The sequence below is a fragment of the Parafrankia discariae genome (assembly GCF_000373365.1).
GTDB classification, from domain to species: domain Bacteria; phylum Actinomycetota; class Actinomycetes; order Frankiales; family Frankiaceae; genus Parafrankia; species Parafrankia discariae.
The window spans coordinates 1-57,671 of record NZ_KB891241.1 but is presented as its reverse complement, the minus strand read 5'-3'; the positions used below and the strand labels follow the sequence as shown (position 1 = coordinate 57,671).

Genomic DNA, 57,671 nt, shown 5'->3' with positions numbered 1-57,671 from the left:
GGCGGCCCGCGCGGGCCGCCACCAGACGGTCGGCCACCATTCCGGCGACGACCACCGCGGCCAGCCCGACCTCCACGCCGTCGAGGTGGTGGCCGCCGGCGAGGCCGGCCAGCACCGTGGCCGTCGCGCAGCCGGCCACCAGCGTGGGCACCACGAGGAAGCCCCAACGCTCGGACCCGTCGCCGGCCTCACCGGCCTCGCCGACGTCGGCCCCGGCGGCCCCGGCGACCCCACGACCGCCGTCGGTCCCGGTCCCGGCACGTGTCAACACGGCATGCCCGAAACCGACGGCGTGGCCGAGGCCCGCGGCATGGCCGAGGCGCGCGGCAGGCGTGGGCCCCGCGAGATACGCGACCCCCGGGCGCCCGAAGCCCGCCGTCCCGATCCGGACGCCGCCGGCCGCGCGCAGCACGGCGAGCAGGACGAACCCGCAACCGGCGATCGGTACGACCCCGACCACCGCCGGGAAGGCCGCGGCGTCGGTCGGCCCGCGCAGCCACGAGGTCGAGGCGACGATCAGGAACAGGCCCACCGCGGCCGCGAGAACCCGGACCCGGTCCGGCGGCCGCCGGACCGCCGTGGCGTGCAGCGCGGCGACGACGAGCAGCACCGCCCCGGCGGGATAGACGACCGCCACGGCACGGCTCCACCCGTCCGGGCCGGCGGCGGCGAGCGCGGGGCGCACCCCGAGACCCCAGCCCACGAGAATCACCGAGCAGGCGAGCAGCAGCCGGTCCACCAGGCCCGCGACACCGTCACCGGTACGCTTCGCCCGCGACCGGCGGGCCCGGCCGAACCCGCCGAAGCCACCCGAAGCACCGAACCCGCCGGAACCACCGGAACCACCGGAACCACCGGAGCCGCCCGGGTCTCTTGGACCGCCCGCGATCGGTGTGCCCGCCGGCAGGGGCGGCAGATCCGGCTGGCTCACCGGCCGGCGCGCCCGCGCGGTCGGGGTCGCGGCGAGCGCCGCGAGCGCCAGGACGGGCATCGCCAGGTAGCCGACATCCGCCGGGGACGGCCGGCGGGGCCGCTGACCCTCACGCCCGTCGACGACCCACGCCGACTGGCTGGCCGTCCACGCCACCAGCGCCGCGGCGACCCAGATCAGCCATCTGCCGTGCGCCCTCCCGAGCCGGCGGCCCGTCCACACGCAGCCGGCGGCCGCGGCGAGACCCGCCGCGATCCCGACGCCGTCGAGCAGTAGAGGCACGCCCACCCTCCTCCCCAGTGGTCCGGTGGTCCGCCGCACCGGCACGTGGGCCGGTTCTCTGCGCACCGACGTCCGTGAGGTCAGCCGGTGGCGACCGAGGGTGATGACGGCATTCGCGGATGACGGTGCATCGCGGACGACGGTGCGTCGTGGGTGACCAGGGCCCCTGGGGCCCGGCCACTCGCGAGGGGTCACTGACCGCGGCGCAGGCCGCGGCACGCTCGTCGGGAACTCCCGCGAACCAGGACGACTCGTGCGTGGTCGATCAATCGACGCCGAGAGACCAGCTCGTCGGAGAGCCCCTCGGGTCACCGTATCTTGTGATCAGGCAAACACAAAGAGTGTCCACCTGTGGTGCGCGCGGCGCGTCGGGCACCCTACGGCGTCAGCCCGAGGCGTCCCGGCCGGCCAAACCGGACGAGCGACCACGCTCCGGCGCCGCGGCGCGCCGCGGAACACCGAGATCGCCCCTCGCCCATCGCCCCTCGCGCACCGCGCACCGCGCACCGGGCACCGGGCACCGGGCACCGGCGCTAGACGACGTCGACCCGGGCGGTGGCGACGAGGACGCCGCGGCCCGCGCCGACATAACGGCCCGAGGTCGGGGCGACGTCCTGGTAGTCGCGGCCGACCGCCACCGTGACGTACCTCAGGTCGGCGAGCCGGTTGTGGCAGGGGTCGAAGGCGACCGCGGCCGCGCCGACACCGCCGGGGGTGAACGCCTCGGCCAGCGCCGGATCGACCGCCTCCGCGAGCGTGTCCGCCCCCGCGGGCGCGTCCACGACGGCGACCGGCGGGGCGAGGGCCGCGGGCACCAGCACCTCGACCCAGGCGTGCGACGCGCCCTCACCCAGCATGTGCCCCTGCGCGTACCGCGCGGGGATGCCGGCCGCCCGGCACATCGCGATCATCACGTGGGCCTGGTCCTGGCAGACGCCGCGCCCACCGGCGAGCGCCTGCGCGGCGGTCGTCGCGACGTCGGTGCTGCCCGAGACGTAGGCGATGCGCTCGTGGACCCAGCCGCACACCCGGCGGGCCGTGGCGACCGGGTCGGGTCCGGCCAGCGAGCGCGCCGCGTCGACCATCTCCGGGGTGGGGGCGGTGAGGGCGGTGGCGGTGAGCAGGCGGCGGCTGCTCAGCGCGGACGCCGGCAGCGCCGGCCACCCGGCCCGGGCGATCCGCTCGACCACGACGGTGACGTCGAAGTCCAGCGTCGGCGGCACGACGTCGATCCGGATGTTGGCGACCTGGAGGCCGTCCGGCCCGCGCTGCCAGGTCGTGCGCGCCCCCGGGGCGGAGACCCGCAGGTCGACGGAACGGCGGAACTGGCCGCCGTGCCGCGGCGGGGGTACCGCGACGAGCCGGTGGTCGAGGTTCGTCGCCCGGCCGTCGTAGGTGTACCGGAAGCGCTGGCTCACCCGGTAGGTGACCCGCCGCGCGCCCGCGACGTCGGGCGCGGCGTCGGACACGGCGAACGGCACGGCGAACGGCACGGCGAACGCGTCCGCGGCGGGCCCCGGCCCGGCGCCGGGTGCCCCAGGAGTCTCCACCACGCCACCGATCGTCACTCTGCTCTGTTTCTCATCCGTTAACAGAAGCCGCACCGCGGCACGACTGTCACCGAACGGCACCAGCACAGGACATCTCAGCAGCCCGGACGACACAACCAATCCTCATGATTACCTCACATCGTCGTACTTCGCGGCTGCCGCGTTCACCGAGTCCTGGCAGCATGGACAAGCATGAGCGAGCTGGTGGCGACCCGTCCGGATCAGCCGCAGCGGAAGGCCCGGAGCGCGCTGCTGGAGCCCCTCGAGGCGCCCCGCACGCCAGCCCCTTCGGACCTCCCGCCGGACCGTTACATCAACCGCGAGAAGTCCTGGCTCGATTTCAACTCCCGTGTCCTCGCGCTCGCCGAGGACGTCTCGACCCCATTGCTGGAACGGGCGAAGTTCCTGGCCATCTTCGCGAGCAATCTCGACGAGTTCTACATGGTGCGGGTGGCGGGCCTGATGCGCCGGCACGCCACCAGGCTGGCCGTCCGTTCGGCCGACGGGCTGACCGCCCGCGAGCAGCTCGACCTGATCAGCCGCACCACCGCCGAGCTCACCGCCCGCCACTCGCGCTGCTTCACCGACGAGGTCGCGCCCTCGCTCGCGCACGCCGGCATCACGATCCAGCTGTGGCACCAGCTCGACGAGCCGCAGCGGGAGCGGCTGCGGGACTACTTCCACGAGCAGATCTTCCCGGTCCTCACCCCGCTCGCCGTCGACCCGGCGCACCCGTTCCCCTACATCAGCGGCCTGTCGCTGAACCTGGCCGTGGCGGTGCGCGAGCCCGGGGGCGACACGCAGCGCTTCGCCCGGGTCAAGGTGCCGCAGAACGTCCCGCGGCTGATCCGGGTGGACATCGACGAGCCGGCCGGCGACCGGCCCGGCGCGGAGTCCGCGCCCCGGCCCATCCCGGACGACACCACCGCCTGCTTCGTCCCGCTCGAGGAGGTCATCGCCGCTCATCTCGGACAGCTCTTCCCCGGGATGGAGGTCGTCGACTCGCACCTGTTCCGGGTCACCCGCAACGCCGACCTGGAGGTCGAGGAGGACGAGGCGGAGGACCTGCTGCAGGCGCTGGAGCGCGAGCTGGCCCGGCGCCGGTTCGGCCCGGCGGTCCGCCTCGAGGTCGACGACGACATCGACGACGACCTGCTCAGCCTGCTGATGCGCGAGTTGGAGATCAGCGACCGTGAGGTCCACCGGGTCCACGGGCCGCTCGACATGTCGGTGCTCTGGGCCCTCTACGACCTCGACCGGCCGGAACTGAAGGACCCGCCGCGGGTGCCGATCACCCATCCGCGGCTGCTCACCGACGAGGGCGAGCCGCCGGACTTCTTCGGCGTGCTGCGCGAGGTGGACGTCCTCGTCCACCACCCGTACGACTCGTTCACGACCTCGGTGCAGCGGTTCATCGAGCAGGCCGCGGCCGACCCGAACGTCCTGGCGATCAAGCAGACGCTCTACCGGACCTCCGGCGACTCACCGATCGTCGACGCGCTCGTCGCCGCGGCCGAGGCCGGCAAGCAGGTCGTCGTCCTGGTGGAGATCAAGGCCCGGTTCGACGAGAGCGCGAACATCCGCTGGGCGCGCGAGCTGGAGCGCGCGGGCTGCCATGTCGTCTACGGGCTGATCGGGCTCAAGACCCACTGCAAGATCTGCCTCGTCGTCCGGCAGGAACGGGGTGGGCTGCGCCGCTACTGCCATGTCGGCACCGGCAACTACAACCCCAAGACCGCGCGGCTCTACGAGGACCTGGGCCTGCTCACCGCCGACCCGGACGTCGGCGCCGACCTGACCGACCTGTTCAACGTGCTGACCGGCTACAGCCGGCAGACCGAGTACCGCTCGCTGCTGGTCGCCCCGCAGCACATGCGGGACGGCATCATCCAGCGGATCGAGGCCGAGGCCGCGGCCGCCCGGGAGGGCCGCGAGTGCGGCATCCGGATCAAGGTCAACAGCCTGGTGGACGAGAAGATCATCGACGCGCTCTACCGGGCGTCCATCGACGGGGTGCCGGTGCACTGCCTGGTACGCGGCATCTGCGCGCTGCGGCCGGGGGTGCCGGGGCTGTCCGAGACGGTGCACGTCCGGTCGATCCTCGGGCGGTTCCTGGAGCACAGCCGGGTCCTGGAGTTCGCCTCGGTCGGCGAGTTCTGGATCGGCAGCGCCGACATGATGCACCGCAACCTGGACCGTCGGATCGAGGCACTGGTGCGGGTCCCGCACACCGAGCGGCAGGCCACGGTGCGAGGCATGCTCGACCACGCGTTCTCCGACCAGGTGGAGGCCTGGACCCTGGCCGCCGACGGCCGCTGGGAGCGGCGGACGACCTCGGCGGACGACGAGCGGCTCTCGGACTACCAGGCGGACCTGATGGCCCAGGCGTACGAGCGCGGCCGTCGCTAGCGCCACCGCGTCCGCCGCGGCCACGCCCCGGAGCGTCGTGGGTGTCCACGCTCGCTCCGGAGCGCGGCCGCGCGAGGGCACGGCCGTCAGCCGCTCAGTCGCTGCTGGCCGAGACGCTGGCCTTGAACTCCGAGCCGGGCCGGAACTTCGGCACCACGGACGCGGCGACGTGCACGGGCTCGCCGGTCGCGGGGTTGCGGCCGGTGCGCGCGGCGCGCTCCACCCGCTCGAACACACCGAACCCGGTGATCGTGACCTTCTCGCCGCCGGCCACGGCCTCCTGGATCGCGTCGAACACCGCGTCGACCGCCTTGGTGGCGTTCGCCCGCCCACCCTCGATCTGCTGGGCGATGCGGTCAACCAACTGGGACTTGTTCACAACAACCTCCGGACGCCCCCGCACGGTGCGGGGTGGGGAGCAGATCGGGCATCACACTGCGCTGCACCGTAGGCATCTCCACTGTCGAGGGCAATTCCCATGAGCGTGTCGCGTCACACAAACCCGCACGTCAGCGGGTTCGCGCCGGGTGGCTACAGGTTGCGCACTGTCCTCCGAGCCCGCCACATCCTGCAGCTTGCTCACCTTAAGTAACTTTTTGCGGGGGCGAATTCAAGCCGAAAGTCACGAATTGGTAGCCGGCAGACGCCGACCCGAGAAGGCCCTCACAGCAACACACCACGGAACTACCCCGTGCGGATGTGAGATCACCCTCAGCGTTGCGACGGACACCGGGCGGCGGACCGGTCGGGGGTGCGCGGACCACCCACCACCTGGGGCGCCGCAAGGGGTCGGAACGTGATCAACGCAACATCCGCGAGGGCGGCCCCGGAGCCCGTCGGTGGGCTGGAAATCCCGGGCCGAGCGGGGACGTCCCAGCTCGGCCCGGGGAGAATCCTCAGGTGACGCGGCCCGCCGGGCTCAGGCCGTGGTCGGCAGCCAGCCGGGCCGGCTGGTCTCGAACACGGTGATGTCCTGCTCGTGGCGCAGCGTCAGGCCGACGTCGTCCAGGCCCTCCATCAGCCGCCAGCGGGTGAAGTCGTCGAGCTCGAAGCCCGCGACCCGACCGGCGCCGCGGACCTCCCGGGCCACCAGGTCGACGGTGATCTCCGTGGTCGGGTCGGCCTCCACCGCCGCGGTCAGCGCCTCGACCGTGTCGGCCGGCAGCACCACCGGGAGCAGGCCGTTGCCCAGCGCGTTGCCGCGGAAGATGTCGGCGAAGCGGGGCGAGAGCACCGCGCGGAAGCCGTAGTCCTGCAACGCCCAGACCGCGTGCTCCCGGGACGAGCCGGTGCCGAAGTCCGGGCCGGCGAGCAGGATCGACGCACCGGCGTGGGCCGGGTCGTTCAGCACGAACGACGGGTCCGTCCGCCATTCGGAGAACAGCCCGGCGCCGAAGCCCGTCCGCTCGATGCGCTTGAGCCATTCGCTCGGGATGATCTGGTCGGTGTCGACGTCGCTGCGCCGCAGCGGCACCGCCCGACCGGTGTGGATGGTGAACGCCTCCATGACGGCACGTTCCCTTCGAGTCCGGTGGAGAGAGGGTTTCAGGGGCTGCGGAGCCAGAGGCTGCGGAGCCGGGGGCTACAGGGGCGGGAGCTACAGGTCGGCGGGCGCCGTGAGGCGGCCGGTCACCGCGGTGGCGGCGGCGACCGCCGGTGAGACGAGGTGGGTCCGCCCGCCGGGCCCCTGCCGGCCCTCGAAGTTGCGGTTGGACGTCGACGCGCTGCGCTCCCCCGGCCGCAGGGTGTCCGGGTTCATGCCCAGGCACATCGAGCAGCCGGCGCTGCGCCAGTCGGCGCCCGCGGCGCGGAACACCTCGTCGAGGCCCTCCGCCTCCGCCTCCGCCTTGACCGCCATCGAGCCGGGGACGATCAGGACCCGCAGGCCGTCCGCCACCTGGCGCCCGCGCAGCACGTCGGCGGCGGCACGCAGGTCGGAGATCCGGCCGTTGGTGCAGGAGCCGATGAAGACGGTGTCCACCGTGACGTCGGTCAGCGGGGTGCCCGGCACGAGGTCCATGTAGGCCAGGGCGCGCTCCACCGAGCCGCGCGCGGCCGGGTCGGCGTAGGCGGCCGGGTCCGGCACGGGCGAGCTCAGCGGTGCCGCCTGGCCCGGGTTGGTCCCCCAGGTGACGTACGGGCTCAGGCTGGGCGCGTCGATGACGACCTCGTGGTCGAACGTGGCGTCGGGATCGGTGGCCAGGGTCCGCCAGTACTCGACCGCGGCATCCCAGTCGGCCCCGGTCGGGGCGTTGGGACGTCCCTTCAGGTACTCGAACGTGGTCTCGTCCGGGGCGATCATCCCGGCGCGCGCACCCGCCTCGATCGACATGTTGCAGACCGTCATCCGGCCTTCCATGGACAGCCCACGGACGGCGTCGCCGCGGTACTCGATGACGTAGCCGGCGCCGCCGCCCGTGCCGATCCTGGCGATCACGGCGAGGATCAGGTCCTTCGCGGTGACCCCGGCGGGCAGCTCGCCCTGGACGGTGACCGCCATCGTCTTCGGGCGGCGCTGCGGCAGTGTCTGGGTGGCCAGCACGTGCTCGACCTGGCTGGTGCCGATGCCGAAGGCGAGCGCGCCGAAGGCGCCGTGCGTCGAGGTGTGGCTGTCGCCGCAGACGATCGTCATGCCCGGCTCGGACAGGCCGAGCTGCGGGCCGACCACGTGGACGATGCCCTGCCCCGGGTCGTTCATCGGGAACAGGCGGACCCCGAAGTCGGCGCAGTTCTTGCGCAGCGCCTCGACCTGCGCCCGCGAGACCGGGTCGGCGATCGGCACCAGCGTGTCGCTCGTCGGGACGTTGTGGTCCTCGGTCGCCAACGTCAGGTCGGGACGACGGACCGGGCGCCCGGCGAGCCGCAGCGCCTCGAACGCCTGCGGCGAGGTGACCTCGTGGACGAGGTGCAGATCGATGTAGAGCAGGTCGGGCTCTCCGTCCGCACGGCGGACGACGTGCGCGTCCCAGACCTTCTCCGCGAGTGTGCGCCCCATTGGCCCCACTCCCTCTCTCGCGTGGGCGGGGCCCACGCTGCTCGGGCTTCGTGGCTCGGATTTCGTGCGTGCATCCCATAAGTTGAGATGGCAGTATCAAACTATGGAACATAGTAGCGGCGTCGGGGTGCTGGACAAGGCCGCCCTGGTGCTGAGCGCCGTCGAGCACGGGCCGGCCGGGCTCGCCGACCTGGTCGCCCGCACCGGCCTGACCAGAGCGACGGCCCATCGGCTCGCGCTGGCCCTGGAGACCCACCGCCTGCTCGCCCGCGACGGCGACGGCCGGTTCGTGCCCGGCCCACGGCTGGCCGCCGCCGGCCCGGCGACCCTGCCGTGGGAGATGCTCGACGCGGCCGGCCGGGTACTCACCGCCCTGCGCGACGCCACCGGCGAGAGCACCCAGCTCTACGTCCGACGCGGGCCGGTCCGGGTCTGCGTCGCCGCCTCCGAGCGGTCCACCGGGCTGCGCGACACCGTGCCCGTCGGCGCGGCCCTGCCGATGACCGCGGGCTCCGGCGCGCAGGTCCTGCTCGCCTTCGGCGACGCAGCCGAGCCCGAGCTGCTGGCACGCGCGGCGTTCGCGGCGGACATCCTGACGAAGGTGCGCCGGCGTGGCTGGGCGGAGAGTCTCGGCGAGCGCGAGCCGGGCCTGGCCTCGGTGTCGGCCCCGGTGTACGACGCGGCCGGCGTGGTCGCCGCGGTGTCGCTGTCCGGCCCGGTCGAACGGCTGACCCGGTCACCGGGCCGGCGGCACGGTACCGCGGTGGTCGCCGCGGCCCGGGAGCTGTCCGGCCCGCGGGCCCCGGCGGGCGCGGACCGAATCCCCACCCCTGAATCGGGAATCGTGTCCCAGGTCACGACGAATGCGGCGAGAACCCCACCGGGCGCGACGAAAACCACCGCCGCTCCACCGTGAACGCCTATATCCGATGTCCGGAAACACAATGCTCCCGCACCAACCCGCCCCGCCGGCACCCCGACGCATCCAGGGAGAGCCCGGCATCGTAGCCTCTGGTGTTGTCAACAGAGCAGGATCGACGTACTGAGCAGCTTCTGCGCACAAGCGGCGCGGTTTCTGCGCACATGCAGTGATGACGCAGTCCGGTCAGCCCGCCAGCCCGTGGGACGCCGACCGGACAGGGGGGCGTCGGTCGCTGTGCGTCGATCCGGTGGCCCGGGCGGACTTTACGTCAACGGGCTCTCGCCACTGGTGGGCGAGAGGGTTCACCGGAGTCCTCAGGCTTCCGCAGCCCCCGCCGCGGCAGCGTCACAGGCTCGCGTCGTCCGCTCCCGGACGGCACACAAAGGGGGAAAGGCGCAGTGCGCAAACTGGGTGCACGGTACGTCCTGCACGAATTGCTCGGGCAGGGAACGGCCGGCCAGGTCTGGCGCGGGGCCCACGTCCCCGACGGAGAGCCCGTCGCCATCAAGGTACTTCGGCCGGAGCTCGCTCACGACCCCGAGATCGTCGACCGGTTCCTGCGTGAGTGGGACCTGCTCGTCGAACTCGACAGCCCTGACCTGGTGCGGGTTCGTGACCTGATCAGAGAGCCCGACACGCCCCTGGCGATCGTGATGGACCTCGTCGAGGGCATCGATCTCCGGGCCCACCTCGACCAGAGCGGGCCGCGGCCGGTGACCGAGGCGGTCAACCTCGTCGTCGGGCTCCTCTGGGCGCTGGACAGCGTGCACGCGGCCGGGATCATCCACCGTGACGTCAAGCCCGAGAACGTCCTCATCGACACCTCGGACCCCCGTCGCCCCTACGTACGGCTGACCGACTTCGGCGTGGCGCGGATGGTGCACACCCCCACCCGGGCCTCGCTGACCGGGCCGATCGGCACCCCGCTCTACATGGCGCCGGAGCTGACGACCGACGCCCCGCCGACGCCGTCCGTCGACATCTACGCCGCCGGGGTCGTCCTCTACGAGCTCATCGCCGGCAGTCCGCCGTTCGACGAGGCGCACCCGGCCGACATGGTGCGGGCGCACCGCGAGGACCAGCCGCTGCCCATCCAGGGCGTCCCGCCGGCCCTCTGGGACGTCCTGTCCGCGATGCTCGCGAAGTCGCCGCGCCAGCGGCCCCCCTCCGCCGCGGACGCCGCGGAGGACCTGATCGAGGCGCTCGGGAACGACCGCGACCGCGACGACCCGGACTTCGACTCCGACGACCAGCTGGACCTCGACAACCGCCGACCGGAGGACCGCCGTTCCGACGAGCGGGACCGCGGGTTCGACGACCGGTCGACGGATCAGCGTGGGCGCGAGTCCGGCCGTGGTCGAGGGGACGGCCGCGGCGCCGTCCCCGACCCCCGTCGCGACGCGGCCGGGAACCGGGAAGCCGCCTTCGACGCGGCCCAGACCCGGATCGGCAACGCCGCCGACTGGGCGGACGACGAGCGTGGCCGCCAGCCGGCCACCGCCGGCCGCCGCCTCGCCGGCGCCGGCGCCGCGATCGCGGCGACCAGCGTCGCGGGCGCGGGCGTCGGTGGCCCGGCCGGCGACTGGAACGACGCCGAACACACCCAGATCGCCGGCATGCCGCCCGTCCGTCCGGACTGGAACGACGCCGAACACACCCAGATCGCCGGGATGCCCCCCGTCCGCGCCGACTGGAGCGACGACGACACCGGTGGCCGGCCGGCGGTCCGCGTCCCGGCCCGGTCCACGGGCTCGGCGTCCGACCGCAACACGGTGATCTCCGCGATTCCGGCGAACAAGCAGCCGGCCCCGGGCAGCTCCGGCTCGTCGGGCGGACCGGGTGGGCGCACCGCCGCCGACCGTCGCCGGCGCAGCCGCATAGCGGCCGGAGCCGGCCTGGTGGTCGCGCTGGTCGCCGGCGCGGGTGGCTGGGCCCTGGCCGCCGCCGGCGACAGTGAGGGCACGCTGACGGCGGACAACGGCGCCCAGGTCATCACCGACCCGTCGGTGACCGCCACACTGCCCGGCGGCGCCCCGATGCCCGCGGGGATGGACCCGGCCACGATCCCCACCAGCACCGCCGCGGGCGCGAGCCCCCGCCCGGGCACCACCCCGAGCCCCGGCCAGAGCGTGGCCCCCGGGGCCACCCCCACCCAGCCCGGCCAGACCTCGGCCCCGCCCGCCACCGCCACGGCCACGGCCACCCCCAAGGACGGCACCGTCCCCAACGTGGAGGGCCAGAGCCAGGCGGCGGCGACCAACACCCTGTCGGGCAAGGGCTTCACCAACGTGGCGACCACCGAGGTCTGTCAGAAGGGCAAGAACGGCGGCACCGTGATCGACCAGGCCCCGAACGCGGGCAGCGTCGTCCCGGTCACCACGAAGGTGACCCTCACGGTGCAGGCGACGAACTGTGTCGAGGTCCCCGCCGTGGCCGGCCAGAGCCTCGCCGCCGCCCGCGGCACGCTGACCGGCGTCGGCCTGGGTGTCCTGGACGGCAACGGCGGCTGCCAGTACGGCGCCGGAGCCAACGCCGCGCGCACGACCCCCGCCGCCGGCTCCCTGATGCACAAGGGCGACAGCGTCTGGCTGGAGCCGACCTGCAAGGACGCCCCCGCGCCCCCGCCGGCCAGACCCCCGCCGCCCCACCCCCGACCCGCGCGGCCGCCTAGCGCGGCCCTCACTCCGACCGGGGCACGCGACCCCGGTCCGGTGCCACCGACGGAAGGCCCGAGCGTCACCCACGCTCGGGCCTTCCCCTGTAACCACCCGTCTCCCACCCGCAGCCCCTCCCCCCGCGGCCGGAGGCTGGGAGACGGTGGATGGGCACGGCTTCGTCCGGCCAGGTCACCCGGCGGGACCAGTTCGCAGATCACCCGGCAGGGCCGGTTCGCGGGTCACCCGGCGGGGCCGGGCGACGTCGTTTCGCCCGTCGCGCCTCTGGGTCGTTTCGCGCCTCTGGGTCAGGGCGTCCAGTCCGCGGGCAGGGATGACGACGAGGACCTCGAACCCCAGGTCCGAGCGGACGACGCGGGCCGGGACGCGGCGTGCGGGGGCATCGCCGAGCGCGGTGCCGGGGCGGGGCGGGGGAAGTTGGCCGGCTCGGGGATCGGCGCGGGCGCGACCGCGCTGTGCCCGGGCGCGGCGGGGCCGCCCCGCGGCCCGAGCAGCGCCCCGGAGCCGGCGGGCAGCGCCGGCGGGTCGGGGAGGTCCGACCGGTTGCGCATGCTGCGCGGCAGCGGCATCGGCACCGGCATCGGAGCCGGCTCGGCCGTACCGGCGGCGGTCGCCGTCGGGGAGGCCGCCCACAGATCGACCTCGACGATGATCTCGCCGTTCTCGGAGGACATCCGCAGCCGGCCGCCGTGCACCTCCACCAGCCGCCGCACCACGTAGAGCCCCATGCCGGCGCCGTCGGTCTGCCGGGTCGCCGTTCCGTCCCGCTGGGTGAACGGTTCGAAGAGCTGGCGGATGGTCGCCGGATCGAGGTCCGGCCCCGGGTTGCGGACCCGCAGGACCACCTCGTCGCCGACCCGGCCCGCGATGAGCCGCACCGGCGCGCCCGGCCAGGAGTGCACCAGCGCGTTGTCCACCAGGTTCGCCACGACCTGGTGCAGGGCCTGGCGGGCCATCCGGACCGGGAGCTGGGGCGGCAGGTCGACCGTCACGCTGCTGCCGGCGTAGTTCAGGCTCGCGATCACCTCACGCACGACCTCGGGCAGGTCGGCGGCGGTGGTGTCGTCGGTGCCGGTGGCCGTGGCGGCCGTCAGCATGTTCTCCAGCAGTCTGGACAGGCGATCCGAGTAGGTGACGGCCGAGTCGAGCATGTCGTCGAGCTGGGCGTCGGAGAGGCGGTCCCGACGGCGCCTGATCGTGAGCAGGGTGCCCCGGATGCCCGTCAGCGGCGTCCGGAACTCGTGCGAGACCGTGGCGACGAGGTCGCTGCGGATGCGGTCGGTCTCCTCCAGCCGGGCCATGAGGCTCTGCTCGCCCTCGTAGAGCTGCTGGCGGTAGTTCTCCACCCGCCGCCGGGCCTGCTCGTTGTAGTGCCAGAAGACCATCTGCGCGCCGGCCAGCGCGAAGATGAAGCCCGCGTGGAGCCCCGCCAGCAGCAGGGCGTTGTCCATCCGCGCGGCGGCCTCGTCGGTGATGATGTCGCCGATCGCGAGGCTGGCGAGGAAGACGAAGGCGATGGCCAGCAGGTAGACGGTCCAGTCCTCGTAGAGCGCGATGAGCGCGACCACCACGAAGAAGTGGAAGTACATCGGGGTCAGGCCGTCGGAGAGGTGCACGAGGACGACCGAGCAGCACAGCAGGCCGAGGCTCGCGGCCAGCGCGCGCACCCGCCGCATGCCGGGGGCCAGCGCGGCCGCGAACAGCAGCGCCGACGGGCTCGCCGCCAGCACCCCGTGCGGGAGGCTGTGGTCGCGCCACAGCGCGTACCCGACGATGGCCGGCAGGTGCAGGGCCAGAACCCAGCACATCAGCGCGTGGCGGGCGGCCCAGTCCTCGGTCGGCAGGCCGCGACCGCGGGGGAACCACGCGACGGGACCGCGCAGCGCGGCGTCGGCGGTCACCGCGGACAGGCCGGCATCCGCCGCGGGTGACCGGGACGGCCGAGACTTCTCGAGCCGCCGGGCGGCGCGCCCGACGTGAGCGCTGCCGTGACGGCGGCGCGCCCGCTCGGGCATGGAGGGGCTGGCGGAGGACATCCGAGCAAGTTTCTCCCGTTCCGGCCCTGGAGCACCATGGCTGTCAAGGGTGGTGTCGTATGACGACTATGCCCAGCTTTGACTAGGCCATCTGTACCACCTGGTAACGGGCTCAAAGAAGCATGGCGCGGATACCGCGATTCCCGACAGGCTGTGGTCCGCGAGGTGGCCCCAGGACGGCCACCCGCGGAGGAGGACTCGTGCCCCCAGTGGCCCTGACTACCGCGACCGCCCCCGTCCGCATTACCCAGGCGGTGCCACAGCCTGCGGAGACCTTCGCTGACGGCTGTGCCCCGGCCTCGCGCGCCACCCGTCCCGTGCTGCGTCTGGTCGGTCTGGAGCCGGTCGGCGCGGCCGAGGTCCCCGAGGAGGTCGTCCACGGCTGGGGCGGCCCGAGCACGTGCAGCTGCCGCCCCTGCGCCATGGCCCGCCACCCCGCGGCCATGCCCCGCCTGCGCGTCGTTGACTAGTCCTTCGCCCGCCACCGACCCCACCCGCTGACGCCGGCCCGACGAGCCGAGGTCCACCGGCACGCCCGCCAGCACCGGCCCGCCACCGACACCGCTGGCACGCCGACACCGCTGGCGCCCCGGCACCACCGGCACGCCCCGCATGCTCCCGCCCGCGCTCCGCTCCGCCCCAGCGCTCGTCCCCGCCTCATCCCGCGCAGCACGCCACCCGCGCCCCGGCTCACCCGGATGGCCACGCCATCCGGCTCAGGCCGCGTGGACCGTGGCTGGGCAGTCATCGATGAGGTGCGACCAGCCGGTGGAGTCGTCACACCGACGTGACAGGGCGGAGGGCACCGTGCTCCCCCGGCTACGGGGCTCCCCCGACTTCGAAAGCGCACGCCCGTCAACGCTCACCCGCCGGACCCGACCCAGGCCGGAGCAGGAGGCGAGTTGGACGGGCTGAATCAATGAAAACGCAAAAGCGCCAACCCAGGAGGATTGGCGCTGCGATTATTCGTAACGTAGCCCCGACCGGATTCGAACCGGCGCTACCGCCTTGAGAGGGCGGCGTCCTGGGCCGCTAGACGACGGGGCCAAGACTGTCTGTGTTTGTGACTCTTGCAATATACAGCATCGCGGTGCATCTGGTGCAGCTGGGGTACCAGGACTCGAACCTAGACTAACAGAGCCAGAATCTGTTGGGCTGCCAATTACCCCATACCCCATGGGGCCCTTGCGGGCGATGCCTACTGTACCCCATCGGCGGCCCCGGTCCACACGGGGGTGCGCGCAGGGCGAGTCGCCCCGTCCGCCCCGATCGCCCCCCACTCCCAAACCCCACAACCCCCTCCCCCTCGCCTCGACCCGGCCGACAGCCGGAGCTGTGGGCCGGGCCGCCGCGGGCTGGCGGGGGTTGTGGGGTTGTGGGCTGGTGTCAGCGGGTGGTCACCGGGTTTGTCAGGGTTCCGATGCCGTCCACCGTGACGGCCACGGTCTGGCCGGCGCGCATCGGGCCGACTCCGGCCGGGGTGCCGGTGAGCAGGACGTCTCCCGGGAGCAGCGTCATCGCCCGGGACATGAACGCCACCAGCGCCGGAACGTCGTGCAGAAGCAGTTTGGTCCGCGAGTCCTGGCGGACCTCGCCGTCCAGCGTCGTCCGGATGACCCGGTCGGACGGGTCGAGGTCCGTCTCGATCCAGGGGCCGATCGGGCAGAACGTGTCGTGGCCCTTGGCGCGGGTCCACTGGCCGTCCGTCGTCTGCTGGTCGCGCGCGGTCACGTCGTTCGCGCAGGTGTAGCCGAGAACGACGGACAACGCCCGTTCGACCGGCACGTCACGGCAGAGCCGGCCGATGACGACGGCCAGTTCGCCCTCGTAGTCGACCCGCTCGCTGTCCGGCGGCAGCACGATCGGGTCCCCGGGGCCGGCCACACTCGTCGACGGCTTCAGGAACAGCACGGGGCTGGCCGGGGCCTCGCCGCCCATCTCCCGGGCGTGGTCGGCGTAGTTCTTCCCGATACAGAGAATCTTGCTGGGCAGGACGGGAGCCAGCAGGCGTACCTCCGCCAGCGGTTGCCGCGCCCCGGTGAAGGTGAAGGGCGCGAACGGATGCGGTGTGATCCCGGCAACAATGGCGGTTCCGTCCGCCACGGAGCCTTCCACCACTCCGAATGCCGGCTCGGACCCGTCGGTGTACCTCGCTATGCGCACTCCGCGACCGTACCGACCGAACGCGGCGATCGGTGCGTCCGGATCCGGGCCGGGTCCCGGCACACGGCGGCGTCCGGCCGCACTGTGGTCCGAACCGCCCGGCCGTTCGGCCGCCCGGCCGCCGGATCCGGTTCACCGGGACGACGAAGAGAAGCCGAGAATCAGGCAGGATTGCCGGAAACGGGTCGACGCCCCGGTCGGGACACGGCGTGACCCAGCACGACCCGCCAGCGACCTGGAAGGAGAACGGTGACCGAGATCGACTCGACCCCCGTCTACGACGTCGGCGCACCCGAGCCCAAGCCGATCGACGAGGAGCTCAGCGTCAAGCTGGGCCACCTCGCGGAGGACGCCATCCTCCGCGGTAAGCCGAACGGCGATGAGCGCTGCGACAACTGCCTGTACTACCTGGACACCGACAAGGACATCACCTACTGCTGGCACCCGAAGCTGCGGATCCTCGTCGGCGGCGACTGGTGGTGCCAGTGGTGGGAGGAGATCCCGGAGGAGGACTGAGACGCGGGGAGCGTCCCCGTCCGGTGAACTGATGTCGTGCCGGCGGCCCCGAGTGCCGCTGGCGCGGCCCTTTCCCGCCCGCCCCGGTCCGGGGTGGGCGCGACGCCGTCCCGTCCGCCCTGGGGCGGATCGGCGCACGGCGCGGGCAGGTGCGGCCACGGCGAGCGCAGGACGTCGGTGCCGGACACCGTGACCAGCGCACGCGCCTCGTCGAGGAGCTCGGCCACCTCCGGATCCGGATCACCGCGATCGGCGGCGTGGGTCAGCTCCTCGGACTCGTGGTAGGCGACCTCGACCAGCGCCCCGCCCGCGGTGGCCGCCGACAGCAGGCCCAGCAGGTCGGGGCGGCCGTCGGGCAGCCGGTCGGCGAGGCGGCGCCGCAGCGCCCACAGCGCGCTCCGGTCGACGGTCCGCCCCCAGGTGACGCGGACGTAGCGCGCCGCGTTCAACGCCTGCCCGGGGTGGCGTCCCGCCTCCGTGGCCCCGGGCTCCGGGGCCACCTCCCCGACGGCCATCTCCCCGACGACCTGGACGCACGGGTGGTCGACGACCACGGCGGGGCACAGCCATCGCCCCAGCCGCCGCCACCGCGTGCCGTGCGGGGTGCCGTGCGGGACTGCTCGCGCGGTGTCGCCGGGCAGGAGTAACAGGCCGACGAACAGGCCGTCCCCGGCCATTCCAGCGGTCACGCCGAACCGGTCGGCGCGGCTCCCGCCACCAGGCCCGAGACCCTCGGCACCCCCGACAACACCGGCGGCCTCGGCGGCCTCGGCGGCCCATCCACGCAGCTCGGCGCGCAGCGCGCGCTCGTCCACGACACGGCCTCGGATCGTCCGCAGAAGCATCGTCGCCCTCCCCCATGCCGGACGACGTTACGGGGGCACGCGCGCCCCGACCACCGCACCGGTCACTCCAAGCGACCAGGCGGGGGCGGGGTGGAGGTGCCGGGACGCTGTGGCGGGCTGGCCGCCACAGCGTCCCGGTCAGTCAGGTCCCGGGCGCCAGCGGGACGACGTCGAACGGCAGCGGGACGTCGTCGCCCGTGGCCGGTGCGGGGGTTCCGCCCACGGGCGGGGTGCTCGCCGGCGGGTCCAGCTGGGACTGCAGGGCTTCGGCGACGTCACCGAGACCCGTGGCCGCGTCGGCGGCGATCTCCCCGATCCGGATGGCCGCGGCGAGGCGGTCGAGGAACCGGACGAGCTCCACGGAGGCCTGCAGGCCGCCGTCGCCGCCCGGCAGGCTGACGAGCAGATCCGCCGCGGCCGTCTGGGTGATCCGTCCGGTGTCCCGGTAGGTCTCCAGCCGCCGGCGGAGGCTGGCCAGCGTGGACGGCGCGCCGGCGAAGTCCACCGGATCGACGTTGCCGACCTGTGCGGTGGCCTGCGCCGGCTGGCAGTCCTGGCCGGACGGCTGGATCCGGACCCGCACGTCGAAGGGGCCGCGGCCGGTGGCCCGCCCGATCGCCAGCCCGTCGAGCCGGCCCAGCGGCACGACGCCGTCGCCGCCGGGCAGCGCCCGCGCGCTCACCCCGGTCGCCACCGTCGCGCCGGTCCGGTCCAGCAGGGTGAGCTCGATGGTCACCGTCCGCTCGGCGGTGCCACCCACCCGGGCGCGGACCTCCAGCGACTCGTATTCCGATTCGGTCACGACGTCCCCTCCGACGCCGCCCGCGCCGATCGAGGCCTGGTCGATCACGGGTGCCACGCACGGGCCGTCGGACGAACCCGGCAGCGGGACGAGGGTGGTGACCTGGAAGGGCTGGTCGGTCGCCAGTGCCTCGGTGGCCGGGTCGCCGCCGTCGCCCCCGGTCGCGCCGTCGCCCGCCGCGCCGGTCGGCACGGTGCCCAGACTGCCGACGACGGTCGGTCCGACGGCGTACCAGGCCGCCCAGCCGAGCACGGAGCGGATGTAGGCCTCGGAGGGGTTGTAGGAGCGCACCGCGGCGAGCACGTTCTCGGGTATGCGCAGGTCACCCCCGGCCTGGCAGAGCCGATCGGCCGCGGTCAGGGCGGCGTCGTCGAAGTCGTTGGGGTCCGCGCGGCCGTCGCCGTCGGCGTCGCGCCCGATCCAGCGCCACATGGACGGTGTGAACTGCATGGGACCGACCGCCCGGTCCCAGACGGTGTCACCGTCGAGCCAGCCGTCGTCGGTGTCACGGATGCGGAACATTCCGGGCGAGCCGTCGAGGCGCGGGCCGACGACGGTGGGGGTGACCCGGCCGTCGCCGGCCGTTCGCGCGCCCTGCCCGTGGCCCGACTCGATCGCGCCGATGCCGGCGAGGACCGACCAGTGCAGGTAGCAACCCGGATACTCGGCGACGGCCCGGTCGGCCGCGCCGGTGTACGCGGCCAGGGCCCGGGCCGGGATGGTCGACGCCTCCTCGCTGGAGCCGGGCGGGGTCGCGAGCGGCTCGTTGCGGACGGTGCCGTCGGCAGCGCCGTCACCGCCGGCACCGCTGCCCGACGAACCCACGGACGTGGTGCCGGTCGACGGCGTGGTGGAGGCGGCGGAGGCGTCGGCACCGGATCCGGCCGACCGGCTCGCGACCGGCGCGGCGGCGAGGCCGGCTCGCACCGGCAGGCGGACCTGCCCGGAGGCGCCCACGACACCGGCGAGATCGTCCACGGTCGCGCTCCCGAAGGCGGCGCCACCCTCGGGAAGCAGCTCCGTCTGGTCCACCCGCCCGTTGACAGGGCCGGTGAGTTTCGCGGCGACGGCCTCGGACGACGGCCCGGCCACCGCGGTGACGGCGAGCGTGAGGGCTGTCGCCGCGAGCGCGATCTTCGGCAACGCCCAGGCCCCGTTCGCGGACGCCCTCCGGTCCCGCCCCTGGCTCCGGCTTCCGGTCCGGCTCCGCGTGGTGCGTGACCGGTTTCCACCCGCCGGCCAGGCACCGGGTGCGGGGCGCCGGCCCAGCCGTACCCGACGGCCGGCGGCGGTCCCGCCCCGGCGGGCCGCGGCCCGCTCGGCGGAGGACGGCCGACCGTAGAGAACGTCCTGCTCGGGGTCATCGCCCCCCGGTGCCGGCGTGGCCCCGGGAGAACTGTCGTCCGACGCCTGGTCCTCGCCACGCGCCGGAACCTCGACGGGCGCTGGAACCTGGGCGGGCACCGGAACCTCGACGGGTGCCGGAAGCTGGGCGGGCACCGGAACCTCGACGGGTGCCGGAAGCTGGGCGGGTGCTGGAAGCTCGATGCGCGCGGTGGCCTCTGCGCGCCCCGCGGTGGAACGACGACGGCCGCCCGCGCGGCGACGGCGCCCGGACGGCGGGTCGACCCACACGATGTCCGGTACTCCGGGCGACGAGCGGTGCGAGCCGCCCCGGCGTCCGCCCACACCACCGGTGGAACGGCGGCTCATCGCCGACCTCCCCGAAAGCGGCCACGCCCTGTCGGGCGCTCAACCGCCGGGCACCGCGACACGGCCGTCCCCTCTCCTCGGCCGCAGCAGCCGAGATCGCCCATCACCGTCGCCCCCGGGGAGCCCCCGAACCCGCCCGCCGCCATCTGCGGCGGATGCCCGGGATGCCCGAAAGCGTCGCGGCCAGCGTAACGGGCACCAAAGGATGGCCGGGCGGCGTTGGCGTCAACCGGGAATTCTTTGACAGGACAGGCCCGAAACGCATGGGCCGTGTTGGCCGTGTAGATCGACCGGTGATGAAGAGGCGGCGCCGTGGGCTCGGTCGGGGGCGTCCCCCGACTGGGACCAGTCGGGGGACGCCCCCGACCGGTCCGACCGTCAGACGGCGTCCGGGTCGGGGCGCTCGCCCTGGCGGCGCAGGCCGTAGGTGACGGCGTCCTGCAGCGCCACCCAGGAGGCGGCGATGATGTTCTCGTCGACGCCGATGGTGTCCCAGCGGCCGCGGCCGTCGCTGGTCTCCACCAGGACGCGGGTGACCGCGCCAGTGCCCTGCCGGCCGTCGAGGATGCGGACCTTGTAGTCGACCAGGTCGAGGTCGGCCAGGCCCGGGTAGGCCTTCTCCAGCGCCTTGCGCAGGGCGGTGTCGAGCGCGTTGACGGGCCCGTTGCCCTCCGCCGTCGACACGTGCCGCTCACCGTGGGAGGTGAGCTTCACCGTGGCCTCGCTGACGACCTCGTCACCGGAGCGCTGCTCGACGATGACCCGCCAGGACTCCAGGGTGAAGAACCGCTCCCGGCCCGAGACCTCGTCCAGCAGCATGAGCTCGAAGGATGCCTCGGCGGCCTCGTAGGCGTAGCCCGCGGCCTCCCGGTCCTTGACCATCTCCAGCACCCGGCCGAGCGCCTCGCGCTCCCCGGAGAGGTCCAGGCCGAGCTCGCGGCCCTTGAGCTCGAGGGTCGCGCGGCCGGCCAGCTCGGAGACGAGCATCCGCATGTCGTTGCCGACGGCGGCCGGGTCGATGTGCTGGTACATGTCGGGGTCGATCTTGACGGCGCTGGCGTGCAGGCCCGCCTTGTGCGCGAAGGCGCTGGCGCCGACGTAGGGCCGGTGCGTGCTCGGGGTCGAGTTGGTGACCTCGTCGATGGCGTGCGAGACCCGCACGAGCTCACGCAGCCGCCCGGCCGGCAGCACCTGGCGGCCCAGCTTGGTCTCCAGGCCGGCGACGACGCTGAACAGGTTGGCGTTGCCGCAGCGCTCGCCGTAGCCGTTGGCGGTCCCCTGGACGTGGGTGGCCCCGGCCTCGATCGCCACCAGGCTGTTCGCGACTGCGCAGGCGGCGTCGTCGTGGGTGTGGATACCCAGGCGCGCTCCGGTGCTGGCGAGCGTGGCCGCCACGACGTCACCGATCCGGGTCGGCAGCATGCCGCCGTTGGTGTCACACAGCACGATCACCTCGGCGCCGGCCTCGGCGGCGGTGCGCACCATCTCCAGCGCGTAGGCCTCGTCTGCGCGGTGGCCGTCGAAGAAGTGCTCGGCGTCGACGAAGACCCGCTTGCCCTCGTTCGTCAGGTGCCGGACGGTGTCCCGGATCATCGCGAGGTTCTCGGCGGGGGTGGTCCGCAGCGCGCGCTCGACGTGCCGGCGGTCGGCCTTGGCGACCAGGCAGACCACGGAGGTGCCGGCGTCGCGCAGCGCGGCGACCTGGGAGTCGTCGGCGACGGCCTTGCTGGCCCGCCGGGTGGACCCGAACGCGGTCAGCAGCGCGCCGTTGAGGTCGAGCTCGGTACGGGCCCGCCGGAAGAACTCGGCGTCCTTCGGATTCGAGCCGGGCCAGCCGCCCTCGATGAAGCCGACACCCAGGTCGTCGAGGTGCCGGGCGACCGCCAGCTTGTCGGCGACCGACAGCGACAGGCCTTCCTGCTGGGTGCCGTCGCGCAGCGTGGTGTCGTAGATGTGCAGCGACTCCCGGTCGAACGGGAGCCCTTCGACAGCGCCGAGCGGAGCTGAACCGAGCGGGGCCGAACCGGACGGAGCTGGGGTGTCGTGAACCACGATGGACCTCTCGCTGGAACCGTGTCTGGCCGTCACGCGCCCGGTCTGCCTGGTCAGTGACCGGAGCGCGCGACGGGGACGGGTTCGCCGCCAGCGTCCCACCTTACGATGTAACACACTGGACACGTGGCAAGTGTGGCGAGTGCCATGCGCGCCCGCCGTGAAGTCACCGTGGAGTCAGTCGCCCGCGAACCGGTGGAGGCGGTCGACCTGCATGATCGTGATCGTCTGGCCTTCGGACAGGATCCACGCCCGCCGCTCGAACTCGCGCAGCGCCTGGTTGACCGACTGGCGTGAGCCGCCGAGCAGCGACGCGATCTCGGTCTGGGTCAGGCCCAGCTCGATGACCGGCCGACCGGCCTCACGCATCCGCATCAGCAACAGCTTCGCGACCCGGCGCGGCAGGTCGAGGAAGACCAGGTCCGCGTTCGCCCCGGTGAGGCGGCGCACATGCGCCACCAGCGCGCGGATGAGCTGCTCGGCGACCGCCGGGCGCTCCCGGACGAGCTCCCACACGGCGCTGCGCTCGAGCACCAGGGCGGTGCTCGGCTCCAGCGCCTCGACGCTCGCGGACCTCGTGCCGGCCTCGACGATGTTGAGCTCGCCCAGCGTCTCCCGCGGGCCGGCGATGTTGAGCACGTGGTCGCGCCCGTCGTCGGCCTTGGTGAGGATCTTGAGTCGCCCGGACGCGACGACGAGGAGGGTGTCGGCCGGCTCCCCCTCGGTGAAAACGACCTGGCCCCGGCGGAAGCGCCGGGTCACGGACCGGCTGGCCAGCCGCAGCAGGTCCTCCTCGTCGAGCTCCTTCAGCAGCGTGGTCGCCCGCAGCAGCGTGACCGCCTCAGTGTCGTGCATGCCGTGAACGTAGCGCCGCCCGGCGGTCTCGTGTGCCGCAGATCCCGGAGCCGACACGTTCACCGCAAAACCGTGACCAAATAGTCACGACTGGTCATATCCGCCACTCCCGACACGTCAGGCCGACACCCGCTGCCGACTCCAGCAGCGCACCACGTCACGCATCGAGAGGACACCCTCGACCTCGGCTCCGGTGGTGACCACGAGGTGCCGGAACCCGCCGCGCAACATCACCGCGGCGGCCTCGTCGAGTGACCAGTCGGGAGCGGCGACCACCACGTCCCGGGTGAGATGGTCACCCACCACCTCGACGTCCGGATCCTGGTCGGCCGCGATCGCCCGCAGGACGTCGCGTTCGGTGAGGATCCCGAACCCCTGGCCGTCGCCGTCGAGCACGACGGCGGCGCCCACGTGCCGGGCGGCCATCAGCCGGGCCGCCTGGCGCAGGGTGTGCCCGGGCCCGACGACGAGGACCAGCGCGCTCATGCCCTCCGAGACGCTCAGGCCCACGGCGGCGCCCAGGCCCGCCGGACCACTCATTTCCCCCGAGACCCGCGTGCCCTCCGAAACCCGCATGACGTCCTCCCGAACTCCGACTCCGGACGCTTGTGCACTCGTGAAACGACTACAGGAGACGGTAGGCGTCCAAGGTCGGGTTGGCCAGGGCACACGCGGCGGCGTGGTCACGATGTCGGCCCGCCGCCGGCCGGGAGGTCAGCGGACGAGCTCGTTCCAGTCCTTGTAGCGGTCGACCTCGCCGTGGGTGGCCTGGTGGAAGAGGTCGAGGATCTCCCGGGTGACCGGGCCGGGCCGGCCCGCGCCGATCCGCCGGTCGTCCACCTCGGAGATGGGAACGATCTCGGCGGCGGTGCCGGTGAAGAACGCCTCGTCGGCGAGGTAGAGGTCGGTGCGCACGATGTGCTGCTCGCGCACCTCGTAACCCTGGTCCGCGGCGATCTGCATGACGGAGGCGCGGGTGATGCCGCCGAGCGGGCCGTCGCTGAGCGGCGGGGTGATGACCTGCCGGCCGGAGACGATGAAGACGTTCTCCCCGGAGCCGTCCGCGATGTGGCCGTTCGGGCTGGTCATGATGGCCTCGTCGTAACCGGCCTTGATCGCGGCGACCTTGGCCAGCGAGGAGTTGAGGTACTGGCCGGACGCCTTCGCGGCCGGCGGGATGATGTTCGAGTCGTTGCGGCGCCAGGTCGAGATGGTCGCCCGGGCCCCGTTGCGCTCGGCGTCCTCGCCCAGGTAGGAGCCCCAGGGCCAGACCGCGATCATGACCTCGATCGAGGACGGGAGCGGATTGAGGCCCATCTCGCCGTACCCGAGGTAGATCAGCGGCCGGATGTAGCACTCCTCGACGTCGTTGACCGCGATGGTCTCCTTCGTCGCCTGGACGAGCTCCTCCGGCGTGAAGGTCGGCTCCATCAGGTAGATCTTCGCGCTGCGGTACAGGCGGGCGATGTGGTCGGTCAGCCGGAAGACCGCGCTGCCCTCGGGCGTCGAGTAGGCGCGGATGCCCTCGAACACGCCCCAGCCGTAGTGCAGGGTCGGGTTGAGCACGTGGATGCGGGCGTCGTCCCAGTCGACGAACTCGCCGCTCATCCAGATCTTCGAGGTGGGCGTGATGGCCATGATGACTCCAGGACGGGCTGCGTCAGGGGGACGTGCGGGCTGGCGGGCGCCGCGGTACGCGAACGCTGCTTCGACCGGCGGGCCGGCGTGCCGGCACGATGTCACTGACCGACGCCGTGACGGACGGTCAGAAACGAACGGTCAGAGAGGACGAAACCGCCGATCGTCGCCGTGGTCGGGCCCTGTCGGCTGCCGTCGTACCGGATCTACGGCTTCACCGAAGAATAGCCGCCGGATGACCGGACGGGAAACGGACGACGAATCGGCGGGCCGCACCGCGGCGCCCTCCCCGGCTCGCCGGCCGCGCGGTGATTCCCGCCCGCGCGGCCAACCGGACCGGCGTCCCGGTCGGGCACGCCGGACCGGGACGCCGGAGTGGAGCCGGGCGGCAGTGGGGCCGGGCGGCTCAGCCGGCCGCGCGGGCGGCCAGGTCGTCGCCGATCTCGCGGGTGGAGCGGCGGGCACCGCCGGCGCCGGCCGCGGCGCGGGCGGCCAGCGAGGCGGCCACCGCGCCCTCCACCCGGGCCGCCTCGTCGGCGTGGCCGAGGTGGTCCAGCAGCATCGCGACCGAGGAGACCGTCGCGGTCGGGTCCGCCAGGCCCTGGCCGGCGATGTCGGGGGCGCTGCCGTGGACCGGCTCGAACATGCTCGGGTTCGCGCCCGAGGGGTCGAGGTTCCCACTGGCGGCGAGCCCGATGCCACCGGTGATCGCGGCACCGATGTCGGTCAGGATGTCACCGAACATGTTGTCGGTGACCACGACGTCGAACCGGGCGGGGTCGGTCACGAAGAACATCGAGGCGGCGTCCACGTGCTGGTAGTCGACGCTCACGCCGGGGAACTCGGCGCCGACCTCGGTGAAGGTGCGAACCCACAGGTCACCCGACTTGGTCAGCACGTTGTTCTTGTGCACCAGGGTGAGGTGGGCGCGGGGCCGCCGGCTCGCCCGCGCGAAGGCGTCGCGCACCACCCGCTCGACCCCGAACCGCGTGTTCAGGCTCTCCTCGGTGGCCACCTCCTGCGGCGTCCCGCGCCGCAGGGTGCCGCCGGCGCCGGCGTAGGGGCCCTCCGTCCCCTCCCGCACCACGATCATGTCGATGGCGGGGTCACCGGCGAGCGGTGAGGTCACTCCGGGGTACAGCCGGACCGGCCGCAGGTTGACGTGGTGGTCCAGCTCGAACCGCAGCCGCAGCAGCAGCCCACGCTCCAGGACGCCGCTGGGCACCCCGGGGTCGCCGACGGCGCCCAGCAGGATCGCGTCGTGCCCGCGCAGCTCCGCCAGGACACTGTCGGGCAGGGTCTCGCCGGTCTCGTGCCAGCGCCGCGCGCCCAGGTCGTAGTCGGTGGTCTCCACCTTGGGATGCACGGCACGCAGCACGCGCAGCCCCTCCGCGACCACTTCCGGGCCGATTCCGTCGCCACCAATGACCGCAAGCCTCATGGTGCTCGACTTTAGTCCGCTCGGCGTGGACGCCCGGCGCACCCGCCCCGGGCGCTACCAGGCCGGACGCCCGCTCGCGCCCGCCGGGCCCGCCACACCCACCGGCCTCGTCGCGATCGCCCGGCCTCGTCGCGCCGGGGCCGCCGCCGGCGGGGCGCGCCCACCGGCCGCCGTGGGTCGCCATTCCACTGAACCAGGAGACGACATACCGCGACGCATCGCGCGTTGACGTAAGCGGCAGCAGACAAAGGTGCCGCCACCTCAACCGCCCCACAATCGCCCTGGCCACGATAAATACGCGGCAGACAAAATTCGGACCACGCACTCGAACAGTGCCACAACTCCGGCCCCCAACCGCGCCCGAAGCGTCGAAAAAGTGATAAGAAATCAACAACATCGACGATGCGGCGTGCGGCGACACGTAGGGGGTGCACGGCGCATGGTTTCCCAACAGTCGACCATCAGGCGCCCGGCCGAGGCCGACCCGTCGGGGCCGCGTGAACCCGCCGGTCAGGGCCGGGCGGACGAGCCGGACGGGTCCCGGCCCACCGACGAGGCTCGCCCCACGGACGGGTCCCGGCCCACCGACGGACACCGCCAGGTTCCCGCCCGGCCGAACCTCGACCGCATCCTGGCCGACCCCGACGCACCGGCCCTTGTCTTCCAGCCAATCGTGGACCTGCGCCGCGGCGTGACGGCCGGCTACGAGGCGCTGGCCCGCTTCGGCCCCGACCCCCGCGACGCGCCCCATCTCGTCTTCGGCGAGGCGGACCGGCGCGGCTGTGCGGCCGAGCTCGAGGCCCGGGTCCTGCGCAGGGCGCTCGCCGCCCGCGATCATCTTCCGGAGCGTTGTTTTCTCGCCGTCAACGTGTTCCCGCATCTCCTTTCCTCCCCCGAGGTGGCGGCGGTCTGGCGGGGCGCCGATCTCTCCCGCATCGTTCTCGAGCTGAACGAGGCCGTCGACATCGAACGCGCGACCGGTCTGCGGGCGACCTCGCAGGAGCTGCGGGACCACGGCGCGTTCCTCGCCATGGACGATGTCGGTTCGGGCTATGCGGGTCTGCGTCAGCTCACCCACATCCGGCCGGATTTCGTGAAACTCGACGCGTCGCTGGTCGCGAACATCGACGACGATCAGGTGAAGATCGCGCTCACCGAGCTGGTCGGCGGATTCGCCAGCCGTCTCAACGGCTGGGTCATCGCCGAGGGCGTGGAGCGCGTCCAGGAACTGACCATGCTGGTCGCTCTCGGCGTTCCGCTCGGGCAGGGCTACCTGCTCGGCCGGCCGGCCGCCCGCTGGCAGGAGCTCGACCCGGCGGTGGCCAGGCGGATCAGGCTGCTCTCCGCGAGCTCCGACCAGTCCTCGCACATCGTGAGCCTGATGGAACCGGTCCGGATCTCGACCGGCGACTTCGGGCGCTGCGGCCAGGTCCCGGACTGCCCGCCCTGCGGGCACCCGCCCGCTCCGGGCGACGAACACGCCGGGGATCATGAGACTCTCGGAGACCACAGTGCCGGTGACGACGGTTCCGACGGTGGGAGTGCCATCATCGTCAGCAACCGGTGCCGGCCCGTCGCGGTGCGGCTGGCCGGCGGCGCGGGTGAGCGGGAGCCGCGGCGGATTCCCACGTCGCTGTTCGCGCTCCCGAACGAGCCCGTGACGGAGGTCGCCCGCCGGGCGATGACCCGGCCCGCCGGCTGCCGGTTCGACCCGGTGATAATCGTGACCGAGATGGGCCGGCCTCTCGGCCTGGTACGGATGGAGCGCCTGATGCTGCGTCTCGCGGATCTGTCGGCCGCATGAGGCGGAACCGGTTCTGGACGGCGCAGGCGCTGATGGGCCCGCGCCCCGTCGGGGACCCGGGCACCCGGGTCCGCGAGGTGAGCATCGCGCGGCCACCCGCCATGAAGGAGTTCTACTGCGGGGCGATCATCCCCGGCTGCCAGGCCCGTTTCGTCGCCGGCACCGAGGAGGAACTGCTCGGCGCGGTCGACACCCACGCCCGGGTCGACCACGCGATGGCGGATGTTCCCGCCGAGCTGGTCGACCAGGTCCGGCAGGGCATCAGGAACGCCGAACCGGCCCCCCACGACGACTCACCACGGCACGGGCCGTGGCGGGCGCCGTGGCCGCCTGGCGGGCGCCGTGGCCGCGGTCTGGCCGGTGCGGACCGGCGGCGCGTCATCCCCGCCCGCCCGCACCGGCGGTGCGCTGCTCAGCCGGCCCGGGACGCCCGGTTCACGGCGCTGACGACCGCGCGCAGCGAGGCCGTGACGATGTTCGGGTCGATCCCGACCCCCCACAGCACCGTCTCCCCCACCGCGACCTCCAGGTAGGCCGCGGCCCGGGCGTCCGCGCCCGAACCCAGCGCGTGCTCGTTGTAGTCGAGGACCCGCACCGGCACGCCCCGCGCGGACAGCGCGGCCACGAACGCGTCGATCGGGCCGTTGCCGCTGCCGGTGATGGCAGTCTCCGTGCCGTCCAGGCGTACCGAGACGGTCACCTCGTCCCGCTCGCCGCTCGCCGCGGTCGTCCGCGATCCCAGCAGCTCCAGCGACGCCGCCGGGTCTCCACCCTCCGGGCGGTACTCGCGGGTGAAGATCTCCCAGAGCTGGGCGGCGGTGACCTCGCCACCGGCGTCGTCGGTGAGCTTCTGGACCACGCCGGAGAACTCGATCTGCAGCCGGCGGGGCAGGTCCAGCGCGTACTCGGACTTCATCAGGTACGCCACGCCACCCTTGCCGGACTGGCTGTTCACCCGGATGACGGCCTCGTACGTGCGGCCGACGTCCTTGGGGTCGATCGGCAGGTAGGGGACCTCCCACAGCGTCTGGCCGGTCCGCTCCATCGCCTCGAAGCCCTTCTTGATGGCGTCCTGGTGGGAGCCGGAGAAGGCCGTGTAGACGAGGTCGCCGCCGTAGGGGTGGCGCGGGTGCACGGGCAGCTGGTTGCAGTACTCCACGGTGCGGCGCACGCCGTCGATGTCGGAGAGGTCGATCATCGGATCGATGCCCTGGGAGAACAGGTTCATTCCCAGCGTGACCAGGCAGACGTTGCCGGTGCGCTCGCCGTTGCCGAACAGGCAGCCCTCGACCCGGTCGGCGCCGGCCATGACGCCCAGCTCCGCCGCGGCGACCGCGCAGCCGCGGTCGTTGTGCGGGTGCAGCGACAGCACGACCGAGTCCCGCCGCGTCAGGTTGCGGCTCATCCACTCGATCTGGTCGGCGTACACGTTCGGCGTCGACATCTCGACCGTGGCCGGCAGGTTCAGCACGACGGGGTTGTCCGGGGTCGGCCCCCAGACGTCCAGCACCGCCTCGCAGACCTCCAGGGCGTACTCCAGCTCGGTGCCGGTGAACGACTCCGGGCTGTACTGCCAGCGGACGTCGGTGCCCTCCAGCAGCTTCTCCGCGTACTGGGCGCACCAGCGGGCGCCCTGCACCGCGATCTCGGTGACGCCGGCCCGGTCCAGGCCGAACACGACCCGGCGCTGCAGGGTGGACGTCGAGTTGTACAGGTGGATCAGGGCGCGGCGGGAGCCGACCAGCGAGGTGACGGTGCGCTCGATCAGCTCCTCGCGGGCCTGGGTGAGCACCTGGATCGTCACGTCGTCGGGGATCAGGTCGTCCTCGATCAGCTGACGGACGAAGTCGAAGTCGGTCTGGCTCGCCGCCGGGAAGCCGACCTCGATCTCCTTGTAGCCCATCGCGACCAGCAGCTCGAACAACTGCATCTTGCGCGAGGGCGTCATCGGGTCGATCAGGGCCTGGTTGCCGTCCCGCAGGTCGACGCTGCACCAGCGCGGGGCCTTGGTGATCGTGGCGTTGGGCCAGGTGCGGTCCGGCAGCGCGACCGCCGGGAACGGGCGGTACTTCTCGATGGGCATGCCGGACGGTTGCTGCGGTGTGATCACTGCTCCTGCTTCCTCGGAAGAGCCGGCGGTTATCCCCCGCCGAGCGGGACCCGGCGCTGACGCACGAGAACTCCGCGACGGGGAAGCCAGCCATCCGCCCGGATCAGCCGGATCGGATCAGGCCCCGCCGCGGCACCTAAGAAGAAGCAGCGCACGCATCACCACGGCAGTTTACCGGTTCGCACCGACCACCCGCCGACACAGCCCACCGGCCGGCACAGCCCGCCCACCGACACAGCCCGCCCACCGACACGGCCCAGCCGCCACCACGGCGGTCAGCTCCGGACGGCGCCGGCCACCAGGAACCGCCCCGAGCGCGCGGCGAGGTCGTCCGAGCGGATGGTGCAGACCACGGCGCGCACGCCCCGCTCCCAGCTGGCCTCGTCCGGCCGCACCGACCCGACGACATGGTGCGGAGCCACATCCAGGGCACCGACGTACTCGCGCATCGACCCGGCGCAGACATCGCGCGCCGTGGTGTGCAGCACCTCGGTCCCGGGCCAGTCACCGAAGCGGTCACCGAGATCGACGATCTTCGTCACCTCGTCGACGTGCGGGGCCGCGCAGGCGACGCGGACCGGCGTGACCGGGGCCACGGAGCGGGCCGACCAGGCCAGGCAGTCGCCCCTGTGGATCGCGGCGAACAGCTCGGGTGCCAGGTCGAAGCCCCCCGGCACGCCGACCGCGGGGTCGACGGTGAGCGGGAGCGAGCTGGCCGAGAACCCGGCGCCGCCCGCGCCCCCGCCGCCGGCGGCCGTGGCGCCGCCGGCGAGCTCACCGACACTGCTCGCCGTCTCCGGACCGCCGACGGGCGTGCTGACCTGCGAGACCGGCAGTGGTTCCGTCGCCACCGGCGTGCCCCGGCCCGCGGTCTGGCGCAACGCCACGAACGTCAGACTGATCATCCCGACGGCGAGCGTGACGACCGCCAGCACCCGGGTGAGCCGCCGCGTCCGCGGGGCCGGGCGCGGCGGCGCGACGAACAGCCGGTGGACGAACCCCTGCAGCCCACGGGGCGCGGGCACCACCTGGCACCGGGTGCCGTGGGTCCGGGCGGCCTGGCCGGCCCGCTCGCGGGCCGATGGCTCGAGAAACCGGGCCGACCGGACGAAGCGCTCGTCAAGCCGAAGGTCCTCGAACGGATCCGGGTGCCGTGCCGCCATGTCTGCCACGGTAACGCGAGCAAGCGCGTGGGAGCGCCGCTTCCGGCTAAAGATCACCCACACCGGGCCGAGTCACCACGACCCCGGTCAAGTGCGGAGATTCCCGCCGTACAGGCTTCCGACCTGCACCGCGGCGCACTCAGCCCGCGGAGATGCTCACCGCGCGGGCATACGAGGCCCCGATGATCTTGGCGATCTCGGCCAGGATGTCGGGCGCCACCGCGTCGTCCAGGGACAGCGACATGAGGGCCTCGCCACCGGCGCTGAGCCGGCTCACCTGAGCGTTGGCGATGTTGATGTGGGCCTCGCCCAGCAGCGCGCCGACCGCCCCGACGATGCCCGGCCGGTCCTCGTAGCGGAAGAACGCCAGGTGGTCCTCGGGACGCAGGTCGACCTCGAACCCGTCGATCGCGGTGATCTTCTCGACCTGGCGGGAGCCGACGAGTGTCCCGCTGACCGACACCGCCGTCCCGTCGGGCAGGACGCCGCGGACCGTGACGAGGTTGCGGTAGTCGGGGCTCTCCTCGGAGGTCTCCAGCGCCACGTCGACGCCGCGCTCCTTGGCGATCAGTGGCGCGTTCACGTAGGTGACCTGCTCCTCGACGATGTCGGTGAAGACACCCTTGAGGACGGCGAGCTGCAGCACGGACACGTCGTGCGCGGCGATCTCCCCGCGCACCTCGACGGTGATCGCGGCGGCGACCCCCGCGGCCAGCCCGGAGAAGAGCTGACCCAGCTTCTCCGCCAGCGGCAGGCCGGGGCGGACGTCCTCGGCCACGACCCCGCCGGCCTGCACGTTCACCGCGTCCGGGACGAACTCGCCACTGAGCGCGAGACGCACCGAACGGGCCACGGCCAGGCCCGCCTTGTCCTGCGCCTCCTGCGTCGAGGCGCCCAGGTGCGGGGTGACGACGACGTTCTCCAGCCCGAACAGCGGCGAGGAGGTCGTCGGCTCCTTGACGTACACGTCGAGCCCGGCGCCGCCGACCCGGCCGGAGCGGACCGCGTCCGCCAGGGCGGTCTCGTCGACCAGGCCGCCGCGGGCGGCGTTGACGATGATCACGCCCGGCTTCACCCGGGCCAGCTCGTCGGCCCCGATGAGGCCCAGCGTCTCCGGCGTCTTCGGCAGGTGGATCGTGATGACGTCGCTGGAGGTGAGCAGCTCGTCGAGGTCCACCAGGCGCACGCCGAGCTGCGAGGCCCGGGCCACCGACACGTAGGGGTCGTAGGCCAGGACCTTCATGCCGAAGGCCGCCAGCCGCTGCGCCACCAGCACACCGATGCGGCCGAGGCCGACGACGCCCGCGGTCTTCTCCGTCAGCTCGACACCGACGTACTTCGACCGCTTCCACGCGCCGCCGACGAGCGACTCGTGGGCGGCCGGGACCCGGCGGGCGACCGCGAGCAGCAGCGCGATGGCGTGCTCGGCGGCGCTGACGATGTTCGACTGCGGCGCGTTCACGACCATGACGCCGCGGCTGGTGGCGGCGGGGACATCGACGTTGTCGAGGCCGATCCCGGCGCGGGCCACGACCTTCAGCCGCGGGGCGGCGGCGAGCGCCTCTGCGTCGATCTTCGTCGCCGAGCGGATGAGGACCGCGTCCACGTCCGCCAGCGCCGGCAGCAGGGCGGACCGGTCGGCCCCGTCCACATGGCGGATCTCGAAGTCCCCGGACAGGACCTCCAGCCCGGCCGGTGAGAGTTCCTCGGCGACGAGTACGACGGGCACGGTCTGCTCCTAGCACGCTCGTCGCCGGCCACCGCTGGGGAGGACGCAGCGGTATGGACGCGCTGCGCCGCGGCCCGGGCGGACGACGACGATGTCGAATCGGTGGGCGGTTCGGTGCGGGTACAGCCTACAGACACGCCCTCGACACGTTCGGGCGCCGCGAGGGGTGTGCCCGCTCTCACCTGCGGCGGGAGCGGGCGCACGCCGACGGGCCGGGCGGCACGTGCCGCCCGGCCCGGCACGCCTCAGTCCTTCGCGATCCAGGACATCATCGGGCGCAGCTTGGCCCCGACCTGCTCGATCGGGTGCTGCTTGCCCTCCTCGACGAGCTTGGTGAACGTGGGCCGGCCCGCGTCGTCCTCGGCGATCCACTCACGGGCGAACGTCCCGTCCTGGATCTCGTCGAGGATCCTGCGCATCTCGATCTTGACCGCCGGGGTGATCACCCGCGGGCCGCGGGTGACGTCGCCGTACTCGGCGGTGTCCGAGATGGAGTAGCGCATCTGCGAGATGCCGCCCTCGTACATGAGGTCGACGATCAGCTTCAGCTCGTGCAGGCACTCGAAGTACGCGACCTCGGGGGTGTAGCCCGCCTCGACCAGCGTCTCGAAACCGGCCTGGACCAGCGCGCTGGCGCCGCCGCAGAGCACCGCCTGCTCGCCGAACAGGTCGGTCTCGGTCTCCTCGGTGAAGGTGGTGCGCAGCGCGCCGGCCCGGGTGCCGCCGATGCCCTTCGCGTAGGCGAGCGCGATGTCGAGCGCCTTGCCGGTGGCGTCGGCCTCGACGGCGACGAGCACCGGCACGCCCTTGCCCTCGACGAACACCCGGCGGACCAGGTGGCCCGGACCCTTGGGGGCGACCATGAAGACGTCGACGCCGGCCGGCGGCTCGATGAGCCCGTACCGGATGTTGAGCCCGTGCCCGAACGCCAGCGCCTTGCCCGGGGTGAGGTGCGGCGCGATCGACTCGGCGTAGATCTTGCGGTGGGTCGTGTCCGGCGTGAGGATCATGATGATGTCGGCCTCGGCGGACGCCTCCGCCGGGGTCACCACCCGCAGGCCCTGCTCCTGCGCCTTGGCCCGGCTGGTGCTCGTCTCCGGCAGGCCGACCCGGACGTCGACCCCGCTGTCGCGCAGGTTCAGCGCGTGCGCGTGCCCCTGGCTGCCGAAGCCGATCACGGCCACCTTGCGGTCGGCCAGGTTGTCGAGGTTGGCGTCGTCGTCGTAGTAGATCTCGACCATCGTTGCTGAATCTCTCCTAGTCGGAACTGAAATGTGGGGTGGGTCAGGCCGAGCGCTCGACGGCGCGCAGACTGCGATCGGTGATCGACCGCGATCCGCGGCCGAGCGCGACCATGCCGGACTGGACCAGCTCGCGGATCCCGAAGGGCTCCAGCATGCGGATCAGCGCGTCCAGCTTGTCACGGGTACCGGTGGCCTCGATCGTGACCGCGTCGGGGGCGACGTCGACGACCTTGGCGCGGAAGAGCTGGACGGTCTCGAGCACCTGGGAGCGGACCGCGAGGTCGGCCCGCACCTTGACCAGCATCAGCTCGCGCTGCACGGAGACGGCGGTGTCCATCTCCACGATCTTCAGCACGTTCACCAGCTTGTTGAGCTGCTTGGTGACCTGCTCCAGCGGCAGGTCCTCCACCGCGACGACGATCGTCATCCGGGAGACGTCCGCGTGCTCGGTCGGGCCGACGGCGAGCGACTCGATGTTGAAGCCGCGCCGGGAGAACAGGCCGGACACCCGGGCCAGGACGCCGGGCTTGTTCTCGACGAGCACCGAGAGGGTGTGCCGGGTCACAGGTTGACCTCCGCGTCGCCGGAGTAGTCGAAGTCGGGGGCGATGTCGCGGGCGACCCGGATCTCGTCGTTGCTGGAGCCCGCGGCCACCATCGGCCACACCATCGCGTCGGGGTGGACCACGAAGTCGACCACGACCGGGGCGTCGTCGATGCTCATCGCCTTCTCGATCGTGGCGTCCACGTCCGCGGGCGTCTCACAGCGCAGGCCGACGCAGCCCAGCGCCTCGGCGAGGCGCACGAAGTCGGGGACCCGGGTCACCCCGGTGCGCGCCGACACCGGGTGGGTGCCCAGGTCGGTGTTCGAGTAGCGCTTGTCGTAGAACAGCGTCTGCCACTGCCGGACCATGCCCAGCGACCCGTTGTTGATGACCGCGACCTTGATCGGGATGCCCTCCAGGGCGCAGGTGGCGAGCTCCTGGTTGGTCATCTGGAAGCAGCCGTCACCGTCGATCGCCCACACGGTGGCCTCCGGGCGGCCGACCTTGGCCCCCATCGCCGCCGGCACGGCGTAGCCCATCGTTCCGGCGCCACCGGAGTTCAGCCAGGTGTAGGGGTTCTCGTAGGAGATGAACTGGGCGGCCCACATCTGATGCTGCCCCACCCCGGCCGCGAACACGGTCTCCGGGCCGGAGATCCGGCCGATCCGCTCGATGACCTGCTGCGGGGCGAGCGAGCCGTCGGCGGGCTGGTCGTAGCCGAGCGGGTAGGTCCTGCGCCACCGGTCCAGCGACCGCCACCAGCCCTCCAGGTCGGGGCGCTCCTCGGTGCGCAGCGCCGCGGTCAGGTCGACGATGACCTCCCGGCAGTCGCCCACGATCGGCACGTCGGCGATCCGGTTCTTGCCGATCTCGGCCGGATCGATGTCGGCGTGGATGACGGCCGCGCCGGGCGCGAACGACGACAGCTTGCCGGTGACCCGGTCGTCGAACCTGGCCCCCAGGGTGATCAGCAGGTCGGCCTTCTGCATCGCGGTGACCGCGGCGACCGAGCCGTGCATCCCGGGCATGCCCAGGTGCTGCGGGTGCGAGTCGGGGAACGCGCCGCGGGCCATCAGCGTGGTGACCACCGGGATGCCGGTGAGCTCGGCGAGCGCCCGCAGCTCGGCGGCGGCGCGGGCCTTCAGGACGCCCCCGCCCACGTAGAGCACCGGCCGGCGCGCCGCGCTGATCATCTTGGCCGCCTCGCGGATCTGCTTGGCGTGCGGCCGGGTGACCGGGCGGTAGCCGGGCAGGTCGAGCGTGGGCGGCCAGACCTCGTGCGGCAGCACCGAGGTGACCGCCTGCAGGATGTCCTTCGGCAGGTCCACCAGCACCGGGCCTGGGCGCCCGGTCGAGGCGATGTGGAACGCCTCGGCGATCGTGCGCGGGATGTCGTCCACCGACTGCACCAGGAAGTTGTGCTTGGTGATCGGCAGGGTGATGCCGCAGATGTCGGCTTCCTGGAAGGCGTCGGTGCCGATGGCCGCGCTCGGCACCTGGCCGGTGATGGCGACGATGGGCACCGAGTCCATGTAGGCGTCCGCGATCGGCGTCACGAGGTTCGTCGCGCCCGGCCCGGACGTCGCCATGCAGACCCCGACACGCCCGGTGGCCTGGGCATACCCCTCGGCGGCGTGCCCCGCGCCCTGCTCGTGCCGGACGAGCACGTGCCGGACCCGGGTGGAGTCGAACAGCGGATCGTAGGCGGGCAGGATCGCCCCGCCCGGAATGCCGAAGACCACGTCGGCACCGACCGCCTCGAGCGAGTGGACGAGCGACTGCGCTCCGGTGATCTGTCTGGTCTCTCTGGTCATCTGTCGTCTTCCTTGACGGGGCCGGCGAGGTGCGGACGGGACGTCGTTGACGGACGGTTCACGGGTGGTTCACGGACGTGTTCACGGACGGCGACGGTCGGTCGTCGTGCGTGGCGTTGCCACCGTGCCCGTGTCCGGGAGCGGCGTCACGCTGGGCCGGGGTCGGGGCCGGACACGAAAAAACCCCTCGTGCCATGGGCACTGAGGGGCGGCGCGGGTGGTCGGAGACCGGTCTGGTCCGACTACACGCGCTCCGAGCGTACGAGAAGCGAGGACGCCACATGCGTGCGCCCAGGAATGCCAAGCAGCATGCGGACAACGATCCCCGACATCCGCCACCGCGTCAAGCGTCACGCCGCGTTCGGAGAGACAGACCACACACCGGCGACATTCAACATCCCTCCCTCATAGCCCCAACCTCCCTCATAGCCCCAAGCCTGACACCGAGCCCGAGCCCGAAGCGGGGCCGGACCGAAGCGGGGCCGGGCCGGGCCGAAGCGAGTCGCCTCCGCCCCGCCATGTGCGGGTCGGACAACACACTTCGGCCCGGCCACCACGCTCCGCAGAAGTCGCCGGCTCTGGGCGGGGGGTGGCTCGGCACAGCCGGTTTGGCTGGGGTGGGCGGCCTGGCCAGGGCGACTGGGTGGGGGTGTGATCAGCCGGCCGCGGGGGGTGGGCCGGCCACCTGGCCGCCGTCGAGGGCGGTGTAGAACGCGGACACCACCGGCGCGGCGGACTCGGCGCCGAACCCGCCGTCCTCGATCACCACCGCGACGGCGACATCGCCGCGGTAGGCGACGAACCAGCCGTGCGTGGGCGGCGGGTCACCGTCGGCGTACTCGGCCGTGCCCGTCTTGCCGTGGACGTCACCGGGCATCGGGACGCCGGCCGCGGTCCCCTCGGTGACCACCGCGCGCATGAAGTCCCGCAGCGGCCCCAGCACCTCGGTCGGCAGGGGGTTGCTGCGCGGGGACTCACCGACGACGAACGGCTGGTGCCAGGTGCCGCTGGCCACGGCGGCGGCGACGCTCGCCATCTGCAGCGGGGACGCGGCCACCCGTCCCTGCCCGATCGAGGCGGACGCCGACTCGACGGCGTCACGCGGAGTCGGGAACGAGCCGCCCACGCTGGCGATCGGCAGCGGCTCGGAGCCGTCGAAGCCGTAGAGCCTCGCGGCCCGCTCGAGCGCGTCGTCGGGCAGTGACTGCTCGAGCCGGATGAAGGCGGTGTTGCAGCTCTTGGCGAAGACCGTCCGCAGCGGGATGGCCCCGAACTGCTCCGACTCGGAGTTCTGGAACTCGCGCCCGCCCACGCTCACCGTCTGGGTGCAGTCGATCGTGGTGTCGGCCGGCTTGCCGCTCATCAGGGCGGCGGTCGCCGTCACGATCTTGAAGGTGGAACCCGGCGGATAGGAGCCGCGCACCGCCCGGCCGTAGCCGTTGAGCGGGTGGTTCACCGCCGCCAGCACCCCGCCGGTGCGGGTGTCGATCGCGACGAGGGCCCCGTTGGGACGCGACGCGGTCCCCAGCGCCTGCTCCCCCGCGCGCTGGACGTCCAGGTTGATGGTGGTGCGGATCTCCTCGCCGTTGCTGCTCGGGTAGGTCTTGAGGGTCTCGACGGTCTCGTTGCCCTCGGTGCGCACCACCACCGAGCCGCCCTGCGGTCGCAGCCTGGCGTCGTACACCCGCTGGAGGCCGGACGCCGGATCGACCCGGCCGACGAGGTTCCCGGCGAGCTCGGGGCTGCCGTCCAGCGGCCGCCCGTTGACGTCGAGCAGGGCACCGCGCTCACCGGTGGACGCGGCGCGGTCCAGGCGCAGGCCGGGCTTGAGGGACGGGTGCACCGACGACGGCCGGGCCCGCACCTTCCACTGCCCGCCGCCGGTGTCGGCGAGGGCCAGCTCACCCGCGTACGCCAGCGGCTCGGCGAAACCGGCGAGCGTCAGCTTCGCGGTGTACGGGACGGTCGCGGTCGAGCCCGACCGGGTCAGCTCACCGGAGACGAACTCGGCCCCGGTCACCGAGAGCCGGTCACGCACGTCACCCATCAGCCCGACGAGGGCACCGACCGGGACGTCGCCCTCGGTGCTGAGGGCCGTCACGGCGGCGCCCGCCCGTTCCCGGGCCTGCCCGGCCGGCGCCTGCCCGGCCGCCGCCGGCGCGGCCGAGGCTGCCGGCGCGGCCGAGGCCGGCGCGGTCGTGCCCGCGGTGCCGCCGGCGGGGTCGCCCGCCGCCGGTTCCTCGGCGGCCGGCGCGGTCGTCAGCGTCTTCCAGGCGTCCAGGTAGGCGAGGGCGACCGCGGCCACCCGGCGGTCCGCCTCGCGCGCGTCGGAACGGGACTTCAGCCAGTAGGCCACCCCGCCGCCGACCGCCAGCAGGACCACGACGAGCGCGACGATGAGTGTGTTGCGCCGGCCGCGGCCCCGGCCACGGCGGCGTGACGTGGACGGGCTGAACCCCGTCGGAGTGAGAGGCACGACGGCTCGCCTCCCCCCTCGCTCGGAGAACCGTCTGACAGGACCACACGGCCCGAGCCACACCCTACGAACGGCTAACCCGCTCCGCATCCGACGCGCCGTCGTTCGTCGGCAAGCCGACACGCGGATGCACCGATGGTGGCAACACAGAGGACCACGGCGACCGATCGGACGTCCGACCTAATCCGTTACTTAATTCGTCGTCTAACTCGTTCGATCCGCTGACAGCCCGGACCGGATCGCCGCCGCGGCGGACTCGTCCCGGGGCGCCCCCCACGGCGGCACCGGCTGACCCGTCGGCGCCGGCAGGATCTGGCGCAGCACCGGCCGGCGGGCCGGCCAGGACCGCCACTCACGCGGGTAGCCGACCGAGACCTCCTCGAACCGGACCCCGTCGTACCAGGTCGTCCGCGGGATGTGCAGGTGGCCGTAGACCACGGCGGCGACGTTGTAGCGGGTGTGCCAGTCCGCGGTCAGCTCGGTGCCGCACCACTGGGCGAACACCGGGTAGCGCAGGATCCTGGTCGGCTCGCGCACCAGCGGGAAGTGGTTCACCAGCACGAGCGGGACGTCGCGCGGGCAGGCGTCGAGCCGCCGCCGGGTCAGCTCGACCCGGGCCCGGCACCAGTCGTCCCGGGTCGGGTACGGGTCGGAGAAGAGGACCGACTCGTCCGAGCAGACGATGCCGGCCTCGTAGGCGGCGGCGAGCGCCTCCTGCTTGGTCGAGGTGCCCTCGGGCCGGAACGTGTAGTCGTAGAGCAGGAACATCGGCACGATGCGGGCCGGGCCGCCCTGACCCGTCCACAGCGGATACGGATCCTCCGGGGTGAGCACGCCGAGCCCGGCACACAGGTCGACCAGGCGCCGGTAGCGGGCCTCACCCCGCAGCGAGGTCTGGTCCCGCCCCAGCGTCCACAGCTCGTGGTTGCCCGGCACCCACACGACCTGCGCGAAGCGGTCGGCGAGCAGCCGCAGCGCCCATTCGACGTCCTCGTACAGCTCCCCGACGTCGCCGACGACGAGCAGCCAGTCGTCGGGACGGCCCGGGCGCATCGCCTCGACGATCGCCCGGTTGTCGGGATGGCGGACGTGGATGTCGCTGGTGGCGAGCAGCCGCCCCTGTGTGGTCGCCGGCGGCCGGCCCGGCGTGGTCGCTTGCATCACTGCCGATCGTCGCACATCGGCCGCCCCGGACCCGGGGCTCGCGCGAGGCCAGTGATGTGACCCACGTCGGCCGCCCCGGACGCCCACCCGGGATGGCCGCCCCGGCCGCGTCAGGAGGCCTCGAGGCGCTCCAGCAGCAGGCGACGAACGGCCGCGGCGTCGGCCTGGCCGCGCATCGCCTTCATGACCGCGCCGACCAGCGGGCCGACGGCGTTCACCTTGCCGCCCCGCACCTTCTCTGCGATGTCGGGCGCGCCGGCGATCGCCGTGTCGACCGCGTCGCGCAGCGCCGAGTCGTCGGAGACCACGGCCAGGCCACGGGCGGCGATGACCTCGTCGGCCGAGCCCTCACCGGCGAGCACTCCGTCGACGACCTTGCGCCCGAGCGCGTCGGTGAGCTGCCCGGCCGCGACCAGCTCGCAGATCCGCGCCACGTCGGCCGGGCCGATCGCCAGCTCGCGCGGCTCGACGCCGGCGTCGGCCGCCCGCCGGGCCAGCTCGTTGAGCCACCACTTGCGGGCCGCGGGCGGGCTCGCCCCGGCGGCCACCGTCGCCTCGACCAGGTCGAGCACCCCGGCGTTGCGCATCTCCTGGATGTCGCGCACCGTGTACCCGTGCTCGGCGATGAGCCGGGTGCGCCGCTGGGCCGGCAGCTCCGGCACCACCGCGCGGACGGCCTCGATGTACTCGTGGGTGAGCGCGAGCGGCGTCAGGTCCGGCTCGGGGAAGTACCGGTAGTCGGTCGCCTCCTCCTTGGACCGGCCCGACGACGTCCGCCCGGAGGCCTCGTCGAAGTGCCGGGTCTCCTGCACGACCCGGTCGCCCCCGTCCAGCAGCGCGGCCTGCCGGACGATCTCGAACCGCACCGCGCGCTCGACCGAGCGCAGCGAGTTGAGGTTCTTCGTCTCCGACCGGGTGCCGAACGGCGCGTCGGGCTCACCGGGGGCGGGCCGCGGGCGCAGCGAGACGTTCGCGTCGCAGCGCAGCGAGCCCTGGTCCATCCGGACGTCCGAGACGGCCAGCGCGCGGCACAGCTCGCGCAGCTCGTCGACGTAGGCGCGGGCGACCTCGGGCGTGCGGATGTCGGGCTCGGTGACGATCTCGACCAGCGGGATGCCGGCGCGGTTGTAGTCGACCAGCGAGTGGGTCGCGCCGTGGATCCGGCCGGTCGCCCCGCCGACGTGCAGGGACTTGCCGGTGTCCTCCTCCATGTGCACCCGGGTGATCCCGACCCGGTGGATCTCGCCCTCGACCTCGACGTCGAGCCAGCCGTTCGAGCACAGTGGCTCGTCGTACTGGCTGATCTGGAAGTTCTTCGGCATGTCCGGGTAGAAGTAGTTCTTCCGGGCGAACCGGCACCAGGACGCGATCGAGCAGTTCAGCGCCAGCCCGATCAGCGTCGCGAAACGCACCGCGGCCTCGTTGACCACGGGCAGCGCGCCGGGCAGGCCCAGGCAGACCGGGCACACCTGGGTGTTCGGCTCCGCGCCGAAGGCCGTCGCGCACCCGCAGAACATCTTGGACGCGGTGCCGAGCTCGACATGCGTCTCCAGCCCGATCACCGACTCGTACCGGGCGGTGGCGTCCTCGTAGGACGGGGTGGCGATGACGGGAGCCGATGTGCTCACCGGGATGACTCCTCTTCGATGCCGTCGACGTCGTCTTCCTCGCCCGCGGCCGGTCGGCTCGGGGCGGAACGGGTGTCGCGGACGTGGACGTAGCTCAGCGCGATCGCGGCGGGCAGCCCGATGACCCCCCAGACCAGCAGGATCGGGCTCAGCGTCAGGGCGCCGAGGACGAGCACCAGGAGCGTGAGCCCCCAGACGACCATCAGCAGTGCGCGGTCCTGCCGGCCGCTGCGCAGCCCGACCATGTCCCTCCTCGTCCTTACTTTCCCGGCCTTCCCCGTTCCCCGGCCTTCCCGGCGTTCCGGGTGCCGGCGCTAGAGCGCGGGTGCCTCGTCCAGCAGCGGATGTCCGCGACGCGCGTCCAGGGCGGCCTCGAGCGCGCCGCCGACCAGGTAGAGCCGGTCGTCCGCGAACGCCGGGGCCATGATCTGGATGCCGGCGGGCAGCCCACCCACCAGGCCGGCCGGCAGGCTCATCGCCGGCCCGCCCGCCAGGTTGGACGGGATCGTGCACAGGTCCGACAGGTACATCGCCACCGGGTCGTCCACCTTGTCGCCGATCGGGAAGGCCGGCGTCGGCGTGGTCGGCGAGACCAGCACGTCGGCCTGCTCGTAGGCGGCGGCGAAGTCACGGCTGATCAGCGTCCGGACCTTCTGCGCCTGTCCGTAGTAGGCGTCGTAGTAGCCCGAGGACAGCGCGTACGTGCCGAGCATGACCCGCCGCTTGACCTCTGCACCGAAGCCGACGTCACGGGTGTGGCTCATGACCTCCTCGGCACCGGCCCGGCCGTCGTCCCCGGCGCGCAGCCCGAAGCGCATCGCGTCGAACCGGGCCAGGTTGGACGAGCACTCGCTCGGCGCGATCAGGTAGTACGCCGCCAGCGCGTAGGTGAAGTGCGGGCAGCTCACCTCGACGACCTCGGCGCCGAGCCCGGCCAGTTCCTCGACCGCCGCGTCGAACGCCGCCTGCACGCCCGGGTCGTAGCCCTCACCGGCGAGCTCGCGCACCACGCCCACCCGAAGACCACGGATGTCGCGACGCGCCGCGGCCTCGACCACCGGCGGCACCGGCAGGTCGACGCTGGTGCTGTCCATCGGGTCGTGCCCGGCGATCGCGGCGTGCAGCAGCGCGGCGTCGCCGACGGTGCGGGCCAGCGGGCCGGCCTGGTCCAGCGAGCTGGAGAACGCGACCAGGCCGTAGCGGCTCACCCCGCCGTAGGTCGGCTTGACCCCCACCAGCCCGCACACCGCGGCCGGCTGGCGGATGGACCCGCCGGTGTCGGTGCCGATGGACAGCGGCGCCTCGAAGGCGGCGACCGCGGCCGCGCTGCCGCCGCTGCTGCCGCCGGGGATGCGGCTGAGATCCCACGGGTTGCGGGTCGGCCCGTACGCGGAGTTCTCGGTGGACGAGCCCATCGCGAACTCGTCCATGTTGACCTTGCCGAGGATGACCACGTCGGCGGCGCGCAACCGGGAGACCACGGTCGCGTCGTACGGCGGCCGCCAGCCCTCCAGGATGCGGCTGCCGCAGGTCGTCGGCATACCCCGCGCGGTGAGCACGTCCTTGAGCGCGAGCGGGACGCCGGCGAGCGGTCCGAGCTTCTCCCCCGCGGCGCGGCGGGCGTCGATCGCGCGGGCGGCGGCGAGCGCGCCCTCGGCGTCGACGTGCAGGAAGGCGTGGACGGCCTCGTCGACCTTGGCGATGCGGTCGAGCGCGGCGAGAGTCGCGTCCTGCGCGGAGAGCTCACCGGCGGCGATCGCGGCCGCGGTCTCGGCGGCGGTCAGCCGGACGACGTCGTCGGTCCGCCGGGAACCGCCCACGGCGGCAGCGGCAGCGGCGACGGCGGGCGCGGCGGCGGGCGTTGAGGTGCTGGAAACGTCGGTCATGTGCGGCCTGGTGCCCCTCACTCGTCCGGATCGAGAATGCGCGGCACCCGGAACCGGCCCTCCTCGGCGGCGGGCGCACCGGCGAGGACGTCGGCGACCGGCAGCGACGGGCGGGTCACGTCCGCGCGGAAGACATTGGTCAGCGGCACGGCGTGCGAGGTCGGCGGGATGTCCGCGGCCGCCACCTCGGCGACCCGCGCGACGGCGCCGAGGATCGCCTCGAGCTGCGGCGCGAGCGCGTCGAGCTCGGCGTCGGACAGGGACATCCGCGACAGGCGGGCGAGGTTGGCTACCTCGTCCCGGGTGATCGCCATTCCGTGGACCCCTCGTGGGCGGTGGGCACAGGCCCGAGATCGGTCAGGTCGTCGCGCGCCGTCGTGCGGATGGGGCCGGTGGTGGCACCACCGGCGGCAGGCCCCTGCCGGCGACCCTGGCCGCGGCCCGACCGGCTTGGGGCCGGACGACTGCCGCGCCGGTTGCTGCCGGCGGTGACCTGCCGGCGAACACAACGTCGGCGTTCCCCACATCGTACGGCCCACCACCCCACGCCGACTCATCCGTGGCGGTTGGCGACACGACACGGGCGCGGCGGGTGTCGGTAGGGCGGCGCGACACGCGGGCGTGACGCGGCGGCCACCGTTCCGTCACGCTCCTTGCGCATGCTCGACCACATGTCGTACCTGCTCCGGCTCCTACTTCCCGATCATCCTGGTGTGCTGGGAGCGGTGGCCACGGCACTCGGTGCCGCCGGCATCGACATCGTCAGCCTCACCGTGGTGGAGCACACACCGGCCGGGGCGGTCGACGACCTGATCGTGCTCCTGCCCCCGGGCGGCCTGGCCGAGCGGCTGTTCACCGCGGCCCACTCCGTGCCCGGGGTCTCAGTCGAGTCGCTGCGGCCCTACCAGGCCGACGGCGCCGGGATCAGCGAGGACCTCGAACTCGTCGACGCGCTCGCCGAACGCCCCGCCGACGCCGTGGCCGTGCTGACCGACCTGGTCGCCGGGGTCTTCCACGCCGACTGGACGCTGCTGCTCGAGTACCTGGGGCCGGGCGACGTCCGGGTCCGGGAGGCCTCGGTGGGCGCGCCGAGCCTGGGCGGCGACGACCTCGGTGTTCCGGAGCGGGTGCGCCTCCCACTGCCCTGGCTGCCGCTGCGCGCGGCGCGTCGCGTCGTGCCGGACGACGGCGAGTTCCCGGCCCGCTGGGAGGCGGTCAACATGGAGCTCGCCGCGGCCCCGGTCGGGGATGAGCGGCTGGCCGTCCTGGTCGGTCGGCCGGGAGGCCCCGCGTTCCGGCCGTCCGAGGTGGCCCGGCTGGCGCACCTGGCCGGCATCGCCGCCACCCTCGCCCGCACGGCCGGCCGCTGACGGTGCCGGTGCCGGTGTCGGTGCCGGTGCCGCGGCGGCGGCGGCGAGCCACGGGGTGAGCAGCACCGCGGGCAGCGCGGGCGCGACGTGCCATCCCTGGGCCGCGTCCGCGCCGAAGCCGGCGAGCCGGCGCCATTCGACGGGGGTCTCCACGCCCTCGGCGACGACCCGCAGCCCCAGGTCGGCGGCCATCCGAACCACCGCGCGGACGAAGTCGGCGTCGCGGTCGGCGCCCGCCATCCGACCGATCACGGTCCGGTCGATCTTGATCTCCGCGAACGGCAGGCGCCGTAGCGCGTCGAGGGAGACCCGGCCGGTGCCGAAGTCGTCCAGGCTGACCCGCACGCCGAGGTCCGCGAGCTCATGCAGGGCCCCGGCCGGCTCGTCGCCGTCCGCGGTGACGGCGCCCTCGGTGACCTCGAAGGTCAGCGCCGCGGCCGGCAGACCGGTCTCGGCCAGCGCGGCCGCGACCGAACCGACGAAGCCGGGGTCGCGCAGGTCCCGCGCGGACGCATTCAACGCGACCGACACCGGGATCCCCGCCGCGTTCCACCGGGTGACCTGCGCGAGCGCGCGGCCCATCACCCACGATGTGATCGGGCGGATCAGGCCGGCGGACTCGGCGAGCGGGACGAAGACTCCCGGCAGCAGCAGCCCCCGGCTCGGGTGCCGCCAGCGCAGCAACGCCTCGACCCGGCGTACCCGCCCGTCGGCGATCTCCGCCTGCGGCTGGTAGTGCACCTCGAGCTGCCCGTGTTCGAGGGCGTAGCCGAGCTCGGCGGTGGTACGGGCCCGCAGCCGGGCGCGGCGGGCGTCGCGCGGGCCGTAGGCCTGGACCCCGAGCCGATGCTCCTTCGCCGCGTACATGGCGAGGTCCGCGCACCGCGACAGGGTGGGAAGGTCGCCGCCGTGGTCCGGGTAGAGCGCGACCCCGACGCTCGCGTCGACGTCGCAGAACTGCCCGTCGATCTCGTACGGGGCCCGCAGCACGCCACGGACGCGCCCGGCCACCTCGCCGACCACCGCCCCGGCCGCCTCGCCGGACGGCAGCGCGGGCAGCAGGACGGCGAACTCGTCGCCGCCCAGCCGCGCGACGACGTCACCGGGACGCAGCGCGGCGGTGAGCCGGGCGGCGGCGACCATCAGCAGCCGGTCGCCGACCTCGTGCCCCAGCCGGTCGTTGACCTTCTTGAACCGGTCCAGGTCGAGCAGCAGCAGGCCGACCCGGCTGCCGGTCCGCTCCGCCGCGCCGAAGCTGGCCGCCGCGCGTTCGGCGAACTCCGCCCGGTTCGGCAGCCCGGTGAGCCCGTCGTGGCGGGCCTCGTGTTCCTTCTGCCGGGAGAGCTCACCGACCCTGGCCACCAGCAGCAGCGCCGGCAGCAGCAGCGGCACCAGCCAGGCGCTACGCGCCGCGGCGACCACCACCAGCGGCGCGAGGGACAGCGTCGCCACCCCGCCCGCCACCCGACGCCGCAGTTCGGCGAGGGGATCCCGACCCCCGGCACCTCCGGACGCGGCACCGCCGGGCGTACCGCCCCGCCCCGCGCCGCCGCGGGGCACCGCCGGCCCGGCCGGGCGGGTACACGGGCCGAGCAGGTCGTCGACGGCGAACAGCGCGAGACCGGCGAACGCGACCGCGGGCAGCTCCCCGGCCCCGAGATCGGCCCCGAGGCCGTACCCGGCCGCCACGGCGCCCGCCACGCACAGCGCCAGCGAGCGGCGGCCGACCACCGCCATCACCCGCCTCGGGTGCGCGCCCCGCACCAGCTCCAGCAGGACGCCGACCACCAGGTGCACCGCCAGCGCGGGCGGCGCTCCCCAGCCGAGCAGCAACGCGAACAGGAAGGCCAACGTGAGATCGGCGCCACCGGTGCCCGGCCCGCCCGGCCCGCCCGTCCAACTCGGCCCGCCCTGGCGCCCCGAGCCACCCGAGCCACCTGGGACGCCCGGGGCGCCGGGCGGTGGACCGGCCGGCCCGGAGGGGCCCGGCAAGGCCGCCGCGCCGGCGGGCGCCGGCTGCGACCCGACGAGCAGCGCGAGCCCGGCGATCAGCGCGAAGGCCGCGCCCAGGTGGTCGAAGGCGCCGCGCCAGGCCCCGGCGACGGCGACCGCCGCGGCCGCCAGGCATCCCGCCGCGCCGAGCGCGACCCCCCAGCCGGCCGCTGGTTCCGGCGGCCCGCCGCCGGCTCGCGGGGCGGCGCGCATCAGCGGCGACCGGGACAGCCCCGCGTCGATCCCCCGACGCCTCGGGAACGGGCGCGCCTGGGCCCGGCCACATCGACGAGAACATGACGGAACATATGAGTGCTCACCGTGATGAACCTTTCGCTGCCAGGATGCGAAGGCTACCCGTCGGCATCCTCGAGCACGGCGAGCACCCTCGCCGCCTCCACTCCGTCACGGAGAAGGACGGCGAATCCGGCTTCGTCCAGCAGCGGGATTTTCAGCGTGCGGGCCTTGTCGTACTTCGACGCCCCCGGGTCGGCGCCGGCGACGACGAACGTCGTCTTCTTGCTCACCGAGCCAGTCACCTTGCCGCCGCGGGACTGCACCGCCTCGGTCGCGGTGTCCCGGCTCCAGTCGCCCAGGGTGCCGGTGATGACCAGTACGACGCCGTCCAGCGGCCCGGGGCCCTCGCCGGCGCCCTCGTCGGCCAGCCGGACCCCGCCCGAGGCGATCCGGGCGACGATGTCGCGGTGCCGCGGATCGGCGAACCAGTCGACCACCGCGTCGGCGATCTTCGGCCCGACACCGTCGACGGCGGCGAGCCGCTCGGCGGGCGCCGCCGCGATCGCGTCGAGGGAACGCAGCTCCCGGGCCAGCCCACGGGCGGCCGTCGGCCCGACATGGCGGATCGACAGCCCCACCAGCAGCCGCCACAGCGGGCGGTCGCGAGCCGCCGCCAGGCCGCGCAGGATCTGCTCGATCTTCTTGTCGGCGAAGCCGCGCAGGCCCTCGAAGGACTCCGGGGCCAGGTGGAAGACGTCACCGATGTCGTGGATCCGGCCCTCGGCGAGCAGGACCGTCGCCGTCTCGTAGCCGAGCCCGTCGATGTCGAGCGCGTTACGCGACGCCAGGTGGAACACCGACTCCCGCAGCTGCGCCGGGCACGAGACGGTGTTCGGGCAGCGGATGTCGACCTCGCCCTCGGGGCGGACCAGCTCGGTCGCGCACTCCGGGCAGTGCGTGGGCATCACGAACGCCCGCTCGGAGCCGTCCCGCAGGTCGACGACCGGGCCGACGATCTCGGGGATGACGTCGCCGGCCTTGCGCAGCACCACGGTGTCGCCGATCAGGACGCCCTTGCGGCCCACCTCGTCGATGTTGTGCAGGGTGGCCATCGCCACCGTCGACCCGGCGACCTTCACCGGCTCGAGCACCCCGAACGGGGTGACCCGGCCGGTGCGGCCCACGTTCACCTGGATGTCGCGCAGCCGGGTGGTGACCTCCTCCGGCGGGTACTTGAACGCGACCGCCCAGCGGGGCGCCTTCGAGGTCGCGCCGAGGCGGCGCTGCTGGCCGAAGTCGTCGACCTTCACGACGACGCCGTCGATCTCGTGCTCGACGTCGTGACGGTGCTCGCCCCAGCGCCGGACGAAGGCCAGCACATCCTCCACCGAGGTGAGCACCTCGTAACGGCCGGAGACCGGAAGGCCCAGCTCGGCGAGTCGCGCGTACGCGCCCGACTGGGACGACACCTCGAAGCCCCGGTGGGCGCCGAGGCCGTGCACGATCAGGTCGAGCGGGCGGCCGGCGGTGACCCGGGGATCCTTCTGGCGCAGCGACCCGGCGGCGGCGTTACGCGGGTTGGCGAACGGCGCCTTGCCCGCCTCGACCAGCGTGGCGTTGAGCTCGGTGAACCGCTCGGTCGGGAAGAACACCTCCCCGCGCACCTCGAGCAGCTCCGGCACGGCCGGGCCGCGCAGCTGGGACGGCACGCTCGCCAGCGTCCGCACGTTGGGCGTGATGTCCTCCCCCGTGCGGCCGTCGCCGCGGGTCGCCGCGCGGACGAGGCGGCCACCCTCGTAGACGAGGTCGACCGCCAGCCCGTCGATCTTCAGCTCGCACAGCCACGCGGTGACGGGCTGTTCCCGGGTGGCGCGCGCCGACCAGGCGTGGAACTCCTCGTCGCTGAAGACGTTGTCGAGTGACAGCAGCCGTTCCAGGTGCTCGACCGGGGTGAACAGCGTCGAGTAGGTGCCGGCGACCTTCTGGGTCGGCGAGTCCGGGGTGCGCAGCTCGGGGTACCGCTGCTCGATCGCCTCCAGCTCGCGCATGAGCGCGTCGTACTCCGCGTCGGCGACGGTCGGCTTGTCGAGCACGTAGTAGCGGTACGCGTGCTCCTCCAGCTCGCGGGCCAGCTCCGCGGCCCGGCCCCGCTCGTCGACACCCGGGCCACCGTCACCGCCGGCCGGACCGCTCTCGTCGCCGGCCAGGCCGACCTCATCCGCGGCCAGGCCGACCTCGTCCGCGCTCACTGTGGAGATTCCACCAGGACCCGCGCCCCCTCACGGCAGTGCCGCAGCGCGGCACGCGCGTCGCCCACACTCGCACTGGCCAGGCCACACGTGGGTGTCACGGCCACCACCTCCCCGAGCAGTTCCGGAGCGAACCCCAGCCGACGCCACAGGTCGACCGCCACCGCGACCGTACGACGGGGGTCCGACAGGTTCCGGGCCCCGTCCGTGGGCACCAGGCCGAACATCAGGCCGACCCCCGCCTCGACCGCCTCACCGATCTCGTCGTCCTGCGCCCGGGTGAGCAGGGTCGCGTCGAGGCCGACGAACCGGGCGCCGGCCCGCCGCAGCAGGTCGAGCGGCACGTCGGGCGCGCAGCAGTGCACCCCGGCCGCGGCGACCGCCGCCGCCCCGGTCACCGCGGACAGCACCCCGGCCAGCCGCTCGGTCGCCGGCCCCTCCTCGACGGCCGGCAGGACGGAGAAACCGCTCGGAGTGCGGATGTGACCGGCGAGCATCGCCGGCAGCGACGGCTCGTCGAGCTGGACGAGCAGCCGGGCGCCCGGGATCCGCCGCCCCAGGTCCGCCAGATGGGCGAGCAGCCCCTCGGTGAGCGCCTCGGCCAGGTCCCGGGCCGCGCCCTGGTCGGCGAGCGCCTTGTGCCCACGCGGCAGCTCGACCCCGCCCGCCAGCGTCCAGGGGCCGGCGGCCGACACCTTGAGTGGCCCGGTGTAGCCGGCGGCCGCCTCGGTGAACGCGTCCAGATCCCGGACGAGCAGGTCACGGGCCCGGCGCAGGTCCAGGCCGGGCCGGGCCACCAGCCGCCACCCGGACGGCTGGAGGTCGACCGGCAGGTCCACCAGCAGCGCGCACGAACGGCCGATGATGTCGGCGCCGACCCCGCGGCCCGGCAGCTCCGGCAGGAACGGCAGGTCCGGCACCTCCCCCAGGACGTACCGCGCGGCCTCGACCGGGTCGAGATCCGGCAGCGACCCGACCCCGGACGCCGTCCCGGGCGGCCAGGGGATGCCCGCCCGCGCGGCCGTCCCGTCGCCGCCCAGCGGTGCGACGCCCTTCCCCGGCTCGTCCCGGACCGGCTCCGGGCCCGCGCCCCGTTCGGTGGCAGACCACGTCATCACCACATCGACTCCTTAGATTCCGGCCGCGGCCCCAGGCCGCAGCCGGCGGACAACATCCGGCAACGCGCGGGAACCGCACCCGGCACGACTACCGGACACACGCCACAACCGCGCAGGCCAGACCAGGCCAGACCGGCCGCGCGGGCCGGGCACGCCGCAGGGTCCGGCGGGTCAGGCCGCCAGGGAGCGGATGCGCCCGCCGCCGAGCACCCGGTCGCCGTCGTAGAAGACCACGGCCTGGCCCGCCGCGGTACCGCGCACCGGCTCCGCCAGCCGCGCGTCGAGCTCGTCGCCCCGGGCCGTCACCACCGCGGGGACGACCCCGCCGTGCGCCCGGACCTGCGCGGTGCACGAGACCGGCCCGTCGTGCGGCCAGACGATCCGCTCCGCGACCAGACTGCGCATGTCCAGCGCGCTGGACGGGCCGACGGTCACCGTGGACGTCGCCGGGGAGATCCCCAGCACGTAGCGCGGACGGCCGTCCGGCGCGGGACGTCCCAGGCCGAGCCCCCGGCGCTGCCCGACCGTGAACGCGTACGCCCCGTCGTGCTCGCCGAGCGTCTCGCCGGTCTCCGCGTCGACGACCGGGCCCGGACGTGGCCCCAGCCGCTCGCGCAGCCAGGCCCCGGTGTCCCCGGAGGCCACGAAGCAGATGTCGTGACTGTCCGGCTTGTCGGCGACGGCGAGGCCACGACGCGCCGCCTCCGCGCGGACCTGCGCCTTCGTGGAGTCGCCGAGCGGGAACCGGGCCGCGGCGAGCTGCGCGGGCCGCAGGGTGCCGAGCACGTACGACTGGTCCTTCGCCGGGTCCACCGAGCGGCGCAGCGTGCCGTCCGCGTCCAGCCGGGCGTGGTGCCCGGTGACGACCGCGTCGAAGCCGAGCGCGAGCGCCTTCTCCAGCACCGCGGCGAACTTGATCCGCTCGTTGCAGCGCACGCACGGGTTGGGCGTGCGCCCGGCCGAGTAGTCGGCGACGAACTCGTCGATGACCTCGGTCTCGAAGCGCTCCGCGAGATCCCAGACGTAGAAGGGGATGCCGAGCACGTCGGCGGCTCGGCGGGCGTCGCGGGCGTCCTCGAGCGTGCAGCACCCGCGGGCGCCGACCCGGTCCGAGGCGGGTGAGCGCGACAGCGCCAGGTGGACACCGGTCACGTCATGACCGGCGTCGACGGCCCTGGCGGCGGCCACCGCCGAGTCGACGCCACCCGACATGGCCGCGAGCACCCTCATCCGGCTCACGATCCCACCCCTCGTCCACACCGCCGCACCCGGCGGGCACTCCCGCCGCCGGCTCCTCGACTCACCCCGCGCTCAGACCCGCGAGCTCACCGGCGCGGCTGGCGCGCTCCACCACCGGACCGATCACGGCGACCAGCGCGTCGACGTCCGCCGCCGCCGAGCCGTGCCCGAGCGAGAACCGCAGCGACCCGCGAGCGTGCGCCTCACCGGCGCCCATCGCCAACAACACGTGCGAGGGCCGGGCCACTCCCGCCGAGCAGGCCGAACCCGTCGAGCATTCCACCCCGTGCGCGTCGAGCAGCATCAGCAGCGAGTCGCCCTCGCAGCCGGGGAAGGTCAGGTGCGCGTTGCCGGGCAGTCGGCCGGGACCGGGGGCGGCGCCGTTGAGCGTCGCCCCGGGGACCTCGGACAGCACCCGGCGCACGAGGTCGTCGCGCAGCGAGGCCAGCCGGACCCGCTCGGCGGGCAGCTCGGCGGTGACGGCGGCCGCCGCCGCGGCGAACGCGGCCACTCCGGGAGTGTTGAGCGTCCCGGAACGGACGTCGCGCTCCTGCCCGCCGCCGTGCGCCAGCGGCTCCACCTCGACCCCGCGTCGCAGGAGCAGGCCGCCCACCCCCACCGGGCCGCCGATCTTGTGCGCACTGATCGTCAGCGCGTCCGCCTCGCTGGCGGCGAACGACATCTCGATCTGCCCGAACGCCTGGACGGCGTCGGTGTGGAACGGGATGTCGCGGGCGTGGGCGACCCGGGCCAGCTCGGCGACCGGCTGGATGGTGCCCACCTCGCTGTTCGCCCACATCACCGAGACGAGCGCGACCGAGGCCGGATCGGACTCCACCGCGGCGCGCAGCACCTCCGGGGCGACCAGGCCGGTCTCGTCGACCGGCAGCGGCTCCAGCACCGCCCCCTGCCGTCGGGCCAGCCAGGACGCGGTGTCCAGCACCGCCGGGTGCTCCACCGCGCTGACCAGGATCCGGCGCCGGCGCGGGTCGGCGGCGCGGCGCGCCCAGTACAGGCCCTTGATCGCCAGGTTGTCGCTCTCCGTGCCACCCGCCGTGAAGATCAGGTCGGACGGCCGGGCGCCCAGCACCTCGGCCAGTGACTCCCGCGACTCCTCGACGATCCGGCGGGCACGCCGACCGCCGGCGTGCAGCGATGAGGCGTTCCCGGCGTCCGTCAGCACGGCGGTGAACGCCGCGACGGCCTCCGGGCGCATCGGCGTGGTCGCCGCGTGGTCGAGATAGGTCACGTCTGTAGAGGGTAGCCGCCGCCCGGGCACCCCACCCGTCCTCGGGACGACCGCCCGCCCCGGCTCAGAAGTCGCCGGCACCGCGCCGCAGGTCGGTGAGCAGCTCGACGAGGTCCCGCACGCCGCTGTCCGGAAGCCCGGGGTCGGCGAACACGGTGTCGTTGAGCTTCTCGGTGGCCGCGAGCGCCGTCACCCGCCCGTCCTCGGTGATCTCGGCGAGAATCGCGCGCCGGTCCGTCGGATGCGGCAGGCGGCGCACCTGCCCGCGGGCCTCCAGCCTGTCCACCGCGCTGGTGACACTGGTCGGGTGCACCTGGAGCAGGCTCCCGATGCGGCTCAGCGGCAGTGAGCCCTTACGGCTGAACAGCAGCAGCATGAGCAGCTCGTAGCGGGCGAAGGTGAGGTCGAGGGGCCGCAGGACCTCGTCGACGCGGGCGAGCAGGATCTGCTGCGCGCGCATGAGCGAGGTGACGGCGGCCATCCCGTCCGCGACGGGCCCCCATCCATGGGCGGTCCACTGCCGGTGCGCCTCCGCGATCGGGTCGGTCGGAAGCGGTTTCGGCTGTGACACGGGTGCAATTCTCCAGGACGGGACGTCGGGCCGGCGGACCATCAACGGCAGAGCCATCAACGATAGCCATTCCGGCGTACGGCCGTCGCACCCGGGAACGGCGATGCCGGCGACGTTGACGATGCCGGCAACATGAAGGCCACACAGCGCGCCTGGATGAGCCTCCCCCGCCGCGCGCCGCTGACCCCGCGCCGGCGGCGGCATCGGCACCGGCCCGCGGTCACGTCGTCAGATGTTACGCCTGTACTGTCCGCCGACCTCGAAGAACGCCGCGCTGATCTGGCCTAGCGAACACACCCGCACGGCGTCCATCAGCACCTCGAAAGTGTTGCCGCCGGCCGCGGCGACCTGCCGCAGCCGCTCCAGCGCCTGCTGGGCGGGCTCGCGGTTGCGGCTGGTGAAGTCCGCCAGGCGGCGCAGCTGGGACTGCTTCTCCTCCTCGGTGGCCCGGGCGAGCTCCAGCGGGCCGGCTCCCTTCTCGTCGGCGTCCGGCCCGATGAAGGTGTTCACCCCGATGATCGGCAGGGAGCCGTCGTGCTTGCGCCGTTCGTAGAGCATCGACTCGTCCTGGATGCGCCCGCGCTGGTAGCCGGTCTCCATCGCGCCGAGCACACCGCCCCGCTCCGAGATCCGTTCGAACTCGGCCAGCACCGCCTCCTCGACGAGGTCGGTCAGCTCGTCGATCACATACGAGCCCTGCAACGGGTTCTCGTTCCCGGCGAGCCCCCACTCCTGATCAATGATCATCTGGATGGCCAGCGCCCGCCGCACGGACTGCTCCGTGGGCGTCGTCACAGCCTCGTCGTAGGCGTTGGTGTGCAGGCTGTTGCAGTTGTCGTAGATCGCGCACAATGCCTGCAACGTCGTCCGGATGTCGTTGAAGTTCATCTCCCGCGCGTGCAGCGACCGGCCCGAGGTCTGCACGTGGTACTTGAGCTTCTGGGAGCGCTCCGCCGCGCCGTAGCGCTCGCGCATCGCGACCGCCCAGATCCGCCGGGCCACCCGGCCGATCACGCTGTACTCGGCGTCCATGCCGTTGGAGAAGAAGAACGACAGGTTCGGCGCGAAGTCGTCGATCCGCATTCCGCGCGCCAGGTAGGCCTCGACGTAGGTGAACCCGTTGGCGAGGGTGAACGCGAGCTGACTGATCGGGTTCGCCCCGGCCTCCGCGATGTGGTAGCCGGAGATCGAAACCGAGTAGAAGTTCCGGACGCGGTGATCGATGAACCATTCCTGCACGTCCGCCATGCAGCGCAGGGCGAACTCCGTCGAGAAGATGCAGGTGTTCTGGCCCTGGTCCTCCTTGAGGATGTCCGCCTGGACGGTGCCGCGCACGTTCGCCAGCGCCCAGGCCGCCACCTCGGCCGTCTCGGCCGCCGACGGCTCGCGCCCGTGCTCCGTCCGGAACAGCTCGAGGCGCTGGTCGATCGCGGTGTTGAGGAACATCGCCAGGATCGCCGGCGCCGGACCGTTGATCGTCATCGAGACGCTCGTCGTCGGCGAGCACAGGTCGAAGCCCGCGTACAGCGCCTTCATGTCGTCCAGCGTCGCCACCGACACTCCGGACGTCCCGACCTTTCCGTACACGTCCGGTCGGGGGCCCGGGTCACGCCCGTACAGCGTGACCGAGTCGAACGCGGTGCTCAGCCTGGTCGCCGGCGAGTCGGCGGAGAGCAGGTGGAACCGCCGGTTCGTGCGGAACGGGTCGCCCTCGCCGGCGAACATCCGCGCCGGCGCCTCACCGGCCCGCTTGTACGGGAACACGCCCGCGGTGAACGGGAAGAGCCCCGGCAGGTTCTCCCGCCGCAGGAACCGGACGAGACTGGCGTCGTCGTCGATCCGCGGCACCGCCACCCGGGGCACGGCCGTACCCGACAGCGTCGTGCGCCGCAGCGGGGTGCGGATCTCCCGGTCGCGCACCGTATAGACCATCTCCTCGCCGGAACGCTCGGCGACCAGGGCGGGCCAGCCGTCGAGCAGGTCGCGGGTCCGCGCGTCCAGCGCCGCGTCGGCTTCGTCCCGCAGGCTCCGCAGCCTCGTCAGCGCGCCGCCGGAGCCGTTCGGGCTGGAGCCGTTCGAGCCGGCCTGATCCGGCTCGACGCCGTCGAGCTCGGCGAGCGCCGTGGACAGGTGCTGGCGCCGGCGGGCGAGCTCGGCCTGCTCCTCGGTCCGCGCGTGATAGCCGCGCACCACATCGGTGATCTCCGCGAGGTAGCGGACCCGCGCCGGCGGCACCACCGTCGTCAGCCCCGAGGAGACCCGGACGTCCACCACCGGCAGCCGGCCGGGCACCACGCGCAGCCCGCGCTCGCGCAGCAGGTCACGCAGGAACTGGTAAAGAGCGGTCACGCCGTCGTCGCTGAACCGCGCGGCCGAGGTGCCGAACACCGGCATCTCGTCCCAGGAGGAGCCGAAGTCCTCCCGGTTGCGCACCATCTGCCGGGCGACGTCGCGCCGCGCGTCCTCCGCGCCCCGGCGCTCGAACTTGTTGACCGCCACGACATCGGCGAAGTCGAGCATGTCGATCTTCTCGAGCTGGGAGGCGGCTCCGTACTCGGGGGTCATCACGTACATCGAGACGTCACAGAAGGGCACGATCGCCGCGTCGCCCTGGCCGATGCCCGGCGTCTCCACAACGATCAGGTCGTACCCGGCGGCCTTGCAGGCCGCGATGATGTCGGCGAGGTGCTCGGGCAGCTCGCGCCCCGCGCCGCGGGTGGCCAGCGAGCGGAAGAACACCCCGCTGCCCGCACCGCCGGTGTCGTCGCCACCGTCGGCGGCGGCATCGGCCACGGGCGCACCGCCGAGGAAGCCGGCTCCCAGCGCGTTCATCCTGATCCGGTCGCCGAGCAGCGCACCACCGCCGCGCCGCCGGGTGGGGTCGACCGCGAGGACCGCGATGCGCAGTCCGTCGCCCTGGTCGAGGCGGAAGCGGCGCAGCACCTCGTCGGTGAGCGACGACTTCCCGGAACCGCCGGTACCGGTGATACCGAGGACCGGCACCACCGGTCCGCTCTCGGCCGCGTCGCGCAGCGCGGCGGCCAGCGCCGGGTTCCGGCCGTCTTCGAGCACCGTGATCGCCCGGGCCAGCGCGGACTCGTCGCCGGCCCGCACCGCCTCGGCCGCCGGCGGGCGGGCGGCGAGATCGACATCGCCGTCACGGACGATGCTGTTGACCATCAGGTGCAGGCCGAGCCGCTGCCCGTCCTCCGGGGAGAAGATCCGCGCGACGCCACGCGAGTGCAACAGGGCGATCTCGTCCGGCACGATGACCCCGCCACCGCCGCCGTACACGCCGATGTGCCCGGCGCCCCGCTCCCGCAGCCGGTCCACCAGGTAGCTGAAGTACTCGACGTGACCGCCCTGGTAGGACGAGATCGCGACCGCCTGGGCGTCCTCCTGGATCGCCGCCGTCACGATCTCGTCGACGCCCCGGTCGTGACCGAGGTGGATCACCTCGGCCCCCTGGGCCTGCAGGATCCGGCGCATGATGTTGATCGCCGCGTCATGGCCGTCGAACAGCGACGCCGCGGTGACGACGCGCACCGGCCAGACGGGCACGTGCAGGGCGGGGGCCTGCTGGCCCACCACGGTGACTGCGCTCATGAGGCTTGCTCCCGAGGACGGTACGCGGACACCAACGACCGTCGTTGGCACTCCGATAGTAGGACGTCCATTTAACTGGGGCCACCGAGACCAGGGACGTGAGGCCGACATACGAGCGTCAAACCCGTCACACAGCAGCGGACGGGTGATCGCGATCTGGGGACGCGCCCAGCCGAGGGTCCCTCCGGACCGGGGATCCGGGGCTCCAGGCCCGAGGCGGATCTCGCGGGTCCGGTCCCGGCCGCCGGTCCGCCAGGCGCGACCGTGGCGGGTGAGTGAGTCCATGGACTCGCTCCGCGGCACACTTCGCCCAGACCGATCCTGGGGCGGGGCGCGAACTCCGCGCCAGCCGGAACAACCCGGAAATGCAGGTGGGGGCTGCTCCCGGCCACAGCCAGAAACAGCCCCCACCAAAAGAAGTCCGGCGGCGTCCTACTCTCCCACGCAGTCACCCACGCAGTACCATCGGCGCTGAAGGGCTTAGCTACCGGGTTCGGAATGGAACCGGGCGTTTCCCCTTCGCTAAAACCACCGAAACACTATCAGACCCGACCGAAACCGGTCGCAGCCCGAGAACCGCACAGTGGACGCAGAACAGCAGAATCTTTGTGGTCAAGCCCTCGGCCTATTAGTACCGGTCAGCTCCATGCGTT

At 73.4% G+C, this 57,671-nt stretch carries 37 protein-coding genes, 2 tRNA genes, 1 rRNA gene and 4 pseudogenes (1 of these 44 running past the window's edge); 8 read left to right on the top strand and 36 right to left on the bottom strand.

The window, feature by feature from the left end; genetic code table 11:
- On the bottom strand, positions 1-1,213 hold the beginning of the coding sequence (locus B056_RS0124680; RefSeq protein WP_018504528.1) for a putative bifunctional diguanylate cyclase/phosphodiesterase. It extends 1,433 nt beyond the left edge of the window; the window shows 1,213 of its 2,646 coding nt (coding positions 1-1,213); its start codon is at positions 1,211-1,213; its stop codon lies beyond the left edge, outside the window.
- A gap of 533 nt (positions 1,214-1,746) precedes the next feature.
- Entirely contained in the window at positions 1,747-2,763 is a 1,017-nt protein-coding gene (locus B056_RS0124675; RefSeq protein ID WP_407672421.1) for a transglutaminase family protein, read from the bottom strand.
- Between the two features lie 192 nt (positions 2,764-2,955).
- Here B056_RS0124675 and B056_RS0124670 point away from each other — a divergent pair, with 192 nt between their 5' ends.
- The gene (locus B056_RS0124670) at positions 2,956-5,172 is read left to right on the top strand and encodes an RNA degradosome polyphosphate kinase (RefSeq protein WP_018504526.1); all 2,217 of its coding nucleotides are present in this window, start codon (positions 2,956-2,958) and stop codon (positions 5,170-5,172) included.
- 94 nt (positions 5,173-5,266) lie between these two features.
- Here the strand turns inward: B056_RS0124670 and B056_RS0124665 are convergent, their stop codons facing one another.
- The 3 genes from B056_RS0124665 to leuC form a co-directional block, all read right to left on the bottom strand.
- Complete coding sequence (locus B056_RS0124665; RefSeq protein WP_018504525.1) at positions 5,267-5,551, bottom strand: HU family DNA-binding protein; 285 nt, start codon at positions 5,549-5,551, stop codon at positions 5,267-5,269.
- 540 nt (positions 5,552-6,091) lie between these two features.
- On the bottom strand, positions 6,092-6,679 hold the full coding sequence (leuD, locus tag B056_RS0124660) for a 3-isopropylmalate dehydratase small subunit (RefSeq protein ID WP_018504524.1): 588 nt from the start codon (positions 6,677-6,679) through the stop codon (positions 6,092-6,094).
- 90 nt (positions 6,680-6,769) lie between these two features.
- A complete protein-coding gene (leuC, locus tag B056_RS0124655; RefSeq protein WP_018504523.1) occupies positions 6,770-8,167 on the bottom strand; it encodes a 3-isopropylmalate dehydratase large subunit in 1,398 nt (465 codons plus the stop codon).
- Positions 8,168-8,270: 103 nt separating this feature from the next.
- On the opposite strand from leuC, the gene B056_RS37855 reads away from it, so the two are divergent.
- Together B056_RS37855 and B056_RS41010 are read left to right on the top strand one after the other, a co-directional pair.
- On the top strand, positions 8,271-9,083 hold the full coding sequence (locus B056_RS37855) for an IclR family transcriptional regulator (protein ID WP_035752680.1): 813 nt from the start codon (positions 8,271-8,273) through the stop codon (positions 9,081-9,083).
- Between the two features lie 404 nt (positions 9,084-9,487).
- Positions 9,488-11,476 (top strand): annotated as a pseudogene (locus B056_RS41010) (serine/threonine protein kinase); the annotation flags it as partial.
- A 575-nt stretch (positions 11,477-12,051) separates the two neighbouring features.
- On the opposite strand, the gene B056_RS0124625 reads toward B056_RS41010, so the two are convergent.
- Complete coding sequence (locus B056_RS0124625; RefSeq protein WP_026240104.1) at positions 12,052-13,800, bottom strand: sensor histidine kinase; 1,749 nt, start codon at positions 13,798-13,800, stop codon at positions 12,052-12,054.
- A 254-nt stretch (positions 13,801-14,054) separates the two neighbouring features.
- On the opposite strand from B056_RS0124625, the gene B056_RS44730 reads away from it, so the two are divergent.
- On the top strand, positions 14,055-14,270 hold the full coding sequence (locus B056_RS44730) for a hypothetical protein (RefSeq protein ID WP_230203169.1): 216 nt from the start codon (positions 14,055-14,057) through the stop codon (positions 14,268-14,270).
- A gap of 504 nt (positions 14,271-14,774) precedes the next feature.
- Here B056_RS44730 and B056_RS0124615 read toward each other — a convergent pair.
- From B056_RS0124615 to B056_RS0124605, 3 genes are all read right to left on the bottom strand, one after another.
- Positions 14,775-14,847 (bottom strand) — tRNA-Glu (locus B056_RS0124615).
- A gap of 58 nt (positions 14,848-14,905) precedes the next feature.
- Positions 14,906-14,977: transfer RNA gene (locus B056_RS0124610), tRNA-Gln, on the bottom strand.
- A gap of 209 nt (positions 14,978-15,186) precedes the next feature.
- On the bottom strand, positions 15,187-15,963 hold the full coding sequence (locus tag B056_RS0124605) for a fumarylacetoacetate hydrolase family protein (protein ID WP_026240102.1): 777 nt from the start codon (positions 15,961-15,963) through the stop codon (positions 15,187-15,189).
- A gap of 249 nt (positions 15,964-16,212) precedes the next feature.
- On the opposite strand from B056_RS0124605, the gene B056_RS0124600 reads away from it, so the two are divergent.
- Positions 16,213-16,479 carry a hypothetical protein gene (locus B056_RS0124600; RefSeq protein WP_018504514.1) on the top strand — a complete coding sequence of 89 codons (267 nt, stop codon included), beginning with the start codon at positions 16,213-16,215 and terminating at the stop codon, positions 16,477-16,479.
- On the opposite strand, the gene B056_RS0124595 is transcribed toward B056_RS0124600, so the two are convergent.
- The 7 genes from B056_RS0124595 to B056_RS0124565 form a co-directional block, all read right to left on the bottom strand.
- The gene (locus B056_RS0124595; RefSeq protein WP_026240101.1) at positions 16,395-17,324 is read right to left on the bottom strand and encodes a hypothetical protein; all 930 of its coding nucleotides are present in this window, start codon (positions 17,322-17,324) and stop codon (positions 16,395-16,397) included. The two genes, B056_RS0124600 and B056_RS0124595, sit on opposite strands and share 85 nt — an antisense overlap.
- A 142-nt stretch (positions 17,325-17,466) precedes the next feature.
- Positions 17,467-19,839, bottom strand: coding sequence for a murein transglycosylase (locus tag B056_RS0124590; RefSeq protein ID WP_026240100.1), 2,373 nt, complete (start codon positions 19,837-19,839; stop codon positions 17,467-17,469).
- 378 nt (positions 19,840-20,217) lie between these two features.
- Positions 20,218-21,891, bottom strand: coding sequence for a citramalate synthase (gene cimA / locus B056_RS0124585; protein WP_035752677.1), 1,674 nt, complete (start codon positions 21,889-21,891; stop codon positions 20,218-20,220).
- A gap of 177 nt (positions 21,892-22,068) precedes the next feature.
- Positions 22,069-22,746, bottom strand: coding sequence for a Crp/Fnr family transcriptional regulator (locus tag B056_RS0124580; RefSeq protein ID WP_020572688.1), 678 nt, complete (start codon positions 22,744-22,746; stop codon positions 22,069-22,071).
- Between the two features lie 117 nt (positions 22,747-22,863).
- Positions 22,864-23,250 carry a CBS domain-containing protein gene (locus B056_RS0124575; RefSeq protein ID WP_026240097.1) on the bottom strand — a complete coding sequence of 129 codons (387 nt, stop codon included), beginning with the start codon at positions 23,248-23,250 and terminating at the stop codon, positions 22,864-22,866.
- 210 nt (positions 23,251-23,460) lie between these two features.
- Complete coding sequence (gene ilvE / locus B056_RS0124570) at positions 23,461-24,384, bottom strand: branched-chain-amino-acid transaminase (protein WP_018504509.1); 924 nt, start codon at positions 24,382-24,384, stop codon at positions 23,461-23,463.
- A 406-nt stretch (positions 24,385-24,790) separates the two neighbouring features.
- Complete coding sequence (locus B056_RS0124565; protein WP_026240096.1) at positions 24,791-25,825, bottom strand: 3-isopropylmalate dehydrogenase; 1,035 nt, start codon at positions 25,823-25,825, stop codon at positions 24,791-24,793.
- A gap of 439 nt (positions 25,826-26,264) precedes the next feature.
- Between B056_RS0124565 and B056_RS0124560 the strand changes: the two genes are divergently transcribed.
- Positions 26,265-27,629, top strand: a complete 1,365-nt coding sequence (locus tag B056_RS0124560) for an EAL domain-containing protein (RefSeq protein WP_018504507.1) — start codon at positions 26,265-26,267, stop codon at positions 27,627-27,629.
- Positions 27,626-27,886 (top strand): annotated as a pseudogene (locus tag B056_RS45820) (DUF1059 domain-containing protein); the annotation flags it as partial. The gene B056_RS0124560 and the pseudogene B056_RS45820, both read left to right, overlap by 4 nt.
- Positions 27,887-28,041: 155 nt before the next feature.
- Here B056_RS45820 and leuA read toward each other — a convergent pair.
- The 12 genes and pseudogenes from leuA to gatC all read right to left on the bottom strand — a co-directional run bounded on the left by leuA (position 28,042) and on the right by gatC (position 43,701).
- Positions 28,042-29,712, bottom strand: coding sequence for a 2-isopropylmalate synthase (leuA, locus tag B056_RS0124550; protein ID WP_018504505.1), 1,671 nt, complete (start codon positions 29,710-29,712; stop codon positions 28,042-28,044).
- Between the two features lie 302 nt (positions 29,713-30,014).
- On the bottom strand, positions 30,015-30,902 hold the full coding sequence (locus B056_RS0124545) for a septum formation family protein (protein WP_018504504.1): 888 nt from the start codon (positions 30,900-30,902) through the stop codon (positions 30,015-30,017).
- 139 nt (positions 30,903-31,041) lie between these two features.
- Positions 31,042-32,631 (bottom strand): phosphoglycerate dehydrogenase, encoded by a 1,590-nt coding sequence (gene serA, locus B056_RS0124540; protein ID WP_018504503.1) that lies wholly within the window; start codon positions 32,629-32,631, stop codon positions 31,042-31,044.
- 245 nt (positions 32,632-32,876) lie between these two features.
- Positions 32,877-33,872: a ketol-acid reductoisomerase gene (gene ilvC, locus B056_RS0124535; protein WP_018504502.1), complete on the bottom strand. Its 996-nt coding sequence runs from the start codon at positions 33,870-33,872 to the stop codon at positions 32,877-32,879.
- A gap of 43 nt (positions 33,873-33,915) precedes the next feature.
- Positions 33,916-34,440, bottom strand: coding sequence for an acetolactate synthase small subunit (ilvN, locus tag B056_RS0124530; protein WP_018504501.1), 525 nt, complete (start codon positions 34,438-34,440; stop codon positions 33,916-33,918).
- Positions 34,437-36,257 (bottom strand): annotated as a pseudogene (locus B056_RS0124525) (acetolactate synthase large subunit); the annotation flags it as partial. The pseudogene B056_RS0124525 and the gene ilvN, both read right to left, overlap by 4 nt.
- A 631-nt stretch (positions 36,258-36,888) precedes the next feature.
- Positions 36,889-38,709 (bottom strand): penicillin-binding transpeptidase domain-containing protein, encoded by a 1,821-nt coding sequence (locus B056_RS0124520; RefSeq protein ID WP_018504499.1) that lies wholly within the window; start codon positions 38,707-38,709, stop codon positions 36,889-36,891.
- A gap of 204 nt (positions 38,710-38,913) precedes the next feature.
- Positions 38,914-39,870, bottom strand: coding sequence for a metallophosphoesterase family protein (locus tag B056_RS0124515; protein ID WP_035752674.1), 957 nt, complete (start codon positions 39,868-39,870; stop codon positions 38,914-38,916).
- A 113-nt stretch (positions 39,871-39,983) separates the two neighbouring features.
- A complete protein-coding gene (gatB, locus tag B056_RS0124510; protein WP_018504497.1) occupies positions 39,984-41,501 on the bottom strand; it encodes an Asp-tRNA(Asn)/Glu-tRNA(Gln) amidotransferase subunit GatB in 1,518 nt (505 codons plus the stop codon).
- Positions 41,498-41,746 carry a hypothetical protein gene (locus B056_RS0124505; protein ID WP_018504496.1) on the bottom strand — a complete coding sequence of 83 codons (249 nt, stop codon included), beginning with the start codon at positions 41,744-41,746 and terminating at the stop codon, positions 41,498-41,500. Before B056_RS0124505 ends, gatB begins: the two co-directional genes overlap by 4 nt.
- Positions 41,747-41,815: 69 nt before the next feature.
- Positions 41,816-43,387 (bottom strand): Asp-tRNA(Asn)/Glu-tRNA(Gln) amidotransferase subunit GatA, encoded by a 1,572-nt coding sequence (gatA, locus tag B056_RS0124500; protein ID WP_018504495.1) that lies wholly within the window; start codon positions 43,385-43,387, stop codon positions 41,816-41,818.
- 17 nt (positions 43,388-43,404) lie between these two features.
- Entirely contained in the window at positions 43,405-43,701 is a 297-nt protein-coding gene (gene gatC, locus B056_RS0124495) for an Asp-tRNA(Asn)/Glu-tRNA(Gln) amidotransferase subunit GatC (RefSeq protein WP_018504494.1), read from the bottom strand.
- A gap of 345 nt (positions 43,702-44,046) precedes the next feature.
- Between gatC and B056_RS46175 the strand changes: the two genes are divergently transcribed.
- Complete coding sequence (locus tag B056_RS46175; protein WP_076784767.1) at positions 44,047-44,757, top strand: ACT domain-containing protein; 711 nt, start codon at positions 44,047-44,049, stop codon at positions 44,755-44,757.
- A gap of 90 nt (positions 44,758-44,847) precedes the next feature.
- Here the strand turns inward: B056_RS46175 and B056_RS46170 are convergent.
- The 8 genes and pseudogenes from B056_RS46170 to rrf all read right to left on the bottom strand — a co-directional run.
- Positions 44,848-46,494: pseudogene (locus tag B056_RS46170) on the bottom strand (putative bifunctional diguanylate cyclase/phosphodiesterase); the annotation flags it as partial.
- Positions 46,495-47,102: 608 nt separating this feature from the next.
- A complete protein-coding gene (gene ligA, locus B056_RS0124480; RefSeq protein ID WP_018504491.1) occupies positions 47,103-49,235 on the bottom strand; it encodes an NAD-dependent DNA ligase LigA in 2,133 nt (710 codons plus the stop codon).
- Complete coding sequence (locus tag B056_RS0124475; RefSeq protein ID WP_018504490.1) at positions 49,232-50,350, bottom strand: methionine synthase; 1,119 nt, start codon at positions 50,348-50,350, stop codon at positions 49,232-49,234. Before B056_RS0124475 ends, ligA begins: the two co-directional genes overlap by 4 nt.
- 174 nt (positions 50,351-50,524) lie before the next feature.
- Positions 50,525-51,583, bottom strand: coding sequence for a tRNA 2-thiouridine(34) synthase MnmA (mnmA, locus tag B056_RS0124470; protein ID WP_018504489.1), 1,059 nt, complete (start codon positions 51,581-51,583; stop codon positions 50,525-50,527).
- Positions 51,584-51,653: 70 nt separating this feature from the next.
- A complete protein-coding gene (locus B056_RS0124465) occupies positions 51,654-52,841 on the bottom strand; it encodes a cysteine desulfurase family protein (protein ID WP_018504488.1) in 1,188 nt (395 codons plus the stop codon).
- A gap of 64 nt (positions 52,842-52,905) precedes the next feature.
- The gene (locus tag B056_RS0124460) at positions 52,906-53,412 is read right to left on the bottom strand and encodes a MarR family winged helix-turn-helix transcriptional regulator (protein WP_018504487.1); all 507 of its coding nucleotides are present in this window, start codon (positions 53,410-53,412) and stop codon (positions 52,906-52,908) included.
- 228 nt (positions 53,413-53,640) lie between these two features.
- Positions 53,641-57,018 carry a fused isobutyryl-CoA mutase/GTPase IcmF gene (gene icmF, locus B056_RS0124455; protein WP_018504486.1) on the bottom strand — a complete coding sequence of 1,126 codons (3,378 nt, stop codon included), beginning with the start codon at positions 57,016-57,018 and terminating at the stop codon, positions 53,641-53,643.
- 419 nt (positions 57,019-57,437) lie between these two features.
- Positions 57,438-57,554, bottom strand: a 5S ribosomal RNA gene (gene rrf, locus B056_RS0124450).
- Between the last annotated feature and the right edge of the window lie 117 nt (positions 57,555-57,671).

What these genes read in the sequence shown, in the direction of transcription:
- gatC (WP_018504494.1), bottom strand. Translation starts at nt 43,701, where the DNA reads ATGGCGATCACCCGGGACGAGGTAGCCAACCTCGCCCGCCTGTCGCGG.
- B056_RS0124545 (WP_018504504.1), bottom strand. Translation starts at nt 30,902, where the DNA reads ATGGCGGCACGGCACCCGGATCCGTTCGAGGACCTTCGGCTTGACGAG.
- B056_RS0124505 (WP_018504496.1), bottom strand. Translation starts at nt 41,746, where the DNA reads ATGGTCGGGCTGCGCAGCGGCCGGCAGGACCGCGCACTGCTGATGGTC.
- leuA (WP_018504505.1), bottom strand. Translation starts at nt 29,712, where the DNA reads ATGCCCATCGAGAAGTACCGCCCGTTCCCGGCGGTCGCGCTGCCGGAC.
- B056_RS0124595 (WP_026240101.1), bottom strand. Translation starts at nt 17,324, where the DNA reads ATGCTTCTGCGGACGATCCGAGGCCGTGTCGTGGACGAGCGCGCGCTG.
- B056_RS0124515 (WP_035752674.1), bottom strand. Translation starts at nt 39,870, where the DNA reads ATGCAAGCGACCACGCCGGGCCGGCCGCCGGCGACCACACAGGGGCGG.
- B056_RS0124580 (WP_020572688.1), bottom strand. Translation starts at nt 22,746, where the DNA reads ATGCACGACACTGAGGCGGTCACGCTGCTGCGGGCGACCACGCTGCTG.
- ilvC (WP_018504502.1), bottom strand. Translation starts at nt 33,872, where the DNA reads ATGGTCGAGATCTACTACGACGACGACGCCAACCTCGACAACCTGGCC.
- leuD (WP_018504524.1), bottom strand. Translation starts at nt 6,679, where the DNA reads ATGGAGGCGTTCACCATCCACACCGGTCGGGCGGTGCCGCTGCGGCGC.
- B056_RS37855 (WP_035752680.1), top strand. Translation starts at nt 8,271, where the DNA reads ATGGAACATAGTAGCGGCGTCGGGGTGCTGGACAAGGCCGCCCTGGTG.
- B056_RS0124590 (WP_026240100.1), bottom strand. Translation starts at nt 19,839, where the DNA reads ATGAGCCGCCGTTCCACCGGTGGTGTGGGCGGACGCCGGGGCGGCTCG.
- gatA (WP_018504495.1), bottom strand. Translation starts at nt 43,387, where the DNA reads ATGACCGACGTTTCCAGCACCTCAACGCCCGCCGCCGCGCCCGCCGTC.
- leuC (WP_018504523.1), bottom strand. Translation starts at nt 8,167, where the DNA reads ATGGGGCGCACACTCGCGGAGAAGGTCTGGGACGCGCACGTCGTCCGC.
- B056_RS0124670 (WP_018504526.1), top strand. Translation starts at nt 2,956, where the DNA reads ATGAGCGAGCTGGTGGCGACCCGTCCGGATCAGCCGCAGCGGAAGGCC.
- ilvE (WP_018504509.1), bottom strand. Translation starts at nt 24,384, where the DNA reads ATGGCCATCACGCCCACCTCGAAGATCTGGATGAGCGGCGAGTTCGTC.
- mnmA (WP_018504489.1), bottom strand. Translation starts at nt 51,583, where the DNA reads ATGAGGGTGCTCGCGGCCATGTCGGGTGGCGTCGACTCGGCGGTGGCC.
- B056_RS0124475 (WP_018504490.1), bottom strand. Translation starts at nt 50,350, where the DNA reads ATGACGTGGTCTGCCACCGAACGGGGCGCGGGCCCGGAGCCGGTCCGG.
- B056_RS0124560 (WP_018504507.1), top strand. Translation starts at nt 26,265, where the DNA reads ATGGTTTCCCAACAGTCGACCATCAGGCGCCCGGCCGAGGCCGACCCG.
- icmF (WP_018504486.1), bottom strand. Translation starts at nt 57,018, where the DNA reads ATGAGCGCAGTCACCGTGGTGGGCCAGCAGGCCCCCGCCCTGCACGTG.
- B056_RS0124625 (WP_026240104.1), bottom strand. Translation starts at nt 13,800, where the DNA reads ATGTCCTCCGCCAGCCCCTCCATGCCCGAGCGGGCGCGCCGCCGTCAC.
- B056_RS0124565 (WP_026240096.1), bottom strand. Translation starts at nt 25,825, where the DNA reads ATGAGGCTTGCGGTCATTGGTGGCGACGGAATCGGCCCGGAAGTGGTC.
- B056_RS46175 (WP_076784767.1), top strand. Translation starts at nt 44,047, where the DNA reads ATGCTCGACCACATGTCGTACCTGCTCCGGCTCCTACTTCCCGATCAT.